At 47.5% G+C, this 57,671-nt stretch carries 45 protein-coding genes; 16 read left to right on the forward strand and 29 right to left on the reverse strand.

Annotated features, from left to right (window positions below):
• Positions 1 to 176: 176 nt before the first annotated feature.
• Complete coding sequence (gene cysB / locus CBX96_RS19360; RefSeq protein ID WP_011622367.1) at positions 177 to 1,151, reverse strand: HTH-type transcriptional regulator CysB; 975 nt, start codon at positions 1,149 to 1,151, stop codon at positions 177 to 179.
• A 227-nt stretch (positions 1,152 to 1,378) separates the two neighbouring features.
• On the opposite strand from cysB, the gene zomB reads away from it, so the two are divergent.
• Positions 1,379 to 2,158 (forward strand): flagellar motor control protein ZomB, encoded by a 780-nt coding sequence (gene zomB, locus CBX96_RS19365; protein ID WP_109287774.1) that lies wholly within the window; start codon positions 1,379 to 1,381, stop codon positions 2,156 to 2,158.
• Between the two features lie 208 nt (positions 2,159 to 2,366).
• On the opposite strand, the gene topA is transcribed toward zomB, so the two are convergent.
• The gene (topA, locus tag CBX96_RS19370) at positions 2,367 to 5,003 is read right to left on the reverse strand and encodes a type I DNA topoisomerase (RefSeq protein ID WP_109287804.1); all 2,637 of its coding nucleotides are present in this window, start codon (positions 5,001 to 5,003) and stop codon (positions 2,367 to 2,369) included.
• A gap of 331 nt (positions 5,004 to 5,334) precedes the next feature.
• Between topA and astB the strand changes: the two genes are divergently transcribed.
• Complete coding sequence (gene astB, locus CBX96_RS19375) at positions 5,335 to 6,669, forward strand: N-succinylarginine dihydrolase (protein WP_109287775.1); 1,335 nt, start codon at positions 5,335 to 5,337, stop codon at positions 6,667 to 6,669.
• Positions 6,670 to 6,752: 83 nt separating this feature from the next.
• Here astB and CBX96_RS19380 read toward each other — a convergent pair whose 3' ends face one another.
• Positions 6,753 to 9,209, reverse strand: coding sequence for a hypothetical protein (locus tag CBX96_RS19380; protein ID WP_109287776.1), 2,457 nt, complete (start codon positions 9,207 to 9,209; stop codon positions 6,753 to 6,755).
• A 220-nt stretch (positions 9,210 to 9,429) separates the two neighbouring features.
• Here CBX96_RS19380 and CBX96_RS19385 point away from each other — a divergent pair, with 220 nt between their 5' ends.
• The 4 genes from CBX96_RS19385 to CBX96_RS19400 all read left to right on the forward strand — a co-directional run bounded on the left by CBX96_RS19385 (position 9,430) and on the right by CBX96_RS19400 (position 13,448).
• Positions 9,430 to 10,743 (forward strand): dicarboxylate/amino acid:cation symporter, encoded by a 1,314-nt coding sequence (locus CBX96_RS19385; RefSeq protein WP_086904056.1) that lies wholly within the window; start codon positions 9,430 to 9,432, stop codon positions 10,741 to 10,743.
• Between the two features lie 149 nt (positions 10,744 to 10,892).
• Positions 10,893 to 11,225 carry a hypothetical protein gene (locus tag CBX96_RS19390; protein ID WP_109287777.1) on the forward strand — a complete coding sequence of 111 codons (333 nt, stop codon included), beginning with the start codon at positions 10,893 to 10,895 and terminating at the stop codon, positions 11,223 to 11,225.
• 208 nt (positions 11,226 to 11,433) lie between these two features.
• On the forward strand, positions 11,434 to 12,108 hold the full coding sequence (locus tag CBX96_RS19395; protein WP_041408752.1) for a response regulator: 675 nt from the start codon (positions 11,434 to 11,436) through the stop codon (positions 12,106 to 12,108).
• Positions 12,099 to 13,448: a sensor histidine kinase gene (locus CBX96_RS19400; protein ID WP_086904054.1), complete on the forward strand. Its 1,350-nt coding sequence runs from the start codon at positions 12,099 to 12,101 to the stop codon at positions 13,446 to 13,448. Before CBX96_RS19395 ends, CBX96_RS19400 begins: the two co-directional genes overlap by 10 nt.
• Positions 13,449 to 13,467: 19 nt before the next feature.
• Here the strand turns inward: CBX96_RS19400 and CBX96_RS19405 are convergent, their stop codons facing one another.
• Entirely contained in the window at positions 13,468 to 14,163 is a 696-nt protein-coding gene (locus CBX96_RS19405; protein ID WP_109287778.1) for a 2OG-Fe(II) oxygenase, read from the reverse strand.
• A gap of 116 nt (positions 14,164 to 14,279) precedes the next feature.
• Here CBX96_RS19405 and CBX96_RS19410 point away from each other — a divergent pair, with 116 nt between their 5' ends.
• Complete coding sequence (locus CBX96_RS19410) at positions 14,280 to 15,542, forward strand: HD-GYP domain-containing protein (protein WP_109287779.1); 1,263 nt, start codon at positions 14,280 to 14,282, stop codon at positions 15,540 to 15,542.
• A gap of 73 nt (positions 15,543 to 15,615) precedes the next feature.
• Here CBX96_RS19410 and corA read toward each other — a convergent pair whose 3' ends face one another.
• The 4 genes from corA to cobB all read right to left on the reverse strand — a co-directional run bounded on the left by corA (position 15,616) and on the right by cobB (position 18,495).
• Positions 15,616 to 16,563 carry a magnesium/cobalt transporter CorA gene (gene corA / locus CBX96_RS19415; RefSeq protein WP_086904051.1) on the reverse strand — a complete coding sequence of 316 codons (948 nt, stop codon included), beginning with the start codon at positions 16,561 to 16,563 and terminating at the stop codon, positions 15,616 to 15,618.
• Between the two features lie 125 nt (positions 16,564 to 16,688).
• Positions 16,689 to 17,051 carry a hypothetical protein gene (locus tag CBX96_RS19420; protein WP_109287780.1) on the reverse strand — a complete coding sequence of 121 codons (363 nt, stop codon included), beginning with the start codon at positions 17,049 to 17,051 and terminating at the stop codon, positions 16,689 to 16,691.
• Positions 17,052 to 17,287: 236 nt separating this feature from the next.
• A complete protein-coding gene (locus CBX96_RS19425) occupies positions 17,288 to 17,737 on the reverse strand; it encodes an ATP-binding protein (protein ID WP_109287805.1) in 450 nt (149 codons plus the stop codon).
• 11 nt (positions 17,738 to 17,748) lie between these two features.
• Entirely contained in the window at positions 17,749 to 18,495 is a 747-nt protein-coding gene (gene cobB / locus CBX96_RS19430) for a Sir2 family NAD+-dependent deacetylase (protein WP_109287781.1), read from the reverse strand.
• Between the two features lie 256 nt (positions 18,496 to 18,751).
• Between cobB and fur the strand changes: the two genes are divergently transcribed.
• Positions 18,752 to 19,183, forward strand: coding sequence for a ferric iron uptake transcriptional regulator (gene fur / locus CBX96_RS19435; protein ID WP_011716738.1), 432 nt, complete (start codon positions 18,752 to 18,754; stop codon positions 19,181 to 19,183).
• A 91-nt stretch (positions 19,184 to 19,274) separates the two neighbouring features.
• On the opposite strand, the gene CBX96_RS19440 is transcribed toward fur, so the two are convergent.
• The 10 genes from CBX96_RS19440 to sdhC all read right to left on the reverse strand — a co-directional run bounded on the left by CBX96_RS19440 (position 19,275) and on the right by sdhC (position 30,269).
• A complete protein-coding gene (locus CBX96_RS19440) occupies positions 19,275 to 19,772 on the reverse strand; it encodes a GNAT family N-acetyltransferase (protein WP_109287782.1) in 498 nt (165 codons plus the stop codon).
• 49 nt (positions 19,773 to 19,821) lie between these two features.
• A complete protein-coding gene (gene rnk, locus CBX96_RS19445) occupies positions 19,822 to 20,229 on the reverse strand; it encodes a nucleoside diphosphate kinase regulator (protein WP_109287783.1) in 408 nt (135 codons plus the stop codon).
• A gap of 381 nt (positions 20,230 to 20,610) precedes the next feature.
• Positions 20,611 to 21,483 carry a succinate--CoA ligase subunit alpha gene (gene sucD, locus CBX96_RS19450; protein WP_011622417.1) on the reverse strand — a complete coding sequence of 291 codons (873 nt, stop codon included), beginning with the start codon at positions 21,481 to 21,483 and terminating at the stop codon, positions 20,611 to 20,613.
• A complete protein-coding gene (gene sucC, locus CBX96_RS19455; protein WP_011622416.1) occupies positions 21,483 to 22,649 on the reverse strand; it encodes an ADP-forming succinate--CoA ligase subunit beta in 1,167 nt (388 codons plus the stop codon). Before sucC ends, sucD begins: the two co-directional genes overlap by 1 nt.
• A gap of 118 nt (positions 22,650 to 22,767) precedes the next feature.
• Complete coding sequence (gene odhB, locus CBX96_RS19460) at positions 22,768 to 23,964, reverse strand: 2-oxoglutarate dehydrogenase complex dihydrolipoyllysine-residue succinyltransferase (RefSeq protein ID WP_109287784.1); 1,197 nt, start codon at positions 23,962 to 23,964, stop codon at positions 22,768 to 22,770.
• Positions 23,965 to 24,012: 48 nt separating this feature from the next.
• On the reverse strand, positions 24,013 to 26,832 hold the full coding sequence (locus tag CBX96_RS19465; protein ID WP_109287785.1) for a 2-oxoglutarate dehydrogenase E1 component: 2,820 nt from the start codon (positions 26,830 to 26,832) through the stop codon (positions 24,013 to 24,015).
• Between the two features lie 214 nt (positions 26,833 to 27,046).
• Positions 27,047 to 27,754 carry a succinate dehydrogenase iron-sulfur subunit gene (locus tag CBX96_RS19470; protein WP_011622413.1) on the reverse strand — a complete coding sequence of 236 codons (708 nt, stop codon included), beginning with the start codon at positions 27,752 to 27,754 and terminating at the stop codon, positions 27,047 to 27,049.
• A gap of 11 nt (positions 27,755 to 27,765) precedes the next feature.
• Entirely contained in the window at positions 27,766 to 29,532 is a 1,767-nt protein-coding gene (gene sdhA / locus CBX96_RS19475) for a succinate dehydrogenase flavoprotein subunit (RefSeq protein WP_011622412.1), read from the reverse strand.
• Positions 29,533 to 29,880, reverse strand: a complete 348-nt coding sequence (gene sdhD / locus CBX96_RS19480; RefSeq protein ID WP_011622411.1) for a succinate dehydrogenase, hydrophobic membrane anchor protein — start codon at positions 29,878 to 29,880, stop codon at positions 29,533 to 29,535.
• On the reverse strand, positions 29,874 to 30,269 hold the full coding sequence (gene sdhC / locus CBX96_RS19485; protein ID WP_011622410.1) for a succinate dehydrogenase cytochrome b556 subunit: 396 nt from the start codon (positions 30,267 to 30,269) through the stop codon (positions 29,874 to 29,876). Before sdhC ends, sdhD begins: the two co-directional genes overlap by 7 nt.
• 416 nt (positions 30,270 to 30,685) lie before the next feature.
• Between sdhC and CBX96_RS19490 the strand changes: the two genes are divergently transcribed.
• The 4 genes from CBX96_RS19490 to CBX96_RS19505 all read left to right on the forward strand — a co-directional run bounded on the left by CBX96_RS19490 (position 30,686) and on the right by CBX96_RS19505 (position 39,672).
• Positions 30,686 to 31,972 (forward strand): citrate synthase, encoded by a 1,287-nt coding sequence (locus CBX96_RS19490; RefSeq protein WP_011622409.1) that lies wholly within the window; start codon positions 30,686 to 30,688, stop codon positions 31,970 to 31,972.
• Between the two features lie 294 nt (positions 31,973 to 32,266).
• Positions 32,267 to 33,343, forward strand: coding sequence for an efflux RND transporter periplasmic adaptor subunit (locus CBX96_RS19495; RefSeq protein WP_109287786.1), 1,077 nt, complete (start codon positions 32,267 to 32,269; stop codon positions 33,341 to 33,343).
• 12 nt (positions 33,344 to 33,355) lie between these two features.
• On the forward strand, positions 33,356 to 36,619 hold the full coding sequence (locus tag CBX96_RS19500; RefSeq protein WP_109287787.1) for an efflux RND transporter permease subunit: 3,264 nt from the start codon (positions 33,356 to 33,358) through the stop codon (positions 36,617 to 36,619).
• Complete coding sequence (locus tag CBX96_RS19505; RefSeq protein WP_109287788.1) at positions 36,616 to 39,672, forward strand: efflux RND transporter permease subunit; 3,057 nt, start codon at positions 36,616 to 36,618, stop codon at positions 39,670 to 39,672. The genes CBX96_RS19500 and CBX96_RS19505 overlap by 4 nt, the downstream gene beginning before the upstream one ends.
• A 121-nt stretch (positions 39,673 to 39,793) precedes the next feature.
• On the opposite strand, the gene yqfB is transcribed toward CBX96_RS19505, so the two are convergent.
• Positions 39,794 to 40,126, reverse strand: a complete 333-nt coding sequence (gene yqfB, locus CBX96_RS19510; RefSeq protein ID WP_109287789.1) for a N(4)-acetylcytidine aminohydrolase — start codon at positions 40,124 to 40,126, stop codon at positions 39,794 to 39,796.
• 307 nt (positions 40,127 to 40,433) lie between these two features.
• Here yqfB and CBX96_RS19515 point away from each other — a divergent pair, with 307 nt between their 5' ends.
• Positions 40,434 to 40,652: a DUF2986 domain-containing protein gene (locus CBX96_RS19515; RefSeq protein ID WP_109287790.1), complete on the forward strand. Its 219-nt coding sequence runs from the start codon at positions 40,434 to 40,436 to the stop codon at positions 40,650 to 40,652.
• Positions 40,653 to 40,808: 156 nt separating this feature from the next.
• Here the strand turns inward: CBX96_RS19515 and CBX96_RS19520 are convergent, their stop codons facing one another.
• Together CBX96_RS19520 and CBX96_RS19525 are read right to left on the reverse strand one after the other, a co-directional pair.
• Positions 40,809 to 42,371, reverse strand: coding sequence for an MATE family efflux transporter (locus tag CBX96_RS19520; protein ID WP_109287791.1), 1,563 nt, complete (start codon positions 42,369 to 42,371; stop codon positions 40,809 to 40,811).
• A gap of 326 nt (positions 42,372 to 42,697) precedes the next feature.
• Entirely contained in the window at positions 42,698 to 43,624 is a 927-nt protein-coding gene (locus tag CBX96_RS19525) for an AraC family transcriptional regulator (RefSeq protein ID WP_109287792.1), read from the reverse strand.
• Between the two features lie 208 nt (positions 43,625 to 43,832).
• On the opposite strand from CBX96_RS19525, the gene CBX96_RS19530 reads away from it, so the two are divergent.
• Both CBX96_RS19530 and CBX96_RS19535 read left to right on the forward strand, forming a co-directional pair.
• Positions 43,833 to 44,360, forward strand: coding sequence for a cupin domain-containing protein (locus CBX96_RS19530; RefSeq protein WP_181382239.1), 528 nt, complete (start codon positions 43,833 to 43,835; stop codon positions 44,358 to 44,360).
• Between the two features lie 96 nt (positions 44,361 to 44,456).
• On the forward strand, positions 44,457 to 44,843 hold the full coding sequence (locus tag CBX96_RS19535) for a cyclophilin-like fold protein (RefSeq protein WP_181382240.1): 387 nt from the start codon (positions 44,457 to 44,459) through the stop codon (positions 44,841 to 44,843).
• A 102-nt stretch (positions 44,844 to 44,945) separates the two neighbouring features.
• Here CBX96_RS19535 and CBX96_RS19540 read toward each other — a convergent pair whose 3' ends face one another.
• The 4 genes from CBX96_RS19540 to CBX96_RS19555 all read right to left on the reverse strand — a co-directional run bounded on the left by CBX96_RS19540 (position 44,946) and on the right by CBX96_RS19555 (position 49,295).
• The gene (locus CBX96_RS19540; RefSeq protein WP_086904036.1) at positions 44,946 to 45,383 is read right to left on the reverse strand and encodes a cupin domain-containing protein; all 438 of its coding nucleotides are present in this window, start codon (positions 45,381 to 45,383) and stop codon (positions 44,946 to 44,948) included.
• A 106-nt stretch (positions 45,384 to 45,489) separates the two neighbouring features.
• Positions 45,490 to 46,536 carry an NAD(P)-dependent alcohol dehydrogenase gene (locus CBX96_RS19545; RefSeq protein ID WP_109287793.1) on the reverse strand — a complete coding sequence of 349 codons (1,047 nt, stop codon included), beginning with the start codon at positions 46,534 to 46,536 and terminating at the stop codon, positions 45,490 to 45,492.
• 94 nt (positions 46,537 to 46,630) lie between these two features.
• Positions 46,631 to 47,548 carry an alpha/beta hydrolase gene (locus tag CBX96_RS19550; protein WP_258295003.1) on the reverse strand — a complete coding sequence of 306 codons (918 nt, stop codon included), beginning with the start codon at positions 47,546 to 47,548 and terminating at the stop codon, positions 46,631 to 46,633.
• 496 nt (positions 47,549 to 48,044) lie between these two features.
• The gene (locus tag CBX96_RS19555; protein WP_109287794.1) at positions 48,045 to 49,295 is read right to left on the reverse strand and encodes an MFS transporter; all 1,251 of its coding nucleotides are present in this window, start codon (positions 49,293 to 49,295) and stop codon (positions 48,045 to 48,047) included.
• A gap of 274 nt (positions 49,296 to 49,569) precedes the next feature.
• Between CBX96_RS19555 and CBX96_RS19560 the strand changes: the two genes are divergently transcribed.
• A complete protein-coding gene (locus tag CBX96_RS19560) occupies positions 49,570 to 50,451 on the forward strand; it encodes a LysR family transcriptional regulator (protein ID WP_011622400.1) in 882 nt (293 codons plus the stop codon).
• An 85-nt stretch (positions 50,452 to 50,536) separates the two neighbouring features.
• On the opposite strand, the gene CBX96_RS19565 is transcribed toward CBX96_RS19560, so the two are convergent.
• From CBX96_RS19565 to CBX96_RS19580, 4 genes are all read right to left on the reverse strand, one after another.
• A complete protein-coding gene (locus tag CBX96_RS19565) occupies positions 50,537 to 54,439 on the reverse strand; it encodes a S8 family serine peptidase (RefSeq protein ID WP_109287795.1) in 3,903 nt (1,300 codons plus the stop codon).
• 688 nt (positions 54,440 to 55,127) lie between these two features.
• Entirely contained in the window at positions 55,128 to 55,532 is a 405-nt protein-coding gene (locus CBX96_RS19570; protein ID WP_011716717.1) for a YbaY family lipoprotein, read from the reverse strand.
• Between the two features lies 1 nt (position 55,533).
• Positions 55,534 to 56,400 carry an acyl-CoA thioesterase II gene (tesB, locus tag CBX96_RS19575; protein WP_011622398.1) on the reverse strand — a complete coding sequence of 289 codons (867 nt, stop codon included), beginning with the start codon at positions 56,398 to 56,400 and terminating at the stop codon, positions 55,534 to 55,536.
• 114 nt (positions 56,401 to 56,514) lie between these two features.
• A complete protein-coding gene (locus CBX96_RS19580; protein ID WP_109287796.1) occupies positions 56,515 to 57,468 on the reverse strand; it encodes an SDR family NAD(P)-dependent oxidoreductase in 954 nt (317 codons plus the stop codon).
• Positions 57,469 to 57,671 lie beyond the last annotated feature (203 nt).

The raw sequence follows: 57,671 nt of genomic DNA on the forward strand, positions 1-57,671 counted from the left end.
TCATGTTATTTGCCTCTTTTGACTTCGCTAAAAATCAAAGATGCATTTAACATGGGTAGGTATACAGGCAAAGCCTCAAATGATGATAACCACCTACTGAAGTAGGTGGTTTTGGGCTAAAAATAAAAAATGCCGCATTCATTGCGGCATTTTTTATTGTCTCTAACAACCGCGAATCAACGCATTGGCAGGTTTTTATCGGCAAACATTTCATCAATCAATTGCTGATCGCGTAATGCCACCGCCTTTTCAACGACATCGCGAGTCAAATGCGGTGCAAAGTGTTGAATAAAATCATACATATAACTACGTAAGAAACTGCCTTTTCTAAAACCAATCTTAGTCGTGCTGTGGGCAAATAAATGGCCCGCATCGATAGCCACTAAGTCTTTATCGATATTAGGGTCAATCGCCATCGAGGCTATCACCCCGACTCCTAAGCCTAAACGTACATAGGTTTTCAGTACATCGGCGCTGGTCGCACTAAAGACCACCCGCGGCTCGAGATTAGCGCGGTTAAAAGCTTTTTCAATCTCCGATGCGCGGTCAAAACCAAACACATAAGTGACTAATGGGAAACGGGCTAAATCTTCGATACTGATATGGGTACGGGTCGCCAAGGGATGATCTTTGGGAACCACAACCGAGCGATTCCAATGGTAACAAGGCAACATGATTAAGTCGGAATACAAGTGCATCGCTTCGGTGGCAATCGCAAAGTCAGCATCGCCACGCGCCGCTTGTTCGCTGATCTGCGATGGCGTGCCTTGGTGCATATGCAGGTTGACTTTAGGATAGCGGTCAATGAATTGGCGAATAATATGGGGTAACGCATACCGCGCCTGCGTATCCGTGGTCGCGATATTCAATTCACCCTGATCAGGTTTAGTGTATTCCTCGGAGACTTTTTTAATGCTTTCGACTTTGCCTAAGATGTCATTGGCAATATTTATCACCTGTTGTCCGGCGGGTGTCACGTGGGTCAAATGTTTACCGCTGCGACCGAAGATTTGAATGCCTAATTCATCTTCCAACATGCGAACTTGCTTACTGATCCCAGGTTGCGATGTATATAAATTTTCCGCGGTGGCCGATACGTTAAGGTTGTGTTTGACGACCTCAGCAATATACCTGAGCTGTTGCAGTTTCATCTTATGTCCTTGTCTCAAACAGGCTGAATTGGATTGGCGAAAATGGCGCAACTCAGTATCAGCTATAATCAATCGTTATAGTATATAGTAAAAATTAAAGCAAATAGGAATATAGAGCACAAGTCTTAAGTTTCATACGACAGAAATGATAACCTAGGCTAAGATAACTATGCTAGTTTATTGATTTATTGTAGCATTAGCCCAATTAGATAAATAATGGAACAGCTATGACATTCACCTTGGTTCTGATCCTCATCGGTGCACTTTTACTGCTTGTTATCGGAATTAACGTTATACAACAACAAAAAGAACGTGCTGAGGCTGAACGTCGCACAGAATTTGCCCGTCAACGCGCAATTATTGATGAAACTGAAACCGTATTGTCCAACACAGGGATGATCCCTTGCAGTACACACATCATTTTAGTGCTCTATCGTCGTGTGCAAGAAGCGTTGGAAATTGCCACCACCTTGTGTGCGAATCAACAGCAATCGGATTTTCAACGTCGTCTTACCGATCTCAAGTCACAAATCGAGACATTACAATCTAACACGCCACAGATGCCCCCTATCGAGAATTTTAGATTGCCGGATAATGACAAGCAGATCTTAGTGTTAGTACAAACACTCAAGAAACTGAAAGCCATTTTACGTGCAGAGCACAACAAGGGCCGAGTCGACCCCAATGTTTTTGCTCAGGAAGAGAATCGTATTGATAGTTTACAGCTACGAATTAATGTCGATTCCATGCTGTCCCGTGCCCGTGCCGCGAGCTTTATGAAGCAATATGGTTCGTCTAAGCAAATGGTCACAAAAGCTTTAGCAACCCTACACGCTATTAAAGCGCAAACACCGAATGATCCTTTTATTGCCCGCAAGGTCGATGAAGCCAAAATGTTGTTAGATGAGATTATGGGTGCACAAAAACTGTCTGCACCTAGTGCGCCTAGACCTAAAAATGAAGAAGATGACATCGATATGCTGTTTCAACCGAAGAAGAAATGGTGATATTGCATTGCTAAATCATTAATTTAGGAATGTTTTCCATAAAAAAGCCAAGTCTGTGACTTGGCTTTTTTATACGTGTTTATGCGCAATATCTCGGTTATCGATACGCCAACATTACAATCGGCGATTGTAAGAACCCTAGATAACAAAATGGGCTCACCTAAGTGAACCCATTTATAACCACGAAGAAAAGGATCCTCAGATCAGGTTACTTCTTAGCTTTCTTCGCCGTCGATTCAGTCACCCATTTACCATTCACATAATGCGCCGACCATCCGGTTGCTTTACCATCAACTTCGGTCGCCACATATTGCTCTTTGGTCTTACGGCTAAACTTAACCGCCGCTTTATTCCCTTCATCATCGGCGATAGGAGCATCAGCAAGATATTGATATTTTGGCCACAATAGCTCGCGATATTTCACTAACTCTTCAACCAGTGGCGCCCGGGTTTCCCGAGATTTAGGGAAAGTACTGGCTGCCAAGAAAATCCCTGCCGCACCGTCACGCAGCACAAAATGCGCATCAGACTTGCTGCATTTCAGCTCAGGCAGATAAATAGGATCTTCTTTTGGTGGCGCAGCTTCACCGTTTTTCAGTAACTTACGAGTATTCTTACATTCCTCGTTAGTACAACCAAAATACTTACCAAAACGGCCGTTTTTCAATTCCATATCATGGCCACAGCGGTCACATTCGATTAATGGACCTTCGTAACCTTTGATCTTAAATTGTCCTTCTTCGACTTCATAACCCTCACAGATAGGGTTATTACCGCAAACATGCAGCTTACGCTTTTCGTCGATAAGGTAGCTGTCCATCGCCGTACCACAAATGCCACAGCGATGCTTGGCGCGTAGTGCATCGGTTTCGGCATCTTCACTGTCGCTAATCGCTTCAATGCCTGGCGTTAAATTCATGGTGGTTTTGCAGCGCTCTTTCGGTGGCAACTCGTAACCCGAACAACCGAGGAATACCCCTGTTGTGCCGGTACGGATCCCCATGGGGCGACCGCAAGTCGGACACTTAATATTGGTCATCACCATTTGATTGAGGCGCATACCGCCTTCTTCTGGTGCCAATTCCGCCTTCTCTAGTTGTTTAGTGAAGTCGGCATAGAAACCATCGAGAACCTTTTTCCAATCCAGCTCACCACTGGCGACATCGTCAAGGGTCTGTTCCATGCTGGCGGTAAAGTCGTAGCTCATCAGCTCGGCAAAACTACCGACTAAACGCTCACTGACAATCTCGCCCATTTTCTCTGCGTAGAAACGGCGGTTTTCAACTTTGACATAACCCCGCTCTTGAATCGTCGAAATAATCGTGGCGTAGGTTGAAGGACGACCGATACCACGCTTCTCTAATTCTTTTACCAATGACGCTTCGCTGTATCTGGCGGGCGGCTTAGTAAAGTGTTGCTTAGGCTCTAATTCGACCAGAGACAACAGATCACCTTCGTTCACCGAGGGCAAGGTATTGTCTTCTTCATTTTTCTTTTTCAATGCGGTTTGAACACGAGTCCAACCGTCAAAGCGCAGGATACGTCCCGTCGCTTTCAGTTCATAGTCACCCGCCTTGACCGTGAGTTTGGTCGCATCGTATTGGGCAGGTGTCATCTGACAAGAGACAAACTGACGCCAAATAAGCTCGTAAAGGCGCTGTGCATCACGCTCCATATCGGTTAATGCAGCCGCTTCGACCTTCACGTTTGATGGACGAATCGCTTCGTGCGCCTCTTGTGCGCCTTCCTTAGAGCCGTAGCGGATCGGTTCGGCAGGTAAATACTTGGCGCCGTATTCCTTGCCGATCATCTCACGCACGCTGTCTAACGCTTCTTGGCTTAAGTTTGTCGAATCGGTACGCATATAAGTGATGTGACCCGCTTCGTACAAGCGCTGGGCCATCATCATGGTTTTCTTCACCCCAAAGCCTAAGCGAGTACTGGCCGCTTGTTGCAGGGTGGAAGTAATAAAAGGAGCCGAAGGTTTACTCTGGGTCGCTTTATCTTCACGAGCGATCACTTTAAAGCTAGCAGAAGATAAGGCTTGAACGGCGGCTAACGCTTGCTGCTCGTTTGTTGGCTCGAAGGCTGAATCTAAGTACTTAACCACTTCCATGCGCAGCGCTTCGCTCGCAGGCGTATTCAGCTGTGCATGCACATCCCAAAACTCTTCAGGTACGAAAGCTTTGATTTCACTTTCACGTTCCACCACGAGACGTACGGCCACGGATTGTACCCGTCCTGCGGATAATCCGCGGGCAACCTTCTTCCACAACAGTGGAGACACCATAAAGCCGACGACACGGTCTAAAAAGCGTCGTGCCTGTTGGGCATTCACCATATTGGTATCGAGGGAAGAAGGTTTACTAAAGGCTTCTTGAATCGCAGATTTGGTGATTTCGTTAAACACAACACGTTGATACCGTGAAGGATCGCCACCAATCACCTCTTGCAAATGCCAGGCGATGGCTTCCCCTTCACGGTCTAAGTCCGTTGCGAGATAGATTTGGTCAGCAGAATCGGCTAAGGCTTGCAGCTCTTTAACGACTTTCTCTTTACCCGGTAGGATTTGATATTTAGCCGCCCAGCCCTTTTCAGGGTTAACGCCCATACGCGACACCAGCGCCTGGTGGTCTTTCACCTTTTTATATCGCGCCTTTTCTTCAGGCGACATCTTCTTCACTTCGGCGGCGGATTTCACCTTTTCATTGCCGTCAGATGAAGAAGAGGTTGGTAGGTCACGGATATGCCCCACGCTCGATTTAACGATGAATTCTTTGCCAAGATATTTATTAATAGTCTTAGCTTTGGCCGGTGATTCGACAATAACTAGCGATTTACCCATAGTTTGATTTGCGCCAAAAAATCTCAAGAAGGTGGAAATTGGCTCCATATATAGAGGGTTGCATTGAGAGTTTCAAGCTAATCCCTCTTTTATATGTACCAGCGAGTCACTTTTTAATCAAAGTTGAAAAAATGTAAAAAAATAATATTGCGTAATTAAAAACTAATATTTCATTATTTGCCAGCAAGCAAGAAATAGTTATGCATTTATCGCGAAAAAGTCGCTTTGAGCACAAAACCGTGCGCTTGTGCCCACAAAAACCTTCAGTATACTGGGTCGCTTCAGGGACCATTTGAATAAATAATAACCTTCCCTATCACAAGGATAAGCAATGAAGCACTTTGAAGCGAATTTCGACGGACTCGTTGGGCCAACCCACAATTATGCCGGTTTGTCTTTTGGCAATGTGGCCTCACTCAACAACGCCGCTTTAGTCTCAAATCCTAAAGCCGCCGCTAAACAAGGTTTGCAAAAAGCCAAAGCACTCGCTGATTTAGGGATGATCCAAGGCATGTTAGCGCCGCAAGAGCGCCCAGATCTTAATACACTGCGCCGAATTGGTTTTTCTGGCAGTGATGCCCAAGTTTTACAACAAGCCGCTAAAACCGCGCCTGCGCTGCTTAATGCCTGTTGCAGTGCTTCGAGTATGTGGACGGCAAATGCTGCAACCGTGTCTCCCAGTGCCGACACCCGTGATGGTAAACTGCATTTTACCCCTGCCAACTTAGTAGATAAGTTACATCGCAGCATCGAGCCCATCACAACGGGGCGCATCTTAACAGCAACTTTCAACGATCCCCACTATTTTCATCATCATAACCATTTACCTGAGCATAATAGCTTCGGTGATGAGGGCGCGGCGAACCATACTCGCCTGTGCCAAGAATATGGTCATGCTGGGGTCGAGCTGTTTGTTTACGGCCAAGAAGCCACCAATCCTAATGCACCAAGACCACAAAAATATCCCGCGAGACAAACCCTCGAAGCGTCGATGGCGATAGCAAGGTTGCACCAACTCGAGGAGGATAACTGCGTCTTTATTCAACAAAATCCCGATGTCATTGACCAAGGGGTATTTCACAATGATGTGATCGCCGTGGGTAACCAAAATGTGCTGTTTTACCATGAGCAGGCATTCTTAAATACACAGGCTAAATTGGATGAAATAAGACGAAAACTCGATACCGAATTATTCTTTATCGAGGTTCCAACGGCCAAAGTAGCGATTAACGATGCGGTAAAGAGCTATCTATTCAATACCCAGATAATCACCCTTCCCTCAGGCGAAATGGCCATCATTGCCCCAACGGACTGCCAAGAAAACCCGGCTGTTTATGCGTATTTAAATGAGCTACTCACGTTAAATACACCAATCAAACAAGTGCTGTATTTCGATGTAAAACAAAGTATGCAAAATGGTGGCGGCCCCGCTTGTTTACGTTTACGTGTAGCCATGAATGAGCGAGAAGTCGCCGCCGTGAATCAACACACTTTACTTAACGATGCTTTATTCGCGCGTTTAAACACTTGGGTGGATAAACACTATCGCGACCGTTTATCGACACAAGATTTAGCCGATCCGCAATTAGTGATTGAATCACGTACCGCATTAGATGAGCTGACCCAAATCATGAAATTGGGAAGTGTATATCCATTCCAACGCTAATGTGATTTGAGCCTAAAATGTGCAGGTAAAAAATAAGGTGCCATTGGCACCTTATTTTTTACCGTTCAAATACTATCAAGCTTTTAATGAATAATAACAGGAATAGTCGCTATAGGAGTAATAAGTCCCTTAGGTGTCACAGCTTCAATTCTCAACGTTCCAGCATCAGGTTGCTCAGCCCCTTTGATCGTAACTGAGTATGGCGCCGATGCATTTTCATTGGAGGAAACCACTGTTACGCTACCTTTACTAGCTAAACTTCCGGCCGTTGTTGTGAATGTAATGGTAGTTCCAGCTGGTAGCGGCTGATTATGCAGATCACCAATAATGAGTGAAACCCCTCCAATACTCTTGCCAATGATGTCAATCGTATTGTTATCGTTCAAACCATCACACGCATCTACCTTGGACTTATCATCGATGCAGCTGTCTACAATAACAGGGCTGGATGACATTGCTTCACTACCAGACATAACCAGAACAAGCGAAGCTCTCACGTTTACCGACTTATTCGATGTTGAACAACCAGAGTGAGGTGTTCCATTTACATCTAACTGACACAAGCTTCCATTATATAATTTATCCGCTTGGTCATATACTCCGTTGGAATTGAAATCAGTAAAGACCTCAGCATCTCCCCCCTCTTCACCACCGGCAACACTTGGGTTAAAAATGTGGTCTTCGTTATGATCAACAAAAGCTTCGCTTAAATCATACGGATTGCCTGATACATCCATTTTATTTAAAAAGCTATCCACTTCAGATGCATCAAAACGACCATTACTATTGGTATCAGGGAAAGATTCTTCACCTATAGCAGTCGCTAAAATCGTCACACGCCCACCATAAGGCTGACCTAATCCGGCATCTAATGAAGGTTCCTTACCTTGCATGGCCAAAGTATCACCTGTAGGACGAGGATTCTGGCTAGTCCATTTAACAGTACAAGCACCATTTACCGTCAAACAAGAAGGTTGAATAACTCCCCCCTCAGTGGTAAAAGAAACCGCTGTTCCATCGGGTACCGGGTTATTGAAAGCGTCCGCTAGTCGAGCAGTCACATCAACTTCAACGCCATCATAATCCCAACCTTCTGGACTTAAGTTCGATGCAGACAAAGAGAAACTATCTTGATCAGGTAGACCTGTTGAAATAACCAATTGATTTGATTGACTAGATATTGCAGGTGAACTCCCGTCAACCGTTGCAGTTACCCTAACACTTGTAGACACAGAACCCGAATTAACTACCGTTTGAACGATGCCTTGACTATTGGTTGTCGCAAACTCTGGGTCAAGGATGATATTACCCACTTTAGTGTTTAATGAAAAATTGACCCGTTGATTACTAACTGGAATACCGTTTTTATCCATTACCTTAAACTTCACAGTTGAGGCTTCTGCACCACCAGTTCCTTTAAGTTTAATAACCTCTGGTAATGCTTCTAAGAAAAAAATACTCCCGACACTTGCTGGTAAAACATTCACAATTGCCTTGGCCGTTAGAGATTTACCACCGACGTTGGCACTAATATTTATCGTGTCATCACCCACACATCCTTTTGCTAGATAAGTACTCGTTGCAACGCCATTTACTGCGACTACAGGAGTACTTAATTCTGCTTCAGCATTTGCCTTTAAAGCACAAACAGAGGTGAATTGAACTTCTACAGGATCAGTAAATGGATTACCAGAATCATCCTGAAGAGAAACAGAAATACTAGAAGTTCCACCAGCTGAAACAGTTGAAGGTTCAACAGTCGCTACACCGTTTTGGAACGGAGAACCACTTCCCATAAATACGTTCGTTGCACCAATACTAAATACTAAGGGTTCAGATTTTTCCCCCGAAAGCAATGTTGCTGTTGCACTACCAGCACCAGGCTGAGAGCTAGCCAAAATTTGAACATACGCAACGCCTTGTTCAGTAACAGCTGTATCTATAGGTAATTCCCCACGAGTACTGGAAAACTGAACAATGGTTTGTTTGGAAATACCCGTCACATTAGCAATAAGATAACCAGGTGAAAGTGACGTGATTGTTGATATGGGAGTTTTTGACTCTAGGTCACTCACCATAATCAAGGATACCTGCGCACCGCCTGTTGATGCTCCACCATCACCTTTAGTTCCAAAATCAACAGGACTGGATGTTACTGCTGTTCCACTAGTGGGTGTATATGTTGCAGTTATCCGACCAGAACCGGGCTTATTTCCAGGTAAAACATCAATAGAGACTTTTCCATCTGTATTAGTAACACCACTTTCAGGTGTTAAAACCCCATCTCCTTCTAAACTAAAAATAATTCGCCCAACATAAGGGCTTCCATTTTTAGTTAACTCTGCAGTCAACTTTCCTGGAGAAGCATTCGAAACTTCAGTTATTGGTTGCCCACTTGAATTTGTCAGCCCCAGTTTAATGACATATTTATCTGATGGTGTAGTGCCAGTGCCATCGTCGGAGATATTGCCTCCGCCGCCACATGCGACCAAGAAAAGTGAACATATTCCTGCGAGAAAAACCTTATACGCTGACTTCATTGTCAGGCTCCCTGTTACTCTGATGATAATACTAAGATTGACGCTTTTAACTTATAGGCTAACATTACACAATTTTCACGTAACTTTTCCAATACTCTCTTATTTTATTTCTCATATTTTGCGCTTAGTTTAACATCGGAACTCATTTAAACTTCTGCATTTTCTTGCTAGGCTTGTCGTCGCCAATATTAGAATGTATAAAAAACACACAGGAATTCCCATGGCAACCTCATCACAAAAGAAATTCGGCCTCACAAGTAAAATTCTGTTCGGTATGGCAACAGGTATTGCTTTAGGTCTCATACTCCGCAATGCCTTTCCAGAAAGCGATATCGTAAAAGACTACATTACAGAAGGTTTCTTACATGTTATCGGCACTATCTTTATCTCAAGTTTGAAAATGCTAGTGGTTCCACTGGTATTTATTTCATTAGTTTGTGGCACTTGCTCACTGAGTGAACCTTCAAAATTAGGTCGTTTAGGCGGCAAAACATTAGCCTTTTATTTGTTCACAACGGCGATTGCTTTAATTCTGGCCATTGTCAGCGCGGTATTAGTTCATCCAGGTAATGCTTCACTCGCTTCCGAAAAAATGGAGTACACAGCCAAAGAAGCGCCTAGTCTTTCAAGTGTCCTAATCAATATAGTGCCAACGAATCCGATGCAGGCCATGAGTGAAGGCAATATGCTGCAGATTATTATCTTTGCGGTGATTTTTGGCTTTGCGATTGCGCATATTGGCGAGCGTGGGAAACGTGTTGCCGCGTTATTTGAAGATTTAAATGAAGTGATCATGCGAGTCGTTACTTTGATCATGCAGCTTGCGCCTTACGGGGTGTTTGCACTGATGGCAAAACTGGCTTTAACGCTAGGTTTGGGAACATTCGAGAGTGTGGTCAAATATTTCTTTGTCGTATTGGTGGTGTTATTGATCCACGCCTTTATCGTCTACCCGACCCTGCTTAAGTTATTCTCAGGCTTAAATCCGCTGATCTTTATTCGTAAGATGCGCGATGTGCAGTTGTTTGCCTTTTCAACCGCAAGCTCTAACGCCACCTTGCCGATTACAATTGAGGCGTCTGAGCACAGACTCGGTGTTGATAACAAAATTGCCTCTTTCACCCTGCCATTAGGCGCCACCATTAACATGGATGGCACGGCCATTATGCAAGGTGTCGCCACGGTATTTATCGCCCAAGTCTTTGGTATTGAATTAACCATTACCGATTATGCTGCCGTTGTTGTGACCGCGACCTTAGCTTCAATCGGTACTGCTGGGGTTCCAGGTGTAGGGTTAATCATGCTAGCTATGGTGCTTAACCAAGTCGGCCTGCCCGTAGAAGGGATTGCTCTTATTATCGGGGTTGACCGACTCCTAGATATGGTGCGTACCGCAGTTAACGTGACGGGTGATTGCGTCGCGACGGTGGTCATTGCCAAGTCTGAAGGCGAATTTAACGAAACCGTATTCAACAATACTCAAGCCGGTAAAGTCGCCAGTAACTTCGATGAGCAAGTGCATAAGGTCGAGTAATACTGACATTAGAATGCCTTTGTCTCTGCTAAAAGCCCAACTTAGTTGGGCTTTTTATTGTCTAATCCTGATTTTGTGAACAAGCAAATAGAATAGTCCTTTAAATGCCGTTACATTAGACCTCGTCAATATAAAACGAGGAGAAAGCTATGTGGTGGAGAGTGAGTTGGATTATTGTCGCCTTTTGGCTGTTAAGTGCGCATTTTCTACGCTATGACCAGCTGCTATTAACTGGGCTATTTGCAGTAGCACCTCTTGGTTTACTCATCAAACATCCAGTCGTCATTCGACTACTGCAAGCGATACTGTGCATCAGTGTGGTTATCGTTTGGGGGACAACCGCAATCGATGCGGTGCAAATGCGTCTTGCCCACGGCGCGCCTTGGATAAGACTCGCTGTAATCATGGGCGGTGTGATGATCTTTAGCTTAGGAGCCGTATGGAGTGCTAATGGGATTTGGCGCAAAACCACGCAATCATAAGCCAAGATGCAATAAAATGATCTTCAACCTCAAGGCAGAGGGATAAATCGGACAATCTCTTTAAAGACAATTAATTAGTACTTATTTTCGCCACTCTATCGGCTCGGTCAGCCAAGGTTAAGTTGTTATTCGTTATGATAAGACAATATTTGGCTCCCGCGTATATTTTGCGTACACTGAGCCCAGTCGACTTTAAGGCATGAGTATTATGAGAATTTTGGTTGTTGAAGATGATCTTATTTTATCCCACCATCTAAAAGTGCAATTAAGCGATTTGGGCAACCAAGTCCAAGTCGCTCTCACCGCCAAGGAAGGATTCTTCCAAGCGACTAACTACCCCATCGATGTGGCCATTGTCGATTTAGGTTTACCCGATCAAGACGGCATTAGCCTTATCCAACAATTACGCGAAGAAGGCGTCAAGGCGCCTATCTTAATCCTAACGGCCCGAGTTAACTGGCAAGATAAAGTCGAAGGCCTCAACGCCGGCGCCGATGACTATTTAGTCAAACCCTTCCAGAAAGAAGAGTTAGTCGCAAGACTCGACGCCTTAGTTAGACGTAGCGCAGGCTTTGTTAAACCCGTCATCACCAGTGGTGAGCTAAAGCTGGATCTTGCCGCCAAGCAAGTGACCCTCGGCAACGAGATTATGGAAGTCACCGCCTTTGAATACCTCATTCTGGAATATCTAATGCGCCATTGTCATGAGGTCGTCGCCAAACAGCGACTCTTAGATGTGATTTATGGTGACAAGGAAGGCGACCCTAATACCATTGAAGTGATGGTGAGCCGTCTACGCAAAAAACTCACCCGTGATGGCATAGACAACCCGATAGCGACCATTCGTGGCCAAGGTTACAAATTCAATCTGCCATGCAATTAAGACTCAAAATGAAGAAACGTCTGCTGACGCGGATGTTTCTCACCTCATTATCAATCATCACCTTAGTCGGATTTGGCCTCGCTTGGATGGTCAATATTCTGCATGCGCAAAATAGCTACAACGAAGAAACCGCGCAGCTTATCGCCGAAATCCCCCAAGTCGCCGCAGAGCTGAGGGAGCACGATTTAATTCCCGACACCAGCGCTTGGTTAGAGGAAAACAACAAGCAAGAACGCTATGTGATGGCGAGCTGCGATGAAAAATTTAAACAGGTATGGACATCTTCCCTCGCCGTCGACCGGGGCTTGTTCGATACTTGCGAACGTTTCAACGAAATCCGTAATGATTCCCCGCCCTACTACCTGACCATGGCCGATGACAGAGGTTACTTCGTGTATTTGCTCGCGGTCGAAATCGCGGGAGTACACTACAACCTGCTGGTGATGAAGGATGCGGCTAAGCTTGAGCAGGAATACAGTAAATTCAGTAAGCGCACTTACATCCGTTTAGCCATGGTGCTCGCCCTCGCACTTATTCTGCTGGTCAGTGCGGCATATTGGGGGATGCGTCCACTGGTGCGGATGCAAAACGAACTGCAATCGATTAACCAAGGTAAGACAAAATCACTATCAGAGGGTTATCCCGTTGAGCTTGAAGGCGTAACTCAAGCCCTTAACCAGCTATTGCAACAATCGAGCGCCCAACAGCAACGTTATCAAAACGCGATGAACGATCTGGCCCACAGTCTAAAAACCCGTCTTGCCGCCGTTCACGCCATTACTGATGACACGACGCTGACGAAGCAATCCGCCAATGAAAAAATCATGGAGCAGATTAGCCAAATGGATCAGCTCGTTAAATATCAACTTAAGCGTGCCATGTTAGGCCGCCAGGGCTTAAAACAGGAGCACACCGCCATTGCCCCGCTGGTCGATCAACTGGCGCAAATGTTATTTAAGATTTATCGCGAAAAGCAGGTGCAATTTAAGGCCAACATCCCCACAAACTTGCAGTTCCCAGGCAATAAGGGCGACTTGATGGAGCTATGCGGCAACTTAATGGAAAATGCCTTCCGTTTATGCATCAGCCAAGTTCAGGTCAGCGCTCGCTTTACGGACCAAGGTGATTTTGAATTAATTGTCGAAGACGATGGGCCCGGGGTTGAAGAAAAGCTGCGCCAAAAAATTATTCAACGGGGCGTGAGAGCCGACACCCAATCCCCAGGACAAGGCATTGGGCTGGCGGTGTGTGATGAGATTGTCAGCAGCTACGGCGGCTATTTGAGTATTGAGGAAAGCCATTTAGAAGGCGCCAAGTTTAGAATTACTATCCCAGCTTAACCGCCTTCTTCACGCGCCGTTAGCTATATACCGCGTATAACTGTTCGGCGCGGTTAAACATCACCCACGACGTGGCAATATATTTATCATTACTGATAGGCATATTGCCGCGATGGGAATGGGTAAAACCTGCCGGCGCAATCACCATAGTGCCTTTCTTTGGTGAAATCTTACGCTGCTGATAATAAAACTCCGTTTCTCCGCCCTCTTCCACATCATTGAGATAGAACATATACAGCACGACGCGATGCAGCGCCTCATTGTGGTTTAGCTGGGGAAACTGCTCCGAATGCCAGTGGGGATACCCACCTTTATTCTTTTGATATTTTTGAATATTAATACTGCCACTGCGGTACAAATATTTTACTAAGGCTTCGGCTCTTGGCTGACCTAAGCGCTCAAAATTATTCGGGGTTAAGGTTACCGCTTGGCCTTGCTCGTCACTCACAGACACTGATACCGCGCCCATTAACGCCATGGAATATTGAGTAAAATAGTCGGCGGCGCCCTTGAGGGTATAGGATAACAGCTCATTTTTGAGGGGCTGTAAATCGGCAAAATTATCTAAGGTAAGATCTCGGCTGATCTTCTTCTCGAGGTCGACCCCATTACCCGTTTGGCCATCAACCACACCTGAATGTTGCTCAAATGCAAGAATGAGACGATCACATAAGTCATCGGGGATAGCATTAGGGTATACTTCGATAAAATCCATATTGGCTCAGTGTTTCGGCTATTTTGTACTCTTACTATGCTGACACGTTAGTTAAGTAATTGTAAAGCTGCATCATTGATATAAAATAACTCCATTGGCTTCACGATAACAAGAATATGAAAAAAAGCTGTAAAGTCTCAGTTCATCAATTACAGGTGGGTAATTTTGTGCGTTTACCCGTGGCCTGGAAAGATCATCCTTTTTTATTCAGTAGCTTTCATATCAAGCAAGCTGCGCAGATCGAGTTAATTAAAAACCTTGGTATTGAACACGTAATTGTTGATTTAGAGCGTAGCGAAACCACGCCTTTGGCCGCTGAGGCCGTCAATCCCATTAAAATTCCCCCTAGCGCAGATATCCATAGTTTAAAAAACGATATGGATATCTATAAAGCCGAACAAATCGAAGTACAAAAAAAGCTGCGCCGCGATATTCACAAAACCGAGCAAAACTTTACCCGCTCGGTTGCTATGATGCGCAGCCTTATCGCCAAACTTCGTAATCGCCCGCTCAACGCCGTGGATGATGCCAAGGATTTAGTGCATACCATAGTCGAGCAACTACTGAACTCCGATAACCTCGTCCTGCACTTAATGAGCGATGCTAAGCAAGATGAGAGCATTTACTACCACTCGCTAAACGTGGCCATACTCTCAATGCTTATCGCCAAAGAAATGGAGTGGGACCGTAGTGAAATCGAATTGGTGGGCTTAAGTGCACTGTTTCACGATGTCGGTAAACTCAAAGTGCCGCCGCAGATTTTGAAAAAGACCACACCTTGGTCCGCGCCAGAGCTAAATTTTATCAAACAACATCCGCTGCTGGGGATTGAACTGCTTAAGCTCGCCGAGAATTTCCCCGAGGCGGCGCTCGCTCCTATCACCAATCACCATGAGTATCTCGATGGCACAGGTTACCCCAAGGGATTAAAGGAAGCAGAACTGGATAAAATCTCCCAGCTGCTCGCTGTCGTGAACGAGTACGACTCGCTTTGTTATCCGAGTAATCAGGGCAAGGCGCGCATGCCCTACGCTGCCTTAGGCTATTTATATAAACAATATAAAACCAAATTAAATCAGGAATATATTGGCAAGATGATCAAAATGCTGGGCATTTATCCGCCGGGAAGTGTGGTGGAGTTGTCGAGCGGTCAATATGCCATGGTGATGTCGGTCAATCTGCAAAAGCTACTGTGCCCGAAAATCCTTGTGTACGATGCGCTCGTGCCTAAAGATCAGGCGCCAATTGTCGATCTAGAAGTCGAAGGGATCAGTATTGTCCGTTGCCTGCCACCCGCGGCACTCCCCGAAAAAGTGCATGAATACCTCAATCCACGTGAACGCGTGAGTTACTACTTTGGTGGCGATAGCCGTAAATAAACCAAAGGGATTCATTCGCCCAATAAAAAGCCGGAGTACTCCGGCTTTTTTGCATCCACGCCAATACACGCGATTAGAGCCAGTGTTTGCGCTTAAAGAAGAAATAGGTTCCCGCAGCACTTGCGAGCATCATCAATATCGCCATCGGATACCCATATTGCCAACCTAACTCAGGCATTCCATGGAAGTTCATCCCATAGCTGCTGGCAATCAGCGTGGGCGGCAGAAAAACCACAGCCGCAACCGAGAAGATTTTAATGATCTTATTCTGCTGTAACCCACTGAAACCCATGGCGGCGTCGAGCAAAAAGTTTAACTTATCGAAGATAAACTGACTGTGGGGCATTAACGACTCGATATCCGAGAGCATTTCGCGCAAGTCTTTTAAATGTTCATCGGACAATTGCCCGCGGTAGTACCGCTGCATATAACGAAGCGAGCGCTGGGTATCGAGCAAACTTAAGCGAATTTTACCGTTCGAGTCTTCCTGCAAAGTGATGAGTTTAAATACATCGTCCAGCTCATCATTATCAAACACTTGCTCACCCACATTTTCAAGAACCGTATACACGTCCTCAATCAAGTCGGAGAGATAATCCACTTTCAGATTAAAGAGTTCGAGGAACAATTCCTGCGGAGTTGAGACTTCTAACCGACCAAGGCGTAAGTAGTTACGCAACAAACGGATCAGGCCGACATCCTCTTCACGTATGGTCAACAGGAAATTCGTCCGCAGGTTAAAGGAAACGTTTACCCCACGAACGTCTTGCCCCACTCGCTGGGGGAATAACGAATTGATATGTAAGCCGTCGCTGTTTTGATAAAAACGCGCCGAAGCCTCAATCTCGTTGATATCTTCTTCGTCAGGCACTTCTTCAACGGAAAAACGACTTAACCATTCTCGCTCTGCATCATCAGGTTTATAGAGATCCAACCATATGGTCGACGCCGGAATACTGTCTTGTGTGTTAATCTCAGTGACCGTCAGTTGACGGTTTTCGTAGACATAGGCAGTAATCATGTGTCCTCCTGAAAAAAACTTAAGCAAAAAGTCCACTTAAGTGCAGGCTAAAAAATTGTCGCTAGTTTAACGCATAACTTAGTAATGAAAAGGCGGGAGCGATAAATTCATAAAATAAATCTGTATTAGTCTTCGAGAATTTCTAGCCGCTCCGCATTAGAAAAGCGAATGTGTACCCCCTCAATCGTCACCATTTTGGCCTCCGAGATATCCCCTTTATGCGCCTTGTACACGCCGGATAACACACCAGCTGGAGACACTATCGTCACAGTCACGACTTTATGTTGATCGTACCAGTACCACACACTGTAGCTTAAAAGGCTCAGCCCCAGCAGTAAAAATGCTGCACGCATGCCGTAACGGCGCCACAGACTCGGCATCGGCAGAAGATTTACCGAAGTGGCAGACGCCTGCTTAGGACGCCGATTGGCCAGCAGTAAAATCGCCATAATGATAACGGCTAATGTGAGTAGCAGTTTTGTTAACAAGGGACACTCCAGAGGGCGGGACTTAACCGATTATAATCGACATTGAAATGCGAAACTGTCATTAAGATCAAGCTTATGCAACACAATATCGCAGCGACATAACTGAATATTTCAATATCAGACTAACAGCAGAAGATGACAAGTTAACATCTAACCTCAAAAATCGAGTCAATTGAAAGTCTAGTCATGCAAAACGGTGACACGCTAAACGCCAGCTCAAGGCGACTAAGAGACACCTAGAATGCCTCAAACTGCGCTGCCATACGCCGTATTTGACTTAGCGGCACACCATGACGATTACGCTCGGCGCACAGTTGTTGATGCGCGCGCGCTGAAGGCTCCCCTACCAGTACGATACGCACTTGATAACCTAAGGCTTTCGCAGCCGCCTCATAGGCCATGTACTCCCAGCGGCAAAGATTAGTGTTATCACAAATAACGATAGGCTGAGCGCTACTGAGCGCATGAATAAACGCGGTTAAATTACGTTGATGGTATTCGGAGAGTTTTTTCGCATCGAATCGATACTCCTCTCCCTCGTAGAAAAAACTATCGGTCGAAAAAATGCCGCCTTGGCGAACGCGAATCGCCTCTTCTAACGGTAGATTGGCCACAAACTGCTCGACCCAATGGGATTTACCGCTGCCCGGTAATCCCCGCATAATAATCGCCAGTTTTTGCGTCATGGGCTCGTTGCTCATTCTTTTACATCGGACTCGGCTAAATCTGAGCCAATCACTTTGCCTGCGAGTATGGTATCGACCAATTTAGGCACCAAATCCCCCGCCTTACCGGTTAAATGATATTGGAACTGGCTGTGTCTATCGGGGGTGACTAAATTGACTTCCACCGTTTGTGCGCCATGATGATTGGCCGTATCGACAAACCCTGCCGCTGGATACACAGTGCCCGACGTACCAATGGCAATGAATAAATCGCAGTTATCGAGCGCATCGTGAATTCTGTCCATCCCCAGCGGCATCTCGCCAAACCACACCACATGGGGGCGTAATCGTTGCGCGGGAATACAGCAGGTACAACAGTTATTGGGGCCGAAGGGTTCTCTTAATAAGAAAGTTTGGCGAGAGCGTGGGCAGCGACCTTTGGATAATTCGCCATGCATGTGCAACAAGCGCCGAGAACCCGCTCGTTCATGTAGATCATCAATATTTTGGGTCACAATCAATAATTGCCCGGCAAATTCCGCCTCTAGCTTAGCCAACGCCAAATGCGCCGCATTAGGCATCACTGTGCCACTGTGCAATTGCTCCCAACGGCTATTATAAAATCGCTCAACCAGTTCGGTATCGCGGGCATAACCTTCGGGAGTGGCCACGTCTTCAATATGATGCTCTTCCCATAGACCATCTTGATCGCGAAAGGTACGTAATCCCGATTCGGCAGAAATGCCCGCGCCAGTTAACACCACAATATGCTGGTACATACCGCTTCCTTTTATTGTAATTATTCTGTCCATTGTCCCGACATTTGCGCGTCGTGAACATTATTCCTTGGTATAACCTTACAAAAACTATGCTTGAATTGCCGCAATTTATTGCAATTTCGCGCTAAGTGACACAATTTATCTGCATATAGACCCATAAAGCGAGAACAAAGGTTTAAGTTTTTAATTTGACCCCCTATAATGGCATTCACTATCCACGGATGAACCTATTGGTTCTGCAATCAAGAGATTAGCAATGACAGATGGAAATCAAGCGCTAAAAAAAGCCGGTTTGAAAATCACCCTGCCACGAGTCAAGATCCTAGAACTGATGCAAGGACCTGAAAACCAACATATCAGTGCAGAAGACTTATATAAGAAACTGCTCGATTTAGGTGAAGAAATTGGTCTGGCAACAGTTTACCGTGTATTAAACCAGTTTGATGATGCCGGTATCGTATCTCGCCACCACTTCGAAAGTGGCAAGGCGGTATTCGAGTTATCGACTCAACACCACCACGATCACTTAGTGTGCCTCTCCTGTGGCAAAGTGATTGAGTTTTCAGATGAAGTAATTGAACGTCGTCAAGACGAAATCGCCAGCAAGTACAACATTAAACTGACTAACCACAGCTTATATTTGTACGGTCATTGCACCAACGACAAGTGCGATCATAACGACGAGTAAGCAGATTTAGCTCAATCAGGATATTAACCAGACACACCTAATAAAAAACCAGCCATCTAGGCTGGTTTTTTATTGAAATGCTCAGGCACAGTTAGAGCACCTTCGCGTACACATTCACTTTATGTCCCATAAACTCACTAGGTTCACGCCAATGCATGCCTATGCGTTTAGCAACGCTCTCAGAGCCAATGTTACCCTCTAGGATCAATGCAATGATTTGCGTAATACCAAACTGCGGGAACACACTGATTGCAGCTTGAGCTGCTTCGGTACCAATCCCCTTGCCCCAATACTCGGGAAAATAACGATAGCCAATTTCGACTTCGTTATATTCGGGAATAAACTTAGGTCCACAAAAACCAATCACCTTCTTATCAGCCTTGTGCTCGACGGCCCAGCGGCCGAATCCCCGTTGCTGATAATCCTGCAAAATCACGTTATGGAACAACTCCCGCGCCTGCTCTGGAGCAGTAAACGGCGCAACAGGAATGTATTTAAGCATCTCAGGAATGCTATTCATCAAGTAGAGGGCATCGACATCCTGCTCGGTAAATGGTCTGAGTATTAAACGCTCTGTCTGTATAATCATATTGGCTTCCTTCATATTGCCCTCTAGACACTCACAGCAAGTGCTGTGATTAACGGTGGAAGTCACCGCTACGCTCTGGCTGATACATAATTTCTTCGATACGCACATTGACCATAGTGCCACCAGGGCCTGGCCATTCGATTTCATCCCCTTGGGATAAGCCCAATAAGGCACTGCCCACGGGTGCAAGAATGGAAATCGTACCCTCACCCGTCGCATCCTTGGGATAAACTAACCGTAAACAGAAGGTGTCGTCACTGGAGGACACACTAAATTTCACCTCAGAATTCATCGTCACCACATTACCGGGCATCTGCGCGGCGGGCACAATATCGGCTCGGTCGAGTTCCGCCTCCAATGCCGCGCGTCCCGGAAAGGCGTTGGCTGGTAATGACTCCAGTAGACGCTCGAGTCTTTCTAAATCGATTTCTGAAATAATGATCTTTGGTGTTTTCACAGTCTTTCCCTCGTGTAAATAGATGTCCCTTAGGGTTAAACATCTGCTGTGGGCTTATCCTCCCCCAATGGGATAAACCAATAAAAAAATACGCTCGCAGCTAAATGCCGCAATCGCGTGGTAATTAAGTACAAGATGTATTGCTGAACAGCCGTGGTGCCATAAGCGCAGGGCTTAGGGTTGTGGCTCTACTAATGCATTCACACGTCCATCAGGTGATGACGTTTGGTAGAGAAGCCCAATCTAACCCTTTGTAAATAAAAATGCTAGCCTGCACGATGTTAGCTTTGTCCCATTATCACACTTTACTGCTCGGCACTGGCTAACAGACACGCAATAAAAAAGGCGCCTTAGGCGCCTTTTCGTGTGTTAACGGTTAGATTACCAACCGGTTTTAGCACGCAGCGCTTTGCCGATATCAGCTAACGAGCGGACAGTTGTCACGCCCGCTGCTTCTAATGCAGCAAATTTGTCAGCAGCAGTACCTTTACCGCCAGCAATGATCGCACCCGCGTGACCCATACGCTTACCAGCAGGAGCAGTTACACCCGCGATGTAAGAAACAACAGGTTTAGTCACGTTAGCTTTGATATAAGCAGCCGCTTCTTCTTCAGCAGTACCACCGATTTCACCGATCATAACGATGGCTTCAGTCTGTGGATCGTTTTGGAACATTTCCAATACGTCGATGAAGTTAGTGCCTGGGATTGGGTCACCACCAATACCTACGCAAGTAGATTGGCCGAAACCTTCGTCAGTAGTTTGCTTAACCGCTTCATAAGTCAGCGTACCAGAACGAGAAACGATACCCACTTTACCTTTTAAGTGGATGTGGCCTGGCATAATACCAATCTTACATTCACCTGGGGTGATAACACCTGGGCAGTTTGGACCGATCATGCGAACGCCAGTTTCTTCTAGCTTCACTTTCACTTCCAGCATATCCAGTGTTGGGATACCTTCAGTGATACAAACGATCAGCTCAATACCACCGTCGATAGCTTCGAGGATAGCGTCTTTACAGAAAGGAGCTGGAACGTAGATAACAGAAGCGGTTGCACCAGTAGCAGCAACAGCGTCTTTCACAGTGTTGAACACTGGCAGACCTAAGTGCTCAGTACCGCCTTTACCTGGAGATACACCACCAACCATTTGCGTACCGTAATCGATAGCTTGTTGAGAGTGGAAAGTACCTTGACCACCGGTAAAGCCTTGGCAGATTACCTTGGTATCTTTGTTAATTAATACAGACATTATTTGCCCTCCGCAGCTTTAACTACTTGCTCAGCCGCATCAGTCAGACTGTTAGCTGCAATGATATCAAGACCTGATTTAGCTAATACTTCACGGCCTAATTCAGCGTTAGTACCTTCTAAACGCACTACAACTGGCACTTTAACGCCAACTTCTTTAACAGCGCCAATGATACCTTCTGCGATCATGTCACAACGTACGATACCACCGAAGATGTTAACCAGAACGGCTTTCACATTGCTGTCAGACAGAATGATCTTGAATGCTTCAGCAACACGTTCTTTAGTCGCGCCACCACCTACGTCGAGGAAGTTAGCTGGCTTGCCACCGTGCAGGTTAACGATGTCCATAGTACCCATTGCTAGGCCAGCACCGTTCACCATACAACCCACGTTTCCGTCCAGCGCAACATAGTTCAGCTCGAACATTGCAGCGTGAGCTTCACGGGCGTCATCCTGTGATGGATCGTGCATTGCTTTGATTTTTGGTTGACGGAACAGTGCGTTACCATCGATACCAATTTTGCCGTCTAAGCAGTGCAGGTTACCTTCAGTGGTGATAACCAGTGGGTTGATTTCCAGCAGTGCGAAATCGTGATCAACGAACATAGTCGCCAGACCCATGAAGATCTTGGTGAATTGCTTCATTTGAGTTGGGTTTAAGCCCAGTTTGAAGCCAAGATCACGTGCTTGGTATGGTTGAGGACCAGTCAGTGGATCGATGATCGCTTTGTGAATGAGTTCTGGCGTTTCTTCTGCCACTTTCTCAATCTCAACACCACCTTCGGTAGACGCCATGAACACTACGCGACGGGTAGCGCGGTCAACGACTGCACCTAAGTACAGTTCGTTAGCGATGTCGGTGCAGCTTTCTACTAAAATTTTAGCAACCGGCTGACCTTTCTCATCAGTTTGATAAGTCACCAGATTTTTGCCTAACCAGTGTTCGGCAAAGGCTCTGATTTCTTCTTTATCGCCAGTGACTTTAACGCCACCCGCTTTACCGCGGCCGCCTGCGTGTACTTGACACTTAACAACCCATAAATTTCCGCCAATACGGCCTGCCGCTTCTACAGCTTCTTGGGCTGTATCACAGGCAAAACCTTCTGACACTGGTAAACCATATTCGGCAAATAGGGATTTTGCCTGATACTCATGCAAATTCATGATGATCTATCCGTATACTTCTAATCAAATCCAACTGGCCCCACGGGGCCAGTCACGAGGGTATGTCTGACGCTTGTCTTTAACTAACAGGTTAAACTTAATCGTTTAGCGCGTTAGATTATAGGTCAAGTAGCAGACGAGTTGGGTCTTCCAAGAAGTCTTTAATGGCGACTAAGAAGCCAACTGACTCACGGCCATCGATAATACGATGGTCATATGAGAGAGCTAGGTACATCATGGGCAGGATTTCCACCTGACCATTCACGGCCATTGGGCGATCTTTAATGGCATGCATGCCTAAAATCGCGCTTTGTGGCAGGTTTAAAATTGGGGTAGACATCAGAGAGCCGAATACACCACCGTTAGTCACAGTGAAGTTACCGCCAGTCATATCAGCCACAGTCAGCTTGCCATCACGGCCTTTGATCGCCAGATCGCGGACTGCTTTTTCGATATCAGCTAGGCTCATGGTATCGGTGTCACGCAGTACTGGGGTAACCAGACCACGTGGCGTTGATACCGCGATGCTGACGTCGAAGTAGTTGTGGTAAACGATATCGTCACCGTCGATTGACGCGTTTACTTCTGGGAAGCGTTTCAGCGCTTCAGTTACCGCTTTCACGTAGAAAGACATGAAACCTAAACGGATACCGTGGCGCTTTTCAAAGATATCTTGGTACTGCTTACGGATATCCATGATTGGCTTCATGTTCACTTCGTTGAACGTCGTGAGCATTGCAGTAGAGTTTTTCGCTTCTAATAAACGGTTAGCGATAGTCTTACGTAAACGAGTCATTGGAACACGTTTCTCGCTACGACCCGCAGCAAGTGGTTGTACCGCAGGAGCCGCAGGGGCAGCAGCCGCTTTAGGCGCAGACTTGATAAAGGCTTCAACGTCTTCTTTAGTGATACGGCCACCGACACCAGTGCCCTTCACTTTGCTCGCATCAACATTGTGCTCAGCCAGTAAACGACGTACTGATGGGCTTAATGCATCGTTAGACTCTTCAGTTGCAGCAGCGGCAACAGGTGCAGCAGCTTCAGCTTCGGCTTTAGTCACTTCTTGACCAGAAACCGCACCCGCGATGAACTTAGCAATCACTTGCTCGCCCAGAACGGTGTCGCCTTCTTGGAACAGGAACTCACCGATGTGACCATCTTCTGGTGCAACCACTTCCAGTACGACTTTGTCAGTTTCAATATCAACCAGATTTTGATCACGAGAAACTTGCTCACCCACTTTTACGTGCCAAGTGGCGATAGTTGCATCGGCAACAGATTCTGGCAGTACGGGTACCTTGATTTCGATACTCATGAAAAACGATCCTTTTTTATAAAATGTCTATTACTACAGTCTTAGCTATTACAGCTTTAGGGCACTGTTCACTAAAGATTCTTGTTGGTGAGCATGCAGCTCTGGGTAACCACAGGCTGGTGCAGCAGATGCTTCACGGCCAGCGTAGGTCAGTTTTGCACCCGCTGGGATAGCAGCCCAGAAGTGATGTTGGCTAGAGTACCAAGCACCCTGGTTTTGCGGCTCTTCCTGACACCATACAAAATCCTTCACATGTTGGTAGTCAGCTAAGGCTGCAACCATTTCTTCATGTGGGAACGGATATAACTGTTCGACACGGATTATTGCAATGTTATTGATGTTTTCTTTACGGCGTTTTTCCAGCAGCTCGAAGTATACCTTACCGCTACAGAACACGACGCGATCGACCTTGCTCGCTTCTAACGTATCGATTTCACCGATCACGTTTTGGAAGCTGCCATTAGCCAATTCTTCCATGGTAGAAACCGCTAATGGGTGACGTAGCAATGACTTAGGTGACATCACCACCAGTGGACGACGCATTGGGCGCACCACTTGGCGACGCAGCATATGGTAAACCTGTGCTGGCGTTGATGGCACACACACTTGCATGTTGTGGTTAGCACACAGCTGCAAGAAACGCTCTAAACGGGCACTTGAGTGTTCTGGACCTTGACCTTCGTAACCGTGTGGTAACAGCATGGTCAAACCGCATAAACGGCCCCACTTCTGCTCACCAGACGACAGGAACTGGTCGATAACCACTTGCGCACAGTTAGCGAAGTCACCGAATTGGGCTTCCCAAATCGCCAGACCACCTGGTTCCGCTGTCGCATAGCCGTATTCGAAGGCTAATACTGATGCTTCAGACAATACTGAGTCAGTAATGTCGATTGGACCTTGGTCTTCAGACAAGTTACGCAGTGGTAAGTAAGTTGTCGCATCGTTTTGGTTGTGCAGAACCGCGTGACGGTGGAAGAAAGTACCACGGCCAGAGTCTTGACCTGTAATGCGAACACGTTGCTTGTCTTCAAGAATCGTGGCGTAAGCTAAGGTTTCAGCAAAGCCCCAGTCGAGTAACTTCTCGCCCTTCGCCATAGCAACGCGATCGCCATAGATTTTAGCAACGCGTGAATGCAATGGGTGGCTCTCTGGCACGTAGCTTAGTTTTTCAGCTAGGTTCTGTAAGCGCGCCAGTGGCAGAGATGCTTGATACGCTTCGTCCCACTCACGGCCAATGTAAGGAGTCCAATCCACTGTGTGCAGTGTCATTGGGCGCCATTCTTTCACCACACAGTCACCTTGGTCTAAGGCGTCACGGTAGGTGTTGATCATGCTGGTCACTTCATCAGCGCCGATGCTGTTTTCAGCGATCAGTTTGTCAGCGTAGATCTTACGTGGCGTTGGGTGTTTCTTGATCTTGGCATACATCAATGGCTGAGTTGCACTTGGCTCGTCAGCTTCGTTGTGGCCATGACGACGGTAACACACTAAGTCAATCACCACGTCACGTTTAAACTCGTTACGGTAATCAACAGCAAGCTGAGCAACAAAGGCAACGGCTTCTGGATCGTCAGAGTTCACGTGGAAAATCGGTGCCTGAACCATCTTAGCGATGTCAGTACAGTATTCAGTTGAACGCACATCAAAGTGGTTTGACGTTGTAAAACCAACTTGGTTGTTTACAACGATACGGATGCTGCCGCCCACTTTAAAGCCACGGGTTTGAGACATGTTGAATGTCTCTTGCACGATACCTTGACCAGCAATTGCAGAGTCACCGTGAATCGTGATTGGCATCACCTGTAAACCGTCTTTACAACCACGGCGGTCTTGACGAGCACGGACAGAGCCCATAACCACAGGGTTAACGATTTCAAGGTGTGATGGGTTAAAGGCCAGTGCTAAATGCACGTTGCCACCCGGCGTTTCGAAATCTGAAGAGAAACCTTGGTGGTATTTTACGTCGCCTGAACCGTGGGTATCGGCGTGCTTACCGGCGAACTCGTCAAACAGTTCTGCTGGACGCTTACCTAACACGTTCACCAGTACGTTTAAACGACCACGGTGAGCCATACCGACTACGATTTCTTTAGTACCCGCTTCGCCTGCGCGGTAAATGATTTCGCGCATCATAGGAACTAACGCATCGCCACCTTCTAACGAGAAGCGTTTTGCACCAGGGAATTTAGCGCCTAAATATTTTTCAATGCCTTCAGCAGCATTTAGGCCTTCGAGAATGCGGGTCTTAACGCTTTTATCGTAGTTGGCTTTACCTAAAGATGGTTCGAGACGTTGTTGGATCCAACGCTTCTCATCGGTATCGGTAATGTGCATGTATTCGGCGCCAATCGAACCACAGTAAGTGGCTTTTAGCGCTTTGACTAAGTCAGCCAGCTTCATGGTTTCGCCGCCGTGGGCGAACGAGCCAGTGTTGAACTCACGTTCCATGTCTTCTTTGGTCAGACCGTGGAATGCGGGATCTAAATCGGCAACAGGTTCACGTTTCCACAATTCTAACGGGTCGAGGTTAGCCCCTTGGTGACCACGGAAACGGTGGGCGTTGATCAGCTGCAGCACTTTAACTTGCTTAGCATCCAACTCAGGATCGGTCACACGAGCTGCGCTCTTATGACGTCCGTCCATCGCTAAACTGCGAAAATAATCACGTACTTTGGAGTGAGCCGCTTCAGGCGCGTCTTTAGAAGCACCGTTCACCGGAGGGAGATTATCAAATACCGCACGCCAATCGTCAGAGACTGACTGTGGGTCTTCTTGATAGGCTTCATACATCTCTTCTACGTAGGTCGAATTTGCACCACTTAAGTGAGATGATTCGAGCCAGGCTTTCATGATGCCTTGGTGCATTGCTATTCCTTTCAAACTTTATACACGTGCTTAGCCATAGTTTTTATATGCAATCTCAAGCGATTACCTTCGACGCATAAATTTTGCCGCCCCTAGATATCCAGATTTCACGGCGCGTTGTCTTCCATTACATACACAAAAGAGCCACCTTCTATACCCAGAAAGTGACTCTTCGAGAGCTATATTATTATTGATTTAAGCTCGGGTTCTCGCATTACACAGCTCGCTTAAGCAGCATTGACTTAATGTGACCAATTGCTTTAGTCGGATTAAGTCCTTTTGGACAGACGTCAACGCAGTTCATGATGCCGTGGCAACGGAACACGCTGTAGGCGTCGTCCAGCTCAGAAAGACGTTCTTCTGTCGCTGTATCGCGGCTGTCGATCAAGAAACGGTAAGCGTGTAGCAGACCGCTAGGACCGATAAACTTATCAGGATTCCACCAGAACGATGGACAAGCCGTAGAACAACATGCACACATGATACATTCGTACAGACCATCTAAATGCGCACGCTGTTCAGGTGACTGTAAATGTTCACGGGCAGGCATCTTCTCATCGTTGATGAGGAACGGCTTGATCTTCTCGTACTGCTTGTAGAACTGAGTTAAATCAACCACTAAGTCACGTACGACTGGCATACCTGGCAGTGGACGAATTTCCAACTTCTTACCTTTGAAGGTAGAGATTGGCGTAATACAAGCCAGACCGTTTTTACCGTTCATGTTCACACCGTCACTACCGCAAACACCTTCACGGCATGAGCGACGGAACGCTAACGTTGGGTCCTGTTCTTTTAACTTGATCAGTGCATCAAGCACCATCATGTCAGAGCCTTCAGCCACTTCAAGGCTGTAATCCTGCATGTAAGGTTTTGTATCTACATCAGGATTGTAACGATAAACTGCAAATTCCAATTTCATCTTTGCAACTCCTAGTAGGTACGTTTCTTCGGCGGGAATGCTTCACGTAACTTAGGCGCCATATTCACAGCACGACGGTCCATGGTTTCAGTCACAGGGTCAAACAGGGTGTGACATAACCAGTTATCATCATCACGCTCTAAATAGTCTTCACGTGAGTGAGCACCACGGCTCTCTGTACGGAAGTTAGCAGCATAAGCGGTGGCAATTGCCGTCGCCATCAGGTTGTCTAACTCTAAACATTCAATACGTTGAGTGTTGAATTCACGAGAGTTATCAGACAACTTGGCATTTTCTAAACGCTTACGGATAGCTTTTAACTGCTCTAAACCTTCTGCCATTGCATCGCCACGGCGGAATACAGAGAAGTTTAATTGCATGCAAAGTTGTAAATCTTTACGGATTTGCGCTGGGTCTTCGCCAGACTTGTTGCTTTCCCAGCGGTTTAAGCGTGCTAATGTCGCTTGAATTTCCGCATCGGTCGCATCTTTTGGATCCGCAGTCTCATCGAGTGCTTTACCTAAGTGTTGACCCGCAGCGCGGCCAAAGACCACTAAGTCGAGCAGAGAGTTACCGCCTAAGCGGTTAGCACCGTGTACGGACACACAGGCAATTTCACCTACTGCGAATAAACCAACCACATCTTGCTCGCTGCCGTCGTCATTCTTACGAATAACTTGACCGCTCACCTTAGTTGGCAGACCACCCATCATATAGTGACAGGTTGGCAGTACTGGGATCGGACCATCGGCCGGATCGATATGCGCGAAGGTACGAGAAAGTTCACACACGCCTGGTAGACGGGCTTCTAAGGTCTCTTTACCTAAGTGATCGAGTTTCAGCAAGCAGTGTGGGCCTAATGGACCATCTAAACCACGGCCTTCACGGATTTCAGTCATCATAGAACGTGCTACCACGTCACGAGATGCTAAGTCCTTGGCGTTTGGTGCATAACGCTCCATGAAACGCTCGCCGTCTTTGTTCAGCAGGTAACCACCTTCACCACGACAACCTTCAGTCACAAGTACACCCGCACCAGCGATACCGGTTGGGTGGAATTGCCACATTTCCATATCTTGCATCTGAACACCAGCACGCATTGCCATACCAACACCGTCACCGGTATTGATGTGTGCGTTTGTGGTTGATGCGTAGATACGACCAGCACCGCCAGTCGCGAGTACAGTGGCTTTGGCTTTGAAGTAAACGATTTCACCGGTTTCGATTTCAATCGCAGTACAACCTACGATGGCACCGTCTTGGTTTTTCACTAAATCGAGGGCATACCACTCAGAAAACACTTGGGTTTTGTGTTTAACGTTCTGTTGGTATAAGCAGTGAAGCAGTGCGTGACCAGTACGGTCTGCTGCTGCAGCGGTACGCGCCGCTTGTTCACCACCGAAGTTTTTAGATTGACCACCGAAAGGACGTTGGTAAATCTTACCGTTATCGAAACGAGAGAAGGGTAAACCCATGTGCTCGAGTTCAATAATGGCTTCTGGACCTGTTTGACACATGAATTCGATAGCGTCTTGGTCACCGATAAAGTCGGAACCTTTTACGGTATCGTACATGTGTTGTTCCCAATGGTCTTCATGGGCGTTACCTAACGCAACGGTGATACCACCCTGCGCAGATACGGTATGAGAACGGGTTGGGAATACTTTAGATAAAAGCGCACAGCTCTTACCTTCTTTAGAAATCTGTAATGCTGCGCGCATACCGGCACCGCCGGCACCAATCACTACAGCATCAAACTCACGTACTGGAATACTCACTTAGACACCCCACACAATAACAATGCCGGCCGCCAGATAACAAAAGACGGTGACGACGAAGGTGAACTGTAAAACACCGCGTAACGAAGTGCACTTGACGTAATCCGTCAATACTTGCCATACACCAATCCAGGCGTGAACAAGCAGTGCAACCAGCGCAAGCAGGGTAAACACTTTCATTGGCAGAGCACTAAACAGGCCGTGCCAAACGTCATAGGTGAGAGGGGAACTACATGCAATAAAGCCAACCATGAAAATGGTGTAACAGGCGAGGATTACTGCACTAGCGCGTAGTAGAATAAAGTCATGAACACCACTGCGTCCAAAACTTGCTGCATTGGTTACCATACCCATAACCCCGCTAAAATTGAAAAGGCTACCGTCAGTACAAATACAGCTTTCGCTGAGGCGGTGCCCGAAGCCAACTCTTCCCAACGACCGGTATCCATTACTAAGTGGCGTAGGCCACCGAATAAGTGATAAGCCAGTGCAGTCAAAATGCCCCACATGATGAACTTCACAACGAAGTTATCAAACAGAGATTGTACGCCTGCGAAACTTTCAGCGGAGGCTAAAGATGAATTTAGCAACCAAATAAGAATGCCAACAGCGAATAGCATGATGACACCGGATACACGGTGAAGAATTGACACAATCGCTGTTGCAGGAAAGCGAATGGTCTGCAGATCTAAATGGACAGGTCTTTGCTTTTTCACGTTCTGCTCACTCAGCTCCATTGAGCATTTTTTTTGTTATGTGAACCGCTTTTGTACAAACTTTAAACCAAGGGGTAAATCAGGGCAAAAGTAAACACAAAAGCAAAGTTTAAACAAACAGATAACTATTTGAACACTCACCTATTTAACATGTAAATAAAGGGTGCTTTAACATCATCGTTTGCAGCCATTATTAGGCGGAGGCAAGTATACTCGCGCGAAATGTCAAATACAAACATCACAGAATGCAAATTTTGTTTTTTTAAGGATATTTTCACCTAAGTGCCAGCTGCACCAAGGAAAGTAAAGAGATTTATACCATGGTCTAACAAATTTAAACGCTTATTTAAATTGAAATGTGATCTAGAATGGCTGTAAAGTAATGGCGGTTTGACATGCCGCACTCACAGATAAGAACGAAGTAAGGAGAACGGGGTATGGCTGATTTAAAAGCCAAATTAGAATTACCAGGGAACGACTCGATAGAATTGCCAGTAAAGCAAGGATCCGCTGGTTTTGACGTAATCGATATCAGTAAACTTGGCAGCAAGGGTTACTTCACTTTTGATCCAGGTTTTCTCGCGACAGCCTCCTGTGAATCTGCAATTACCTATATCGATGGCGATCAAGGTATATTGTTACACCGCGGCTATCCAATCGAGCAACTCGCCGTTGACTCAGATTACTTAGACCTGTGTTACCTGCTGCTTTACGGTGAACTGCCGACGAAAGAGCAATATGCTGAATTTGTACACACAGTAAAAACCCACACTATGGTTCATGAGCAACTCGCCTTCTTCTTTAGAGGTTTCCGTCGTGATGCTCATCCTATGGCGATGTTATGTGGTGTCACTGGTGCATTGTCTGCATTTTATCAAGACTCACTCGATGTCAACGATCCTCGCCACCGCGAAATCGCCGCTTATCGCCTAGTCTCCAAAATGCCAACGATTGCCGCTATGTGCTACAAGTACTCTTCTGGCCAGCCATTCGTTTACCCACGCAATGACTTAAGCTACGCAGGCAACTTCTTAAGCATGATGTTTGCTGTTCCTTGTGAAGAGTACAAGGTAAACCCAATCGTTGAACGTGCTATGGACCGTATCTTCATTCTACATGCGGATCACGAACAAAACGCGTCAACGTCAACCGTACGTTTAGCCGGTTCTTCAGGCGCGAATCCATTCGCGTGTATCGCTGCGGGTATTGCTTCTCTATGGGGCCCTGCGCACGGCGGCGCGAACGAAGCTTGTCTACAAATGTTAGAAGAAATCGGTTCAGTGGACCGTATTCCTGAATTCATCGCCCGTGCGAAAGACAAGAACGACCCATTCCGTCTGATGGGCTTCGGACACCGTGTTTACAAAAACTTTGACCCACGTGCCAAAGTCATGCGTGAAACCTGTCACGAAGTGTTAAAAGAACTGAAAGTACAAGATCCATTATTAGATGTTGCGATGGAACTTGAGCGTATCGCACTGGAAGACGAGTACTTCATTTCGAAGAAACTCTATCCAAACGTCGATTTCTACTCTGGCATCATCATGAAAGCCATTGGTATTCCAACTAGCATGTTCACTGTACTGTTTGCATTAGCACGTACTGTGGGTTGGATTGCTCACTGGAAAGAAATGTTGGATCAACCAGGTCACAAGATCAGCCGTCCACGTCAGCTATATACTGGCGAGACTGCGCGTGACTTCGTTAGCCAAGATAAACGCTAAACTGCATTTATCGATAAAAGCGCCCTCTGGGCGCTTTTTTATTGGCATTTTTTATCCCCGCCTTTCTCTCCTCTCATCAGCCCCGCTAGCACAATAGCCAATCTCTCAGCCACTCAACCAAAGCTTATTTAGCATTTCTCATCACTTTTTAAACTTTTTAGCTACATTTAGTAAGTTTGCCTAATCCACAATCTCATAATTTTAAGTTAATTTACTGAAATTAATGTATTTTTAATTTTGGCATGTTTTTCGCTTTAAGATGGCATCACAAAAATGACAACAGGTAATACTCTTATGGAAAAGTCAAAAATTGCTAAGTTCGCCCTACCCGTGCTGTTAGTGTCAATTTTAGCGGCATGCGGCGAAGAGGAAGTGGCTAAAAAAGAAGAACAATATGCCATCCCCGTCGAAACCACTACCGTACTGCAGGGTAATGTGTCTTCGTTTTATAGCACTACGGCCACCCTCGAAGCTCCGCAGGAAGCCAACGTCGTTAGCCGCATTGCCGGCCTTATCGAAGCCATTAATGTCGAAGAAGGTGACCGGGTACAAAAAGGCCAAATCCTTGCGGTTATCGATGCTAAACGTCAGCAATACGATCTCGACCGCTCCGAAGCCGAAGTGAAAATCATCGAGCAAGAGTTAAACCGCTTAAAGAAAATGAGCAACAAAGAGTTTATCAGTGCCGACTCGATGGCCAAACTTGAGTACAACCTACAGGCCGCTATCGCCAAACGCGATCTTGCCGAACTACAAGTCAAAGAAAGCCATGTGGTTTCCCCTATCAATGGAATTATTGCTAAACGTTATGTGAAGGCCGGTAACATGGCGAAGGAGTTTGGGGATCTGTTTTATATCGTCAATCAAGACGAACTGCACGGGATTGTGCATTTACCCGAGCAGCAATTAACCAGCCTGCGTTTAGGCCAAGAAGCCCAAGTCTTTAGTAATCAACAGAGCAAAAACGCTATCCACGCGAAAGTATTGCGGATAAGCCCAGTGGTCGACCCACAGAGCGGCACCTTTAAAGTGACGTTAGCCGTACCGAATCAGAATGCCCATTTAAAGGCCGGTATGTTCACTCGGGTCGAATTGAAGTATGACACCCATGAAAATGTGATCACTGTGCCCTACAGTGCCCTGATCAACCAAGACAACAAGCAAGCCCTGTATGTGATTGACGGCACGAGCGCAGACCATCGCGCCAATCGCCGTGAAGTCGAAATTGGTTACCGTGAAGGCGACGCGGTGGAAGTGGTCTCCGGCCTCAAACCCGGCGAGCAAGTCGTGACACGTGGCCAGCAAAATTTGAAAGACCAATCCTTAGTTGAAGTCATTACCCCACTCGATTTGGCCTCAGCGAAGAACTGATAGGAGTCTTTCATGTCAATCATCAGCACCTCAGTTAAACGGCCAGTCACGGTATGGATGTTCATGCTGGCCATTATGTTATTCGGTATGGTGGGGTTTTCGCGCTTAGCAGTAAAACTCCTACCCGATTTAAGCTACCCCACCTTGACCATTAGAACCATGTACGACGGTGCTGCGCCCGTTGAAGTGGAGCAACTGGTCTCAAAACCCATTGAAGAAGCCGTCGGTGTAGTGAAAGGCTTGCGTAAGATAAGCTCAATCTCCCGCTCTGGCATGTCCGATGTGGTACTCGAGTTTGAATGGAGCACCACTATGGATATGGCGAGCCTCGATGTGCGTGAAAAACTCGATACTATCGCCCTGCCACTGGATGTTAAAAAGCCATTATTACTGCGCTTTAACCCCAACCTAGACCCTATCATGCGTCTCGCGCTGTCAGTCCCTAATGCATCGGAGGCCGAACTCAAGCAGATGCGTACCTACGCCGAGGAAGAACTTAAACGCCGTTTAGAAGCCCTTTCAGGTGTAGCTGCGGTGCGTTTATCCGGTGGCTTAGAGCAGGAAGTGCATATTCAGCTCAATCAGGAAAAATTATCCCAGCTCAATTTGAATGCCGACGACATTAAACGCCGCATCAACGAGGAAAACATCAACTTATCTGCGGGTAAAGTGATCCAAGGCGACCGCGAATATCTGGTTCGTACCCTTAACCAATTCAATTCATTGGAAGAGCTAGGGCAAGTCATCGTCTATCGCGATGCACAGACCTTAGTACGTCTATTTGAAGTTGCGACCATTACCGATGCCTTTAAAGAGCGTAGCGACATCACCCGTATCGGCAGCCAAGAGTCAATTGAACTGGCTATCTATAAGGAAGGCGATGCCAACACGGTCGCGGTGGCTAAAAAACTGCGCGATGAGCTAGTCAAAATCAACCAAGATCCTAAGCAAAACAAACTGGAAGTGATTTACGACCAGTCCGAGTTTATTGAGAGTGCCGTAAGTGAAGTCACCTCATCTGCGTTGATGGGCAGCATTTTGTCTATGTTGGTGATTTACCTGTTCCTGCGCAATATTATCCCGACGCTGATCATCTCAATCTCCATCCCCTTCTCGGTGATTGCTACTTTTAACATGATGTATTTTGCCGATATCAGCTTAAACATCATGTCATTAGGCGGTATTGCGCTCGCTATCGGTCTCTTGGTCGACAACGCCATTGTGGTGCTGGAGAACATCGACCGCTGCCGTAGCGAAGGCATGAACAAGTTAGATGCGGCTGTTACAGGGACTAAAGAAGTGGCGGGCGCGATTTTCGCCTCGACCATGACAACGCTTGCAGTGTTTGTCCCCTTGGTATTTGTCGATGGTATTGCGGGCGCCCTATTCTCTGATCAAGCCCTCACAGTGACCTTTGCCTTGCTCGCATCACTCTTGGTGGCATTAACCTCAATTCCAATGTTGGCCTCCCGCGAAGGCTTTACAGCACTGCCCGAACTCATCAAGAAGACCCCGAAGGAGAAACCCACTACTAAGCTCGGTAAGTTAAAACACTATAGTGCGACGGTATTTTCCTTCCCGATTGTGTTGATCTTTAGCTACTTACCAAGTGCATTGCTGACTTTAGCGTTAGTCATTGGTCGCTTCTTTTCTTGGCTGCTCGGGTTAGTGATGCGCCCGCTCAGCAGTGGTTTTAACTTTGTTTACCACGCTATCGAGTCGGTTTATCACAAACTGCTCGCGATGGCGCTACGTAAACAAGTCGCCACTTTGTTGCTAACCATAGGGATCACTGGCGCCTGTATTAGCTTGCTCCCCCGCCTTGGCATGGAGCTCATCCCACCGATGAACCAAGGGGAGTTTTATGTGGAGATCCTGTTGCCTCCTGGCACTGCCGTCGGTGAAACAGACAAAGTACTGCAACAACTCGCGATGTCGATTAAAGACAGACCCGAAGTCAAACATGCCTACAGCCAAGCGGGTAGCGGCGGCCTAATGACCTCTGATACCGCCAGAGGCGGTGAAAACTGGGGGCGTTTACAGGTCGTACTGAGCGATCACACAGCTTACCATCAGGTAACACAAGTGCTGCGTGATACCGCGCGCCGCATCCCTGAGCTGGAAGCTAAAATCGAGCAACCTGAACTCTTTAGCTTTAAAACCCCATTGGAGATTGAGCTTTCGGGCTACGATTTACACTTGCTTAAGCGCAGTGCCGATAATCTGGTTAAGGCGCTTTCCGCCTCCGATCGCTTTGCCGATGTGAATACCAGCCTGCGTGATGGTCAGCCAGAGCTCAGCATTCGCTTCGACCATGCTCGTTTAGCCGCCTTAGGCATGGATGCGCCCACAGTCGCCAATCGTATTGCCCAGCGCGTTGGCGGTACAGTCGCCAGCCAATACACAGTCCGCGACCGCAAAATTGATATTTTAGTGCGTAGCGAACTGGATGAGCGGGATCAAATCAGTGATATCGATGCGCTAATCATCAACCCGAACAGCCAGCAACCGATTGCCCTAAGCGCCGTGGCCGAAGTGTCATTGCAATTAGGCCCCTCGGCGATTAACCGCATCAGCCAACAAAGGGTGGCCTTAGTGTCGGCCAACCTTGCCTATGGCGACTTAAGTGATGCTGTGGCCGAAGCGCAGCAAATTCTGTCTGCACAGGTGTTGCCCGCCTCGGTTCAAGCACGCTTTGGTGGACAAAATGAGGAAATGGAGCATTCATTCCAATCACTGAAGATTGCGCTGATCCTGGCGGTTTTCCTGGTGTACTTAGTGATGGCGAGTCAATTCGAATCACTGTTACATCCGCTGCTAATTTTATTCGCCGTGCCGATGGCGCTGGCAGGTAGCGTGCTTGGTCTTTATATCACCCAAACCCATTTGAGTGTGGTGGTGTTTATCGGCCTTATCATGCTCGCGGGGATTGTGGTCAACAACGCCATCGTACTGGTAGATAGAATTAATCAGCTGCGCACCGAAGGCGTGGACAAGCTTGAGGCCATTAAGGTCGCGGCCAAATCCCGTCTGCGCCCGATTATGATGACCACCTTAACCACCACTTTAGGTTTGCTGCCAATGGCGTTAGGTTTAGGCGATGGCTCAGAAGTCCGCGCACCGATGGCGATTACCGTGATCTTTGGTCTGAGCCTCTCGACCCTGTTGACCCTGATTGTTATCCCTGTACTCTATGCCCTGTTTGACCGTAAAAAGTTTGAACATACCGCCACAGCGCAAGACAACACGGCCGAAACCGCGGAGGCTCGCCTATGAACCTCACCCGTTTAGCGATAAAACGCCCAGTCACCACCAGCATGTTTTTCTTTGCTATCTTGCTGTTTGGTCTGGCCTCAAGCCGCCTATTGCCGCTCGAAATGTTCCCTGGCATCGATATTCCGCAAATCGTGGTGCAAGTGCCTTACAAAGGCTCAACCCCAGCGGAAGTCGAGCGCGATATCACTAAGGTGCTCGAAGAGTCCCTCGCCACTATGGGCGGTATCGATGAGCTCGAATCTGAGTCTTCCCAAGAAGGCGCTGAAATCGAAATCAATATGAAATGGGGCGAAAACGTTGCGACTAAAAGCTTAGAAGCGCGGGAAAAAATCGATGCGGTGCGACACTTATTGCCTAAGGATGTTGAGCGGGTGTTTATCCGCCAATTCTCCACCGCTGATATGCCGGTATTGACCATACGGATTTCGAGCGACCGCGAGCTTTCTGGCGCATTCGATTTGCTTGATAAGCAGCTTAAGCGCCCGCTGGAACGGGTTGAAGGGGTGTCTAAGGTCAATCTCTATGGGGTTGAGCAAAAGCAGATTGAGGTCAGGATCAATGCCAACCGCCTCGCCGCCAGTGGCTATTCGGCAACCGAGTTACAGACACGTCTCGGCCGCGAAAACTTTGTACTCAGCGCTGGCACCTTAAGGGAAAGTAATCTGGTTTATCAGGTGTCTCCTAAGGGCGAATTTCGTAATTTAGAGGACATTAAAGCGCTAGTATTATTACCAGGGCTGACCTTAGGTGACGTTGCCGATGTGCAATTTGCGCTACCGGAACGGGTCGAAGGTCGTCACTTAGATAAGCATTACGCCGTAGGTCTGGATGTGTTTAAAGAATCCGGCGCCAACTTAGTGGAAGTGTCTGATCGGGTATTAAAGGTGATTGAGCTTGCCAAGCAAGATCAACAATTCCAAGGTATCCGCTTGTTTATCATGGAAGATCAAGCCTCTGGGGTAAAATCTTCCCTCTCGGATCTGCTGCTGTCGGGATTAATCGGCGCCTTGCTGTCTTTTATCGTGCTGTATTTATTCCTGAGAAACTTCAAGATGACCTTGATTGTGGTGTCATCAGTTCCTATTTCGATTGGAATGACACTGGCCGCCATGTACCTGCTGGGTTACAGCTTAAACATTCTGTCGATGATGGGGCTGTTATTGGCGGTCGGTATGCTGATCGATAACGCTGTAGTGGTCACCGAGAGTGTGCTGCAGGAGAAGCAAGGCAAAGCCACCAATAGCGCAGAGGATAATGAAAACGCGGTCATGACAGGGGTCGATAAGGTCAGTCTTGCCGTACTTGCAGGCACTATGACCACGGCTATCGTGTTTTTACCCAATATCTTCGGGGTAAAAGTCGAGCTGACCATCTTCCTTGAGCATGTGGCGATTGCGATTTGTATTTCGCTGGCGGCCTCATTGTTAGTGGCTAAAACATTAATTCCATTGATGTTGACTAAGTTTCACTTCGATATCGCGCCAGAGAAAGCACCGGGTAAGTTGCAAAACTTCTACAACCGTAGTCTCAATTGGGTGCTGCTGCGCCCTTGGCGTTCTGGCCTAATTTCGGTGGCCATTTTGGTCTCCACCGCCCTGCCGCTGTCGATGGTCAAACAAGATCAGGAGGACAGCCAAAGCAAGGAGCGGATTTACATCAACTACCAAGTAGAAGGTCGCCATAATCTCAATGTGACCGAAGCGATGGTGAGCCAAATGGAAGAGTATCTTTATAATAATAAAGAGGAATTCCATATCGACTCAGTGTATAGCTACTATGCGCCTGACGACGCCTCTTCGGTGATTTTGCTGAAAAAAGACCTACCTATGCCACTGGATGAGTTAAAGAAGAAAATCCGCAGCGGTTTTCCTAAATTCTCCATCGCGAAACCTCAATTTGGCTGGGGTAATGATAACTCGGGCGTGCGTGTCACGCTCACAGGCCGCTCCACCTCAGAGCTTATCCATTTGAGTGAGCAAGTATTACCCCTGCTCTCCAATATCAAAGGCTTAGTGGATGTGCGCTCCGAAGTGAACGGCGCGCAGCAGGAAGTGGTGATCCGCATTAATCGGCAGATGGCGGCACGACTGGATTTAAAACTCAACGAAGTGGCCTCTAGCATCTCAATGGCCCTGCGCGGCTCACCGCTGCGCTCATTTAGGCACGATCCCAATGGGGAACTGCGTATCGAAATGGCCTATGAGAAGGAATGGCAAAAATCCCTTGAAAAGCTAAAGCAACTGCCCATCGTGCGTATCGACCAACGCCTGTATACCCTTGATAACCTTGCTAGTATCGAGATTTTACCTAGGTTCGATACCATCAAGCACTACAATCGCCAAACCTCGCTTTCTATCGGCGCGAACTTAGACAAACTCACCACAGAGGAGGCCCAAACGAAGATCAAACAGGTGATGGAAAACGTGCGCTTCCCGAATGGTTATAACTATTCGCTGCGCGGTGGGTTTGAGCGTCAGGATGAAGATCAGAGCGTCATGGCTATCAATATGCTGCTTGCTATTGCCATGATTTACATCGTAATGGCGGCGCTGTTTGAATCTTTATTATTACCGACGGCGATTATCACCTCGATTCTGTTCTCGATCACTGGCGTCTTTTGGGCTTTGCTGCTCACAGGCACGCCTATGTCAGTCATGGCCATGATAGGGATCTTGATTCTCATGGGGATTGTGGTGAATAACGGCATCGTATTGGTCGACCAAATCAACCAAATGACGCCTGAACTCGATAAGCTGTCAGATACCATACGTGAAGTCTGTATTACCCGTCTGCGCCCTGTGCTAATGACGGTAGGAACGACGGTGCTGGGTCTTGTGCCACTGGCGATGGGCGAAACCCAAATCGGTGGAGGCGGCCCCCCCTACTCACCGATGGCCATTGCCATTATCGGCGGTTTGTCGTTCTCAACGGTGACGAGTCTGTATTTGGTTCCCTTGTGCTACCAACTGCTCTACAGAATGCGTTATCGCGCCGCGGTGCGCCTAGGTGAATCAAACCGCATCGCCCAAAAACTCTTACCTTGGACGGTATAGTTAATTGATGTTTGCGATATAAGTTTGCATCACACTTGAAAAATAAAAGGCTGGCTTGCATCAAAACAAGCCAGCCTATTTTTTATTAATAGCGCTTAATCAATAGCGTTAGTCAATAGCGTTAATCAATAGAGCCTGCCGCTGTAGTCACAACACAAAAGCGAATTTGAAATAACTGCTCAAGGCCGGGATAAATCTCTTGGATCACTCGGCGCAGTTCTGGCAGCGTCATATTCTCCTGGGCTGCATGTTGCTCTGTCAGCGCAGAAAACAACACAGGCACAACCTCAATGACCTTGATATCACAAAACCAACGGTCAGCTTCAAAGGTCGATACTGGCAAAATTTGTCCAGCGAACACATGGGACTCGGCTTCATCCCTTAAGGTAATGGTCTTAGCTCCCGATAAAATGTCCAGCTTGAAACGCTCAAAGAAAGTGATTTTGGTTAACAAAGCGCCTCCATAACAAACACTCACGTAGTATGCGGAACTTAACGACTGTTAAATCTGCATTTATTTAGTTAAACCGTTTAAAGGTCAATACTTTACTGGTCGTCAATATAGCGGTTATGTCCATGGGTGAACAGTACGGTAAACAAAATAACTCATACTTTAGCGCGATCATATCCAGCTAAAACTTAGCCACCATCCTCTTAGGCAACAGCAAAACATGGAGAGATTGGCAATATTCAGTTAGAATCCAGCTTTAATTGAGCCACTGGACTCAGCCTGTATAGGCAAAAACCGAATTAGAGATGTTATGAACAAGAAGCAAAAGATCGTTAAGAAGATGGCTAAGCGCGAAAAAGCCAAACAAAACAAAATCGAGAAACCCAAAGTGGGGGCAAAACCGCGTTATATTTCTAAAGCGGAGCGCGCGCGTCTCGAAGCCGAAACGCCAGAAGCTGTGGCTTTAGAAGTAGCGCAAGATAGCGCAGGTGCCGACGCTTCAAGTGCGGAAGATAAGGCTGCGAGCTAAGCCGCTTTGTGTCGTGACGCTCAGAATGCTCGTACTCGCATAAAACGCTTTCCCGTGAATGCGGATATGCCAAACATAAAGGCCACTTTTCAGTGGCCTTTATGTTTTATCAGTTTTTATGACTCTTTATGATTACCAGGATGGTTATCTGAGGGGTTACGGCGTATTAGGTTTCGCTTTATCAAAATCCACCGCAGCCGTGGCCGCCTCGCATTCCTGCTCTTCGGTCAATTGGCCCATTTGCACATGGGAGGATGAAAACGGACTCGTAGATGAAGGCAGATTTTGGCCAACACAATTAGCAATTTCTTCCTCATCCCCCTCCAGCAGTTGCTGGCACTTGGCCTGCGCCTCTTCGGTATAGTTCCCCAAGGGCTGTGCTGCGTTTGCGCGGCTTGCCAGTGCGACTTTATCGACTAATCGATAAGCCACCCATACACCCATGATCCCAAACAGAATCGAGCCCAATACTTGGCCGATTAACACACCGTATACCCCGCCCCACTGCGCGCCAAAATACACAAATGGCAAAGTGCCTAACGTCGCTTTACCGACGTTAAACAGGGTGGAGTATTTGGCTTTGCCCAGATTATTAAACGAAGCATTGGCCACAAATAAAATGCCTGAGAAGGTAAAAAACACCGCGATATAGCTACAGAAAAACTCGATAAGCGCTGCGCTATCGCCTTTCATATCGAATAGGCTCACCACCTGCGATTTGAGCAAGAACAGTAGCAGCGACATGACCACCACATACAAGGTACAAAATTGAATCGCCTTGGTTAAACTCTCGCGCACCCGGTCGAATCGACCCGCCCCAAAGTTTTGCCCAACAATCGGCCCAATGGCGCCGGATAACGCAAAAATCATCCCAAAGGTGACCGGGACTAACCTGCCAAGCACCGCCCAACCGGCCACATAGGCATCACCAAAATCCGCAATCGCGCGGGTCACAAAGGCGTTACCAATGGGCGTAGCGATATTCGTCAGCATGGCAGGCCCGGCAATGGCGAAAATCGGTTTGAGATCGGCAACAAAATAGCTGAAGTTAAATTTGCCCAGCAGTTGATGTTTTACCACTACGCCGCGCCCGGCAATGATAAAGACCGCGATACGGGCAAGCACCGACGCCAGTGCCGCGCCTTCAATCCCCATGGCAAACAGGAAAATAAAAATCGGATCCAGCACCGCATTAACGCCGCCGCCCGCTAAGGTCGACATCATCGACAGCTTGGCATCCCCAACGGCCCGCAGCGCACCGCCAAGGGCCATCGCAAGGCAAATAAAGGGTAAAGAAGGCACCAAAATGTACAGATAACTCTCGGCAAGTTCCGCGGTATGGCCGCTCGCCCCTACCAAAGTCACTAATTCGGGGATAAAGCAGGTCACCACCACACTCACAAAAAGGCTGATTAAGGTGGTCACCGCCGCACTATTGAGCAAGAGGCGTTTAGCTAACTCCACATCCTTTGCACCAATCGAGCGGGAAACTAACGCGCCGAGCGCAATCGACAGGCCGATACCAATAGAAGTCGTAAAAAACGAAATACTGCCCGCATAGCCCACCGCCGCGGCCAGTTCATGTTCGCCGAGTAAACTTAAGAAGAAAATATCGAGTAAATCGACCACAAATAAGGCAGAAATCCCCACGGCGGCGGTCGAACTCATCACGAGGATATGACGAAGAATCGAACCTTCAACGAATTTGGCTTGGGTCATGGGGTCGTTTTACCTTGATCTATTGGATGGACTGACATCAAATCCAGTCTGCGGCTCTCGCCACTTAAGCAGTCTCTTGAGTAAGTAAGCCTACCATGAGGCAGCGCACATAATAAATCATTTAAACGATTTCGTTTGTTACGAATAACTTACACACTCAGGCCTTTGCTCTCAGAATCAGCCTGTTCGGTACGACTGACTCCAAGCCATGTCACTCAGTCGTGCTTAAACCAAATCACTCATTTCAAACCACTTAAGCCCAGTCACTTATCCCACATCTGTGACTCTCGGTTATCGTGTCTAGCTTACTTGCTTAGCTTACTTGCTTAGCTTACTTGCTTAGCTTCGGTCGATGATAACCAGTGGATATCGACATCTCGTTTGGGGGAATTGCCAAATAAGCGCGAGTATTCGCGGGAAAATTGCGATGGACTCTCATAGCCGACACGATAGGCGGCTGCGGCGGCATCTATGCTCTCGCTTAACATCAATCGGCGAGCCTCCATCAAGCGTAACCGTTTTTGATATTGCAGCGGACTCATCGAGGTCAATTGGCGAAAATGATGGTGAAAGGTCGATTTACTCATTCGGGTCATATCGGCTAAATCATCAATGCTAAAATGCTGGGCAAAATTCACCTTAAGCCACTCGATAGAATGGGCGATGCGTAAACCATGGCTGCCCGCCGACACGATTTGTCTTAAGCGCGCGCCCTGCTCACTGATAAGCACACGCCAGTAAATCTCTCTTTTAATCATAGGCGCGAGCACAGGAATCGACTCAGGCTCATCGAGTAAGGCGACTAACCGGCTGAAAGCATTCAACAAGCTTGGGGTGGAATGGCCTAAAATCATGCCTTGATCGGTAACCGTATCCTTTTGCCTCGCCAAGGGCGTTTGCAACATTAAGTCACTCATCACCGCCAAATCGAGTTTTAGCACGACACCGAGGTAAGGTTTTTCAGCACTGGCCTCTAACACTTGCATGGTGGCGGGTAACTCTAAAGATGTGATTAAGAATCGACTCGGATCGTAGATCAATACCTGCTCCCCCAAGGTCATGCTCTTCGTCCCTTGCACCACAACCGCAATACCTGGCTCGACAATACAGACCGAATTGGAGGTGGGCGCATTCTGCCGATAAAACTCGAGCCCCTCGACCTCAGATGATGCCCATTCGACGCCAAGGGTTCTTTTGGCCACATTGTCGGCAAGCACTTGGGAAAAACAATCCATCATTTGCATTTCACTCATCAGTTTTCACCCGTTTTTATCAGTAGCAGTCGGCACTCAGTCATCTGAATTTATCTTACTCGCTACCTAACTCGTTAGCATACGAAATGCCTAACAATTGGAGAATTAGGCAAGCATTACCGACGAATGAACTACCCTGCGCGTCAGCAAGTGGCAAGAATAAGGGGCCGAATAAGTGATTCTTTCGCCATTGAAAAAGGATAAATCGATGAAACCCATGCATTTTGGATTAGGCTCCCTGCTATTGTTAACGCTTGGCGTTCAGGCAGCAGAGCCAGTGCCAGCATCAGTGCCTGTGTCAGAGGCAAGGCCTAAAACCGTGATTACTGCTGAGCAAATCAGTATTGCCCGCAATGGCACTCAACTCCCTGTGACGGGACTCGAAGACTATTTTACCGGCCCAGTGCGCGTTGAGCCTTTGTTTCAGACCAAGGGCGAAGGTCGCGCATCTGGCGCCTTAGTCACCTTTGAGCCGGGCAGTCGCACCCATTGGCATACTCATCCCGTGGGGCAAACCTTAATCGTCACTTCAGGAATGGGTTGGGTGCAGCAAGAAGGTCAAACACACCTTGAAATTCACCCTGGGGATGTGGTGCAGATCCCTGCGAATGTGAAACATTGGCATGGCGCGACGAGCAATACGCCCATGACGCATATCGCCATACAAGAAGCCAACGCGGGTAAGGTGGTCACATGGCTAGAAAGTGTCTCCCCAGCTCAATATGACAAGCCCTGAATCAAGCTTAGCGACTCTTCGCCAAAGCAAGCTAAAACAAAGCAAGTTAAACCAAAGCAAGCTACAAACGCCATGACCCAATCTAAGGAGACTTCGATGAACATTAGTGTGACCGCAAACGGCAAAGCGTATCGATTTACCCTCCTCGATAATCCAACGGCAAAGGATTTCTACGCCAGCTTACCCCTAAAGCTAACGCTTAAGGACTATGCTAATACCGAAAAAATCGCCATGCTCGAGCAAAAGCTCACCAAAGCGCAGGCCCCAAAAGGCACCAGCGCTAAACGTGGCGATATCACCTATTATGCCCCTTGGGGTAACTTAGCTCTGTTTTATAGGGACTATGGGTATGCCGATGGCTTAATCCCGCTCGGCACTCTTAGTAACGAAACGAGTCAAGAGATGAGCAAAGCAATGAGTGAAGAATTTATCGAACTGCTTAGCGGCAACGATCTCGATGTGGTGTTCGATAAACAGCCCTAACCATATAAAGCAAAACATCAAAAGCAAAACATCAAAAGCAAAAAAGGCGACACTGAGTTCGCCTTTTATTTTTTAATTCCGAGCATTTCGCCAGTGATTGAGTTACTCGCTGACACTGCCGCCATTTAAGTACACTGTATCAGTAACAGGTTCAAACCAATCAACCGGTTTACCATCAAGCGCCTCTTGAACGGCCACATGCTGCATGGAAGATGATGCAGTTGCACCATGCCAATGACGCTTACCACAATTACACCAAATCAAATCCCCTGGGCGAATCGTGGTGCGCTCACCCCCTTCACACTGGGTCCAGCCTTCACCTTGGGTGACCAATAGCATTTGCCCGAGTGGATGGCTATGCCAATGAGTTCGCGCGCCCGCTGAAAAGTTAACTACGGCCATACCCACCCGCGCTGGTGGCGGCGCATTAAATAAGCTGCTGATCACCACCTCACCGGTAAACCATTCACTCGGTCCTTTAATCGGCTGTTGCGATCCTGCGGGGATCAGTGTCATGGATGCTGTTTCTAAGGTATTCATCAAAAACTCCTTTGCTGACGTTGTCTTAAGCTGATTTAAAAGTGATGGCGGCATGGGGAATGGTCCGCAAACCGCCCTTTTAACAAATGAAATAACCTTCTTAAGCCTAGAAGGAAGAGGCCTGCATATCGATCACAAATCGGTAATGTACGTCTGATTTCTCCAGACGCTCGAAGGCTTCATTAATCTGCTCCATTCTGATCATCTCGACCTCAGGCAAAATGTTCATCAGGCCGCAGAAATCGAGCATCTCCTGAGTCTCGGCAATGCCACCAATGAGTGAGGCGGCAATACGACGACGTCCCATCACCATAGGCACAGTATTCACTTCGGCAATCGGCCCCACTTGACCGACTAAGGTGAGCGTGCCATCCACCTTCAATAATGGCAGATACGGAGTAATGTCATGCTTTGTTGGCACGGTATCGATGATAAGTTCGAAGCGATTGGCGGCTTGCTGCATGCGCTCAAGATCTGAAGAGATCAAAAAGTCACTCGCACCCAGTTCGAGCGCATCGCTACGCTTACTTTCCGAGCGGCTCAGCACAGTCACATGTGCGCCCATCGCGGCCGCAAGTTTGATCGCCATATGGCCTAAACCGCCCATACCAATGACAGCAACTTGACTGCCAGGCCCAACGTTCCAAGTTCTTAACGGCGAATAGCTGGTGATCCCCGCACAGAGTAACGGCGCGACTTTAGCAAGGTCGAGCGATGCCGGAATACTCAGCACAAACTCTTGGCGCACTACGATATGCTTGGCATAGCCGCCCTTGGTAAGCTCTTGGGTGTGTCTATCGGCACTGTTGTAGGTTTGGGTAAAACCCTGCTCACAGAATTGCTCTTCACCGTGATGACAGTGAGTACATTCCTGACAGCTGTCGACCATACAGCCCACAGCGACATGATCGCCCACCTTGTATTTGTTCACTTGGCTGCCCACTTGCACCACGCGGCCAACGATTTCATGGCCTGGCACAGTAGGATAAACCGTCCAGCCCCAGTCGTTTTTCACTGTGTGTAAATCGCTATGGCAGACACCGCTATAGAGAATTTCGATCGCGACATCGTTGTCCCTTAATTCACGGCACTCATAGTGATAAGGTTCAAGCGGGCTTTGCGCCGACGCTGCAGCATATCCAATGGTTTGCATATTTCATCCCCTGTGGATTGAGGCAGAAACGTAAAATGACACGCTTCTGCGAGAAATAATCAAGGCCAGCAAAAGCGCTGGCCCGTGAGCTAAATTACAGATATTGAGTGAAAAATTGCGTCAACTTATCGAAGGGGATCAGGTTCACTCTGTCATACAAGTCAACATGACCAGCACCTTTTACCAGATAGAGTTCTTTAGGCTCCGCTGCGAGGCTGTAGGCTTCTTGGCTAAACTCCAGTGAATGCGCTTCATCACCAGCAACAAATAACAAGGGGCGCGGAGAAATAGACTCAATATCGTTAAATGGATAGAAATTCATAAACTTAGTGTTACTGCTCAGGGTCGGATGCGTCGTCAGCTCAGGCGATGCTCCCGCTGGCGTAAACTCTCCCCTTGGGGTGCGATAGAAGTCATAAAACTCCTTAGCAATGGGGTGAGAGTTTTCATCGATTTCATGGGGCGTACCGCCAGTGTATTGAGTTTGACCGCCGCTAAACTCCACATAACGCTGCGCGGCCGCCTCGGCGATCATTTGTTGACGCTGCGCTAAGGTCAACGACTTGCCATACAGATGACGGCTAAATCCGCCCATGTCATACATGCTGACGGTAGCAATGGCTTTCATGCGTGGATCGATTTTCGCGGCGCTAATGGCAAAACTACCGCTACCACAGATCCCGAGCACGCCAATGCGGTCTCTGTCGGCAAACTCGCTAGTGCCCAGAAAGTCTACCGCGGCGCTAAAGTCTTCAGCGTACATGTCTGGCAACACGGCATTGCGGGGATTTCCCTCACTCTCACCCCAGAAGGATAAGTCGATGGCGAGGGTTACAAAGCCACGCTCGGCCAGTTGCTGGGCATAGAGCACCGCGCTTTGTTCTTTTACCGCACCCATAGGGTGGCCTACGATAATGGCGGCGCGTTTTTCGCCAGCCTTCATATCCTTAGGCAAATAAAGATTGCCCGTGACATTCATCTTATATTGATTTGGAAAAGTTACTTTTTGCATAGTCAGGGTTTCACTCCGATAAAATTGTTAGCACCATGGGATAAATCACCTTAATGGCCCGGTGTTGCCGCAACGGCCGGCAAGCTGGTATTTATCAGCAATGCCGTTATCAGCATTGCCGCCAAAGACTGCGCGCCGTTTGATGCCTTCATATTCAGCCCTTAATAGGGAACAGACATGTCGCTTAAGCGAGATGAGTTAAGTGTCGCGGCAACTCATGCTGAAATTGTCGACAAAATGACCACGATATTGAAGCCATGAAACTCGTGGTTACTTGCCTAAAACTCCAAAAATGCGGAAATCGCGCAATGAGAGATAAGGAAATGGATGCCCGATAACGTAGCAGAAATGTCGCGCTCGGCTGTATGTATCGGTTTAACGCGAATACCCGCGAGGGCAAATTAGGTGTACAAAAAGGCCAACGGGGAGTCGTTGGCCTAAGCGTTTATCAAATATTGAATCTGTGGCGAAAATCTATGCCAACGGGCCTAGCAAACTAGAGCGTTACGCGGCTCATCTGGGTCTGGTGGTAACGCAACCGACCGATAGCTAAGGCGATTAATGCAAGAAGTGTTAATGATCCCATCACCACTCCTTGCCACTCGGCTTTATGCCAAAACAGCATCAGGTAAGGCCCGCCCAGCGCGGCGCCTAAGTAATAGCAACACAGATACAGCGAGGTGGCTTTAGCGCGGTCGCGGCTTGCGCGCATCGCCACAAAGGAGTTACAGCAGCTGTGGGTTAAGAAGAAGCCACAGGCCGTCATCAAAAAGCCTAGGCTAATCGTGACTGGCGTATCGAACAGGGTCAATAAACTGCCCAGTAACATCAAGCACCAAGACCATTGGTATAACTTGTGCTGACCAAATTTTGCCAGCCACTTGGCGGTAAAATAAGAGGCCACGGTACCACTGGAATAACACAGGAAGATCAACGTCGCTTGGAAACGGCTCCACTCGTAAGGCGCGGCCATCAAATGCAGCTGAATAAAGCTAAATTGATTCACCATCATCATAAAAGTGATGCCACCGATGGCGTAGGCTAAACGCATCTGCGGATCGGTTAGGTGATGGCTAAAGCCATAAATATCCTGTAATAAACGTGCCCGTTTTGACAGTGTTGGCGAGGTGGTTTGTCCGCCCGATACCGCCTGCGCATCGGCGCCTGAAGGCAATAAATAACTGGTTAAGGCAACGCCCGCAAGCGTGACTAAAAACAGCAGCCACATGGACTCTTGCCAAGATAAAAACTGCGACATCACCCCGCCCAGTAACCGACCGACAATCCCGCCGATACTGTTGGCCATGATATAAATGCCCGCCGCTTTGAGCATAGTGCTTGGCGAGAGTTGCTCCTTAAAATAGGCCATGGCAATGGCGGGCACCGCCGCTAACAGCATGCCCTGTAAAAAGCGTACGTAGACAAGAGCATTAAAATCCCCAGCCCAAATCAACAGCAGATTCGACAGTGCCAGTAGCCAGAGACTCACTACAATCGGCGTGTGGCGGCCAATTCTGTCGGATACAACCGCATAAATTAACAGCGAAAACGCCAGCGAAAAGCTGGTGACCGAGAGGATAAGCGTTGCCTTCGAGCCAGATACTGCAAAATGCTCGGCGATCAGCGGTAACATGCCCTGCATCAAATACAGATTGATATACACCACCACGGAAGCCACACACAGGGCCCACATCAGTCGGGTATCACGTTGTTTACTGTCGATAATAGTGTCTAACACGGCTTGCACTTTTGGCCTCGATAACGCATCACACTCAGGATAGACAAAGATTAGCACTGGGCATAACATAACAATAATAGATAATTTATATTGAAATTATTGATTTTTGTTATAGCTAACAATTGCGATACGCCCTGTTATCGGTCAAACCATGCGAGATACGACAGGACTGGGTTGTGGCACATTGTTAATGCCCTTAAAGCACTGTGCCCTCAAGCATAAGTAGAATCGTGCATAAGAGCGCTTGAGCATAAGTACCATCCAGCATAAAAGACGAATCATCATGGATATACGCCAACTTAAACATTTAGATGCACTGGCCAATACCGGCAGTTTTACCGCTGCGGCCAAGAAGCTCAATATGGCGCAACCAGCCCTAAGCCAAAGCATTAAACGGCTCGAGCAGTCGCTTGGGGTGACACTGATTAATCGCACCAGCAATAAGAATGACAAGCACCTCGCGCTCACCGCCGAAGGATTAGTGCTGCATCAACATGCCACTTTGATCCTAAAACAAATCAAACAGGCCGAAGCGCAAATCCGCGCCATGGCGAATCTCACCTCAGGGGAAGTGCGGATAGCGGTGCCGGGCATGCTGGGCTCCTTCTATCTGCCCTCTCGTCTTATGGCGTTTCGCCATCAATATCCCGAGCTAAAGCTGTCACTGTTTGAAGGCGGTACCCGTGACGCGCTGCGGATGTTACAGCAGGAAGAAGTAGATATCGCCATCATTACCGCCCAAGATTTACAGAGTGACTTCGATAGCCAATTATTGATCCGTGAGCAGATGGTGATCGCCATGGGCGCCGAGCACCCGCTCGCCGATCATCCTGCCGTCAGCCTCAACGACTTCTTTGACCATGAATTGGTGATGTTTAAAACCGGCTATTTCCACCGAGAATGGATCCTCTCCCAGGCCAAAGAATTGGGTAAAAAGCCCAATATCGCCTTTGAGACCAACCTAATTAACTTAATCAAACAGATTGTGTCACAGGGATTTGGGATCACTAGCGTGCTCGAAATGGCCATCAGTCCAAAAGATGACATTCTCGCCAAACCCTTTGACCCACCGGTGTTTTTAAATCTGCATATTGCGTGGAAAAAACAGCGCCCCGTCAGCCAAGCCGACCGCGCCTTTGTGGAATTTTTAATGAAAAACCGTTAACACAAAGCAATAAAAAGGGCCGATTACTCGGCCCTTTTAATGCGTCACCTAACGCTTAAGGTGAAATCATTTAACTCATCGCAAATTAACGCTGTTTACGGCGACCAAAGGCAAATGGCAGCAGTAATAAACTTAACCAGCCTAAAGCACCACCGTCATCCTTCTTCGGCGGAGTATCGGTAATCGATACCGACACTAAGCTCGAATCGCTGTTGCCGTGGTTATCGGATACCGTCAGTTGGAATGACACGGTTTGTGCCGCACCATTCACACTTGGCGCCACTAAGTTTAATTTGGCCGCTGCGGGATCAAAATTAAAGCTGGTGCCACCTAACTGCGTCCACTTGTAGGTCAGCGGATCATTGTTCGCATCCGATGATTTGCTCGCATCGATAAACAGCGGCTTACCTTCTTGGACTGTGGTTGGCGCTTCAACCTTAACAACTGGCGCCACTTCAGACACATCAAACTGGTAACTTTGAGTCAGGGTTTCTGACGAGGCATTGTTGACCTTGTTTGTTAGGCTTAACTGATTATCGACACTCGCCTTACGTGGAACCAGCTCAAAGCTGATGTCTTTCGCGTCAGCGCCCGATGGCATCTCAACCGTCCAAGTGATCTTATTACCATCTTGCTTACCGTCATGGCTGATGTTAGCCACTTCATGGCCTTCAGGCAGCATAGCTTCTAAGTTATACACACGCGTTTCTTGGGTTCTGTTGGCTTCGATGCGGGTTTTCATCACCTTAGCCACGCCCGGTGTCAACTGACCACTCAGCGCATTACCCAGAGGCGATAGCACATCATCACCAACACGTTCAAAGACAACGGGTAACTTCACTGGCGCCACTTTGTCATCACCCGTGGTGAGGGTCAGCATGGCTAACCCATCGTCACCCACTTTGAGCGCATCCTTCCACGCCAACTTGACGTCGAAATCTTTAGTATCGCCAGAAAGCGTCGCCGTTAGGTTATCCGCTGCGGTTTCATTGTTGTAGAAGGTCAATTGTTTCAAACCAAACACGTCATCGGCCGTCGCGGATGAGGCGCTGTAGTTTTGCACAATCACATAGTAACTGCCCTTCACCGGATTATTGAGTAAGACACTTTCCTCTGAACCGTCTTTAGCCGATGAACCCACTCGCACAAGTTTGCTGCCATCGTTTTTATCGAGTAGCACATACATATCGAGATCAGGCGATGTGGTGTAACTAATTGAGGTACGGAAGAACAATGCATTTTCATTCACGTCAAACTTAAACACTTTGACGCCATCGGCGAGATCATCAGTGTATGAGGCATTGTTTGAGTCTTGCTTCACGCTTGACTCAATGGTTTGACTCAGCTTTAGGCCCGTCACTTCGGCGCCCACGCTGGCAAAATCCACCGCCTTTAAGCCTTCAAGATTGACTTCATCCGCATTACGGGTCGCTTCAATGTTCACTAAATTGGGCAGATTACGCTTACCAATCTTAGCTGCAATCGGCATAGTCGCCGTGGGGAAGCTTGCCGACTCGAGCACTAAGTTGCCAAAGCCCCAATCTGCGCCCACTTGTGTCACATCGGCGGTCACGGTAATGGTTTGGTTCGCGCCTTTTTTCAGGGTAAAGCTTTCAGGCGACACGGTTAATGCTAACTTATCGGTCACCGCTTGGCCCTTCGCCGTCCAACTACCATCTTGGGTTGCAGTTACGGTACGGGTCCAAGTACAGGTATTCACGCAGCGAGAATCGGCCATGCTGGGCACGTTTAACTTACGTGGGTCACCGTTCACGACTGGGTTGGCAATTTCATAGTTCAGGGCACTTTCGTCCATCACTAAACCCGTTTTTGCCGCTAAATCCACACGTATACGGCCAGCGCCCACATCGAACGGATCGGCAACGGTTTTAGCATCGGCTTTTTTCATCGCCTGCGCAGTCGTTGCAGTCAGCATTAATGCGGAGCGGATATTGTCCGGTGTCCAATCCTTGTGCAGTGACTTTAACAGCGCGCCCGCCCCCGCAACATGGGGGCTTGCCATTGAAGTGCCCGACATCAAGGTAAAGTCGGCAGGATTTGTGCCCGATTTATCATGGCCAAATTGTTGATCAGCATAAGCAGCGTAAATGTCCGTACCTGGAGCGGCCACCGAAGGCACAATCACATCATTGGTCGCATTTGGGCCAATCAGTGAACTGGCAGATAACACATCGGCCTCACGGCTAATCGCTTGCGGTGTCGGGGTTAAGGTTAACTCAACGGCTGGATTGGCGGCCATGGCCTCGAGTAAGGCAACGCCATCGGTATTTCCAATAAATACCGCAGGGACATTTAACATCTCCAATCCCGACATGGCTAAACGCGCATTCCCCTCTCCATCTTTATTAAACATAATTACAGCCTTAGCACCAGCTGTTAAGGCTCCAGCGACTTTAGTAGCGAAATCACATTCTCCCCGTTTGATAACGGCAATCTTGTCTTTAAAGGCATCGGCAGGGAATACTTTACAGCCTTCCACATTGGTCGCATCAACCGCGCCTGCAAATACGGGCAGTCCTTTCACAACGTCGGTTTGCACAGGGCCAGAGCCTGGGGTGAATTCAAAGGTCTTGCCATTAAATTCCAGCTCACGTACCACTTCACGATTGTGAGTCGAGTTAGCGACCGAGGTATACCAAGGTGCGTTTTTAGACGATGAATAAGGTACCTGCGCGATGTTTGCCCTAGTGTTACCCGCCGCAACCGCAGCAAAAACACCCGCATTTCGCGCCGCTAAGAAGCCCTGCTCCGTCGCGCTGTTCCATGGATTGCCGCCGCCGCTGATGGAGAAGTTGATCACGTCCACGCCATCTTTAATCGCATCATCAATCGCTTTTAATATCGGCGCCGTTGCACAGCCGCTGTAAGTATCACCTTGGTCTCCAGGTTGACAGACTTGATAGGCAATAATGTTTGCGTGGGGAGCCACACCGGACATTTGCGCAAACGTTAAGCCGCTCGGGATCCCCGAACCTTCGAGTTTACCTACTTCCCCCTCAACATAAGGAACATTGAGCAGGATGTTTCCTGCCGCGGTGCTGGCAACGTGGGAGCCATGACCACCGTAATCTTCGCCGTTTTTAGCGGGCGGCGTCGCGCCGAAAACCTTTTCATCATCATAGACATCGGTGATTTCAGGGTAGCTGCGCACACCGATCAGCTTGTCGTTACACATGCTGGCAAAATCGGTTTTACAGTCACCAACATAAATCCCTTGACCTAAGGGGTTGGTGTGATCGTAACCATCTTCTCCCACATCGGCGAAAGAAGCGTGATCAGAGTTAATCCCTGAGTCGATAATCGCCACAATCACGCCTTCACCCATGGCCTTAGTGCCCGTTGCACTACCGTCCCACACCTTTGGGGAGCCGATCAGTGCCTGACTCACATCGGTTTCAAGCTGTTCGATTTTCTCGCGCTCGATATAAACGACTTCAGGTAGTTCGGCCAGTTTGATGGCTTGCGCCTGAGTCATACGCACGGCAACACCGTTGATGGCGTATTGGTAAGTGGTCAGCGGCTCAAGACGGCTACCAATGGCCGCGCTGGCACTTGTTAAAAAGCGCTCTTGCTTGACCTTGAGGAAACTGACGTAATTTTTGACTTCAGGTGCAGCGGCATTAAGTTTGACATTACCTGTCTTACCAGAGCTTTTTGCCTGTGAGGTCGACTGCACATGTTGTGGGCTAGTGGCCTTAAAGCCTGGAATATCCCCTTGATAATTCGCGACCGCGCTGTCACGTAATCTCACGATATAGGTATATTCTCCCTCGGCTAAATCTGGCTCAGGAATAAATTTTACATCTTGGTTGTTAACCGCGGTTAATTGACCTCGGGTCGAATCATTTGATAATTCGGCTGGAATATCTAACTGTAACGTTTCACCGGTTGGCGATAATACGGTTTGCGCATTTGCCGCAGCCGACAGCAATGCCATAGACACTGCTAGTGCAATTTTTGTTTTCATGTTCGCTTCCTTCGCTATATTAAAATTACTACCGAAAGTTCCATTTTTAATATTTATTCAGTACAGCAACATCATTAAATGACTGTAACTGAGAGAACTTTACCGCAGCGTTTTAACACGCAATGATACATATTGAAACACCTTATTAACCGAATAATTACCCATAAAATCAATTAATAAGAATGACGTACTCAATAAACATTCATCGCTTACAGGTTAACGGAATGGCAAATGGTTTACACTGCGAAAAGGAATGTTAGCAAGCGCTTAAAAACCAAATAAAAATTCATTATCACTCATTAATAAATCCTGTTCTTAATTGGTAATTAACGGTATGGAAAACCGATAAATCAAGATGAAAACGGATCAAATTTAAATGAAATAATTTCAAGCAGACATAATTTCTCACAATTAAGGCTGTGATGAGTTAGATAATTTATTGGACAAATAACCGGCATATTATTTAACGAATGTCGTACTTATTTATCTAAGTCACTGTCATACGAAACGCAATCTACGTAATACTCTGTACGAAATACGCAGTATGGTCATCCGATAACAGTAAGACCGCCGGATAACAGAACTGAAAAAATAGCTGAGTGAAAAACAAGCAATAAAAAAGGGGATTAACTCCCCTTTTCGATAAAATGCAATCACGCATCCAGCCAATAGGCTTTAAAACATTAGACTACTGCTCAGTGCGAACCGCTTTCATCAATACTTCCGTGGTGTATTTATCATTGTTAATCACAGGGAAGCGGTCATAGGTTTGAAAAATCACCTTATCCTGATACTTGATCATCGCCACCACGCCGTAATTAATGCGTTTATCGATAGATTTCGCCGGTAATAAGAACTTAAACGGCACAGGCGCCCTAGCGATATTAAAGCTCTTTTGGGCAATGATGACGCCGGGTGTGTTTAAATCGATAATCGCAATGGTAATTTCACTGCCTTGGGGCAGGAGAATTTTTTCCAAATAGCCCGCCGCCCCATTAACCACCACCGGAGGATCGGGTTGAACCGTCACGCAGCCACTTAAGGCAAATGTCACCAGTAAAAATGACATAAACAACTTTATTTTCATCAACATATTAACTTCCTTTTACCATACGGATCAGCCCCTCTTGAGTCGTCGAGGCGACAAGCTCACCCTGCTGATTAAAAAATTGGCCTCGTACATAACCTCGTCCACCGCTGGCGGTTGGACTGTCGATACTGTAGAGCAACCATTCTCCCATATTAATTGGGCGATGGAACCACATCGCATGATCGATTGTTGCCATGCGGATCCCCGGCGTTAAAAACGACACACCATGGGGCTGAGCCGCCGTGACTAAAAAGTTAAAGTCCGAGGCGTAGGCCAGCAAATACTCGTGAATATGCGCATCCGTTGGCATTGGTCCATTCGCCCTTAGCCACACATAGCGATAGGGTTCGGTTTCTTTAGGCGCAAAGGGATGCAAAGGATTGACTAACCGCATCTCGATCGGCGCGTCTTCCATAAACTTTTCCAGAATGCGCGCAGGCACTTTATCCCTTAAGGTCATCGCCAGCTCGTTTTGATTCAATAAACCTTCAGGGCCCGGCACCTCAGGCATTTGGGCCTGATGGTCAAAGCCCGCTTCGGGCTCTTGGAAGGAGCAGGTCATATGAAAAATCGGCCGACCCTTTTGTATTGCACTCACGCGTCTGGCACTAAAACTGCCGCCGTCACGCATATTTTCCACTTCATAGACTATGGGGAGCTTCTCATCCCCTGCGCGTAAAAAATAAGAGTGTAGCGAATGCACTTTACGTTCGGCTGGCACGGTTTGCTTAGCGGCGCTCAGGGCCTGCCCCATCACTTGGCCACCAAATACATGCCCAAATCCTAAGTCTTGGCTTTGACCACGAAACAGCCCGATTTCAATTTGCTCGAGGGATAATAATGATAAGAGATCGTCTAATACCTGACTCATGGGATCCTACTGAAAATTAGCAACTAATGCCCAAGGGTAACTCAGGTAGACTAGGGCTGACCAGTAGAGAGTCGATAGCTTATTGCATCTTGTGGCTTCTGCACGCCCAAAGCACTACTCAATCTTAATATGATGCTCAAGGGCACTCTGTTTTGACCAAGCCAACACTTTATCCTCGCCGCAGGTATGCAGATTAATCGGAAAGGCATAATGCAACTCGGGCCAGTATTTGATCAGTTTATCGGGTGTACACAGCCCCTCACTAAAATAGATGGACTGAAATTCGGCAAACATTCCATGACTCACGCTGCCCGCCCCCGCGAGCAGATGCTGGCCATTCGGTGCGCCACGACTAACTAAAAATGCCATAGTCGCCGTGACTGTATCAAAGGAAAATAGCGGTTGGATCGCTGGGGCTAAGTGTTTATCTGTCATGGCCGTGAGCGCCTGCGGGCACAGGCTATTGATATGGATGTTATACTGCTCGCCCTCTAAGGAAAGGCTATTCACCATACCGACGAGAGCCATCTTGGCGGCGCTGAACGGAACCTGATGTAAGTCGCCAAACAACGCCGACACCCCAGTGGTCATCAAAATTCGGCCATAACCATGGGTCTTCATCAGCGGCCACAGGGCTTGGGTAAGATAAAAACTGCCGTTCACATCCACATCAAACTGTCGCTGCCAGTCGGCTTGTTGGATATGCTCGAAGGAGCACGCGCCGTAAACCCCAGCGTTATTGATCAAAATATCCACGCGTTGCCAATCTTGCTGTAGGCGATGCACCATCGCCTTGACGTCATCCTGCTGGCTAACATCCACTTCAAAATACAGGCATTCTGCCCCGAGCTTTAAAATGGCCTGATGGGTTTGCTGCAGCTCTGCGTTAGTTGCATGAGTTAAGTTAGAAGAGCTAGTTGCCCTCAATGCCTCGCCTTGGGATGGACTTCCCTTAGGTTGGTCAACTAATACCAGTTTGGCGCCCCGCTCAGCCAACATAATGGCATAGGCTCTCCCTAGCCCAGAGCCTGCTCCCGTTACCAACGCCACTTGATTATCGAAACGCATCCTATCGTATCCTTATCATTGACATTAACGCTAAACGCCACACTAAACCTTTCACTTCACAGCTCTGGTTATTGCAAAAATAGGGGTGAAGCTCATCGGCTTAACCGATGTTTGGCAGAGGATCACAGGGGATATAAAAACACAGGCATAGTGGATTTTCTTTGAACTTGGCGACAAATCTTTCCCCTGAAAGCGAAACATCT

The organism is Shewanella sp. BC20, from assembly GCF_003129585.1.
Lineage (GTDB): Bacteria > Pseudomonadota > Gammaproteobacteria > Enterobacterales > Shewanellaceae > Shewanella > Shewanella seohaensis.

What these genes read in the sequence shown, in the direction of transcription:
- cysB (WP_011622367.1), bottom strand. Translation starts at nt 1,151, where the DNA reads ATGAAACTGCAACAGCTCAGGTATATTGCTGAGGTCGTCAAACACAAC.
- zomB (WP_109287774.1), top strand. Translation starts at nt 1,379, where the DNA reads ATGACATTCACCTTGGTTCTGATCCTCATCGGTGCACTTTTACTGCTT.
- topA (WP_109287804.1), bottom strand. Translation starts at nt 5,003, where the DNA reads ATGGGTAAATCGCTAGTTATTGTCGAATCACCGGCCAAAGCTAAGACT.
- astB (WP_109287775.1), top strand. Translation starts at nt 5,335, where the DNA reads ATGAAGCACTTTGAAGCGAATTTCGACGGACTCGTTGGGCCAACCCAC.
- CBX96_RS19380 (WP_109287776.1), bottom strand. Translation starts at nt 9,209, where the DNA reads ATGAAGTCAGCGTATAAGGTTTTTCTCGCAGGAATATGTTCACTTTTC.
- CBX96_RS19385 (WP_086904056.1), top strand. Translation starts at nt 9,430, where the DNA reads ATGGCAACCTCATCACAAAAGAAATTCGGCCTCACAAGTAAAATTCTG.
- CBX96_RS19390 (WP_109287777.1), top strand. Translation starts at nt 10,893, where the DNA reads ATGTGGTGGAGAGTGAGTTGGATTATTGTCGCCTTTTGGCTGTTAAGT.
- CBX96_RS19395 (WP_041408752.1), top strand. Translation starts at nt 11,434, where the DNA reads ATGAGAATTTTGGTTGTTGAAGATGATCTTATTTTATCCCACCATCTA.
- CBX96_RS19400 (WP_086904054.1), top strand. Translation starts at nt 12,099, where the DNA reads ATGCAATTAAGACTCAAAATGAAGAAACGTCTGCTGACGCGGATGTTT.
- CBX96_RS19405 (WP_109287778.1), bottom strand. Translation starts at nt 14,163, where the DNA reads ATGGATTTTATCGAAGTATACCCTAATGCTATCCCCGATGACTTATGT.
- CBX96_RS19410 (WP_109287779.1), top strand. Translation starts at nt 14,280, where the DNA reads ATGAAAAAAAGCTGTAAAGTCTCAGTTCATCAATTACAGGTGGGTAAT.
- corA (WP_086904051.1), bottom strand. Translation starts at nt 16,563, where the DNA reads ATGATTACTGCCTATGTCTACGAAAACCGTCAACTGACGGTCACTGAG.
- CBX96_RS19425 (WP_109287805.1), bottom strand. Translation starts at nt 17,737, where the DNA reads ATGACGCAAAAACTGGCGATTATTATGCGGGGATTACCGGGCAGCGGT.
- cobB (WP_109287781.1), bottom strand. Translation starts at nt 18,495, where the DNA reads ATGTACCAGCATATTGTGGTGTTAACTGGCGCGGGCATTTCTGCCGAA.
- fur (WP_011716738.1), top strand. Translation starts at nt 18,752, where the DNA reads ATGACAGATGGAAATCAAGCGCTAAAAAAAGCCGGTTTGAAAATCACC.
- CBX96_RS19440 (WP_109287782.1), bottom strand. Translation starts at nt 19,772, where the DNA reads ATGATTATACAGACAGAGCGTTTAATACTCAGACCATTTACCGAGCAG.
- sucD (WP_011622417.1), bottom strand. Translation starts at nt 21,483, where the DNA reads ATGTCTGTATTAATTAACAAAGATACCAAGGTAATCTGCCAAGGCTTT.
- sucC (WP_011622416.1), bottom strand. Translation starts at nt 22,649, where the DNA reads ATGAATTTGCATGAGTATCAGGCAAAATCCCTATTTGCCGAATATGGT.
- odhB (WP_109287784.1), bottom strand. Translation starts at nt 23,964, where the DNA reads ATGAGTATCGAAATCAAGGTACCCGTACTGCCAGAATCTGTTGCCGAT.
- CBX96_RS19465 (WP_109287785.1), bottom strand. Translation starts at nt 26,832, where the DNA reads ATGCACCAAGGCATCATGAAAGCCTGGCTCGAATCATCTCACTTAAGT.
- CBX96_RS19470 (WP_011622413.1), bottom strand. Translation starts at nt 27,754, where the DNA reads ATGAAATTGGAATTTGCAGTTTATCGTTACAATCCTGATGTAGATACA.
- sdhD (WP_011622411.1), bottom strand. Translation starts at nt 29,880, where the DNA reads ATGGTAACCAATGCAGCAAGTTTTGGACGCAGTGGTGTTCATGACTTT.
- sdhC (WP_011622410.1), bottom strand. Translation starts at nt 30,269, where the DNA reads ATGGAGCTGAGTGAGCAGAACGTGAAAAAGCAAAGACCTGTCCATTTA.
- CBX96_RS19490 (WP_011622409.1), top strand. Translation starts at nt 30,686, where the DNA reads ATGGCTGATTTAAAAGCCAAATTAGAATTACCAGGGAACGACTCGATA.
- CBX96_RS19495 (WP_109287786.1), top strand. Translation starts at nt 32,267, where the DNA reads ATGGAAAAGTCAAAAATTGCTAAGTTCGCCCTACCCGTGCTGTTAGTG.
- CBX96_RS19500 (WP_109287787.1), top strand. Translation starts at nt 33,356, where the DNA reads ATGTCAATCATCAGCACCTCAGTTAAACGGCCAGTCACGGTATGGATG.
- CBX96_RS19505 (WP_109287788.1), top strand. Translation starts at nt 36,616, where the DNA reads ATGAACCTCACCCGTTTAGCGATAAAACGCCCAGTCACCACCAGCATG.
- CBX96_RS19515 (WP_109287790.1), top strand. Translation starts at nt 40,434, where the DNA reads ATGAACAAGAAGCAAAAGATCGTTAAGAAGATGGCTAAGCGCGAAAAA.
- CBX96_RS19520 (WP_109287791.1), bottom strand. Translation starts at nt 42,371, where the DNA reads ATGACCCAAGCCAAATTCGTTGAAGGTTCGATTCTTCGTCATATCCTC.
- CBX96_RS19525 (WP_109287792.1), bottom strand. Translation starts at nt 43,624, where the DNA reads ATGAGTGAAATGCAAATGATGGATTGTTTTTCCCAAGTGCTTGCCGAC.
- CBX96_RS19530 (WP_181382239.1), top strand. Translation starts at nt 43,833, where the DNA reads ATGAAACCCATGCATTTTGGATTAGGCTCCCTGCTATTGTTAACGCTT.
- CBX96_RS19535 (WP_181382240.1), top strand. Translation starts at nt 44,457, where the DNA reads ATGAACATTAGTGTGACCGCAAACGGCAAAGCGTATCGATTTACCCTC.
- CBX96_RS19540 (WP_086904036.1), bottom strand. Translation starts at nt 45,383, where the DNA reads ATGAATACCTTAGAAACAGCATCCATGACACTGATCCCCGCAGGATCG.
- CBX96_RS19545 (WP_109287793.1), bottom strand. Translation starts at nt 46,536, where the DNA reads ATGCAAACCATTGGATATGCTGCAGCGTCGGCGCAAAGCCCGCTTGAA.
- CBX96_RS19550 (WP_258295003.1), bottom strand. Translation starts at nt 47,548, where the DNA reads ATGCAAAAAGTAACTTTTCCAAATCAATATAAGATGAATGTCACGGGC.
- CBX96_RS19560 (WP_011622400.1), top strand. Translation starts at nt 49,570, where the DNA reads ATGGATATACGCCAACTTAAACATTTAGATGCACTGGCCAATACCGGC.
- CBX96_RS19565 (WP_109287795.1), bottom strand. Translation starts at nt 54,439, where the DNA reads ATGAAAACAAAAATTGCACTAGCAGTGTCTATGGCATTGCTGTCGGCT.
- CBX96_RS19570 (WP_011716717.1), bottom strand. Translation starts at nt 55,532, where the DNA reads ATGTTGATGAAAATAAAGTTGTTTATGTCATTTTTACTGGTGACATTT.
- tesB (WP_011622398.1), bottom strand. Translation starts at nt 56,400, where the DNA reads ATGAGTCAGGTATTAGACGATCTCTTATCATTATTATCCCTCGAGCAA.
- CBX96_RS19580 (WP_109287796.1), bottom strand. Translation starts at nt 57,468, where the DNA reads ATGCGTTTCGATAATCAAGTGGCGTTGGTAACGGGAGCAGGCTCTGGG.